The organism is Bacterioplanoides sp. SCSIO 12839 (assembly GCF_024397975.1).
Taxonomy (GTDB): domain Bacteria; phylum Pseudomonadota; class Gammaproteobacteria; order Pseudomonadales; family Oceanobacteraceae; genus Bacterioplanoides.
The window spans coordinates 1,928,256-1,985,926 of sequence record NZ_CP073745.1 but is presented as its reverse complement, the minus strand read 5'-3'; the positions used below and the strand labels follow the sequence as shown (position 1 = coordinate 1,985,926).

Annotated in this window: 51 protein-coding genes and 5 tRNA genes (2 of these 56 cut by a window edge); 37 read left to right on the top strand and 19 right to left on the bottom strand. The window is 49.1% G+C overall.

All coding sequences use genetic code 11. The features are described 5' to 3' along the window. Both cysG and KFF03_RS09195 read left to right on the top strand, forming a co-directional pair. Positions 1 to 960: the 3' portion of a siroheme synthase CysG gene (cysG, locus tag KFF03_RS09200; protein WP_255856600.1), read on the top strand. It extends 417 nt beyond the left edge of the window; the window shows 960 of its 1,377 coding nt (coding positions 418-1,377); its start codon lies off the left edge, out of view; the stop codon is at positions 958 to 960. Between the two features lie 89 nt (positions 961 to 1,049). Next, positions 1,050 to 2,669, top strand: coding sequence for a methyl-accepting chemotaxis protein (locus KFF03_RS09195; protein ID WP_255856599.1), 1,620 nt, complete (start codon positions 1,050 to 1,052; stop codon positions 2,667 to 2,669). Positions 2,670 to 2,709: 40 nt separating this feature from the next. Here KFF03_RS09195 and KFF03_RS09190 read toward each other — a convergent pair whose 3' ends face one another. From KFF03_RS09190 to tusD, 3 genes are read right to left on the bottom strand one after another with little or no spacing between them, the layout of a single operon-like run. Then, a complete protein-coding gene (locus KFF03_RS09190; RefSeq protein WP_255856598.1) occupies positions 2,710 to 3,687 on the bottom strand; it encodes a glycosyl transferase family protein in 978 nt (325 codons plus the stop codon). Beyond that, positions 3,687 to 4,007, bottom strand: coding sequence for a TusE/DsrC/DsvC family sulfur relay protein (locus KFF03_RS09185; RefSeq protein WP_255856597.1), 321 nt, complete (start codon positions 4,005 to 4,007; stop codon positions 3,687 to 3,689). The genes KFF03_RS09190 and KFF03_RS09185 overlap by 1 nt, the downstream gene beginning before the upstream one ends. Next, on the bottom strand, positions 4,007 to 4,768 hold the full coding sequence (gene tusD / locus KFF03_RS09180; protein WP_255856596.1) for a sulfurtransferase complex subunit TusD: 762 nt from the start codon (positions 4,766 to 4,768) through the stop codon (positions 4,007 to 4,009). Before tusD ends, KFF03_RS09185 begins: the two co-directional genes overlap by 1 nt. Positions 4,769 to 4,911: 143 nt before the next feature. Between tusD and KFF03_RS09175 the strand changes: the two genes are divergently transcribed. Beyond that, a tRNA-Ser gene (locus KFF03_RS09175) sits at positions 4,912 to 5,002 on the top strand. A gap of 87 nt (positions 5,003 to 5,089) precedes the next feature. Here KFF03_RS09175 and KFF03_RS09170 read toward each other — a convergent pair. After that, the gene (locus KFF03_RS09170; protein WP_255856595.1) at positions 5,090 to 6,019 is read right to left on the bottom strand and encodes a histone deacetylase family protein; all 930 of its coding nucleotides are present in this window, start codon (positions 6,017 to 6,019) and stop codon (positions 5,090 to 5,092) included. Positions 6,020 to 6,096: 77 nt separating this feature from the next. Here KFF03_RS09170 and KFF03_RS09165 point away from each other — a divergent pair, with 77 nt between their 5' ends. The 8 genes from KFF03_RS09165 (at position 6,097) to KFF03_RS09130 (ending at position 13,052) form a co-directional block, all read left to right on the top strand. Next, a complete protein-coding gene (locus KFF03_RS09165; RefSeq protein WP_255856594.1) occupies positions 6,097 to 8,814 on the top strand; it encodes a GNAT family N-acetyltransferase in 2,718 nt (905 codons plus the stop codon). Between the two features lie 115 nt (positions 8,815 to 8,929). Further along, complete coding sequence (uvrY, locus tag KFF03_RS09160; protein ID WP_255860885.1) at positions 8,930 to 9,589, top strand: UvrY/SirA/GacA family response regulator transcription factor; 660 nt, start codon at positions 8,930 to 8,932, stop codon at positions 9,587 to 9,589. Further along, positions 9,589 to 11,424: an excinuclease ABC subunit UvrC gene (uvrC, locus tag KFF03_RS09155; protein ID WP_255856593.1), complete on the top strand. Its 1,836-nt coding sequence runs from the start codon at positions 9,589 to 9,591 to the stop codon at positions 11,422 to 11,424. Before uvrY ends, uvrC begins: the two co-directional genes overlap by 1 nt. A gap of 7 nt (positions 11,425 to 11,431) precedes the next feature. Further along, entirely contained in the window at positions 11,432 to 11,980 is a 549-nt protein-coding gene (gene pgsA, locus KFF03_RS09150; RefSeq protein WP_255856592.1) for a CDP-diacylglycerol--glycerol-3-phosphate 3-phosphatidyltransferase, read from the top strand. Positions 11,981 to 12,079: 99 nt separating this feature from the next. Next, positions 12,080 to 12,155 (top strand) — tRNA-Gly (locus KFF03_RS09145). Between the two features lie 28 nt (positions 12,156 to 12,183). Further along, a tRNA-Cys gene (locus KFF03_RS09140) sits at positions 12,184 to 12,257 on the top strand. 77 nt (positions 12,258 to 12,334) lie between these two features. Next, positions 12,335 to 12,420 (top strand) — tRNA-Leu (locus KFF03_RS09135). A 470-nt stretch (positions 12,421 to 12,890) separates the two neighbouring features. Further along, positions 12,891 to 13,052: a hypothetical protein gene (locus KFF03_RS09130; protein ID WP_255856591.1), complete on the top strand. Its 162-nt coding sequence runs from the start codon at positions 12,891 to 12,893 to the stop codon at positions 13,050 to 13,052. Positions 13,053 to 13,132: 80 nt separating this feature from the next. Here KFF03_RS09130 and KFF03_RS09125 read toward each other — a convergent pair whose 3' ends face one another. From KFF03_RS09125 to KFF03_RS09105, 5 genes are all read right to left on the bottom strand, one after another. After that, entirely contained in the window at positions 13,133 to 13,705 is a 573-nt protein-coding gene (locus KFF03_RS09125; RefSeq protein ID WP_255856590.1) for a helix-turn-helix transcriptional regulator, read from the bottom strand. Positions 13,706 to 13,726: 21 nt separating this feature from the next. Next, complete coding sequence (locus tag KFF03_RS09120) at positions 13,727 to 15,553, bottom strand: replication endonuclease (RefSeq protein ID WP_255856589.1); 1,827 nt, start codon at positions 15,551 to 15,553, stop codon at positions 13,727 to 13,729. A 77-nt stretch (positions 15,554 to 15,630) separates the two neighbouring features. Next, on the bottom strand, positions 15,631 to 15,849 hold the full coding sequence (locus tag KFF03_RS09115; protein WP_255856588.1) for an AlpA family transcriptional regulator: 219 nt from the start codon (positions 15,847 to 15,849) through the stop codon (positions 15,631 to 15,633). A 117-nt stretch (positions 15,850 to 15,966) separates the two neighbouring features. Beyond that, positions 15,967 to 17,025, bottom strand: a complete 1,059-nt coding sequence (locus KFF03_RS09110; RefSeq protein WP_255856587.1) for a hypothetical protein — start codon at positions 17,023 to 17,025, stop codon at positions 15,967 to 15,969. Then, a complete protein-coding gene (locus KFF03_RS09105) occupies positions 17,018 to 18,211 on the bottom strand; it encodes an integrase family protein (protein WP_255856586.1) in 1,194 nt (397 codons plus the stop codon). Before KFF03_RS09105 ends, KFF03_RS09110 begins: the two co-directional genes overlap by 8 nt. A gap of 141 nt (positions 18,212 to 18,352) precedes the next feature. Here KFF03_RS09105 and KFF03_RS09100 point away from each other — a divergent pair. The 3 genes from KFF03_RS09100 (at position 18,353) to KFF03_RS09090 (ending at position 20,035) form a co-directional block, all read left to right on the top strand. Further along, a tRNA-Leu gene (locus tag KFF03_RS09100) sits at positions 18,353 to 18,430 on the top strand. 200 nt (positions 18,431 to 18,630) lie between these two features. Then, on the top strand, positions 18,631 to 19,518 hold the full coding sequence (locus KFF03_RS09095) for a radical SAM protein (protein WP_370647399.1): 888 nt from the start codon (positions 18,631 to 18,633) through the stop codon (positions 19,516 to 19,518). A 1-nt stretch (position 19,519) separates the two neighbouring features. Continuing rightward, positions 19,520 to 20,035 carry a DUF1285 domain-containing protein gene (locus KFF03_RS09090; RefSeq protein ID WP_255856585.1) on the top strand — a complete coding sequence of 172 codons (516 nt, stop codon included), beginning with the start codon at positions 19,520 to 19,522 and terminating at the stop codon, positions 20,033 to 20,035. A 151-nt stretch (positions 20,036 to 20,186) separates the two neighbouring features. Here the strand turns inward: KFF03_RS09090 and KFF03_RS09085 are convergent, their stop codons facing one another. Together KFF03_RS09085 and KFF03_RS09080 are read right to left on the bottom strand one after the other, a co-directional pair. Then, on the bottom strand, positions 20,187 to 20,900 hold the full coding sequence (locus KFF03_RS09085) for a glutathione S-transferase N-terminal domain-containing protein (RefSeq protein ID WP_255856584.1): 714 nt from the start codon (positions 20,898 to 20,900) through the stop codon (positions 20,187 to 20,189). Positions 20,901 to 21,083: 183 nt separating this feature from the next. Beyond that, a complete protein-coding gene (locus KFF03_RS09080) occupies positions 21,084 to 22,724 on the bottom strand; it encodes an electron transfer flavoprotein-ubiquinone oxidoreductase (RefSeq protein ID WP_255856583.1) in 1,641 nt (546 codons plus the stop codon). Between the two features lie 357 nt (positions 22,725 to 23,081). Here KFF03_RS09080 and KFF03_RS09075 point away from each other — a divergent pair, with 357 nt between their 5' ends. From KFF03_RS09075 to gorA, 13 genes are all read left to right on the top strand, one after another. Continuing rightward, positions 23,082 to 23,831, top strand: a complete 750-nt coding sequence (locus KFF03_RS09075; protein WP_255856582.1) for an electron transfer flavoprotein subunit beta/FixA family protein — start codon at positions 23,082 to 23,084, stop codon at positions 23,829 to 23,831. 12 nt (positions 23,832 to 23,843) lie between these two features. Beyond that, on the top strand, positions 23,844 to 24,773 hold the full coding sequence (locus KFF03_RS09070; protein ID WP_255856581.1) for an electron transfer flavoprotein subunit alpha/FixB family protein: 930 nt from the start codon (positions 23,844 to 23,846) through the stop codon (positions 24,771 to 24,773). A 116-nt stretch (positions 24,774 to 24,889) separates the two neighbouring features. After that, positions 24,890 to 26,218, top strand: coding sequence for a UDP-glucose/GDP-mannose dehydrogenase family protein (locus tag KFF03_RS09065; RefSeq protein ID WP_255856580.1), 1,329 nt, complete (start codon positions 24,890 to 24,892; stop codon positions 26,216 to 26,218). A 2-nt stretch (positions 26,219 to 26,220) separates the two neighbouring features. Then, complete coding sequence (gene gspE, locus KFF03_RS09060) at positions 26,221 to 27,795, top strand: type II secretion system ATPase GspE (RefSeq protein ID WP_304941495.1); 1,575 nt, start codon at positions 26,221 to 26,223, stop codon at positions 27,793 to 27,795. Between the two features lie 9 nt (positions 27,796 to 27,804). Continuing rightward, a complete protein-coding gene (gene gspF, locus KFF03_RS09055) occupies positions 27,805 to 29,034 on the top strand; it encodes a type II secretion system inner membrane protein GspF (protein WP_255856579.1) in 1,230 nt (409 codons plus the stop codon). Between the two features lie 30 nt (positions 29,035 to 29,064). Next, entirely contained in the window at positions 29,065 to 29,487 is a 423-nt protein-coding gene (gspG, locus tag KFF03_RS09050; protein ID WP_255856578.1) for a type II secretion system major pseudopilin GspG, read from the top strand. Between the two features lie 48 nt (positions 29,488 to 29,535). After that, on the top strand, positions 29,536 to 30,111 hold the full coding sequence (gene gspH, locus KFF03_RS09045) for a type II secretion system minor pseudopilin GspH (protein ID WP_255856577.1): 576 nt from the start codon (positions 29,536 to 29,538) through the stop codon (positions 30,109 to 30,111). Positions 30,112 to 30,116: 5 nt separating this feature from the next. Next, entirely contained in the window at positions 30,117 to 30,506 is a 390-nt protein-coding gene (gene gspI, locus KFF03_RS09040; RefSeq protein ID WP_255856576.1) for a type II secretion system minor pseudopilin GspI, read from the top strand. After that, entirely contained in the window at positions 30,506 to 31,240 is a 735-nt protein-coding gene (gene gspJ / locus KFF03_RS09035; protein WP_255856575.1) for a type II secretion system minor pseudopilin GspJ, read from the top strand. The genes gspI and gspJ overlap by 1 nt, the downstream gene beginning before the upstream one ends. Continuing rightward, positions 31,212 to 32,294, top strand: coding sequence for a type II secretion system minor pseudopilin GspK (gspK, locus tag KFF03_RS09030; protein WP_255856574.1), 1,083 nt, complete (start codon positions 31,212 to 31,214; stop codon positions 32,292 to 32,294). The genes gspJ and gspK overlap by 29 nt, the downstream gene beginning before the upstream one ends. A gap of 14 nt (positions 32,295 to 32,308) precedes the next feature. Further along, positions 32,309 to 33,514, top strand: coding sequence for a type II secretion system protein GspL (gspL, locus tag KFF03_RS09025; RefSeq protein ID WP_255856573.1), 1,206 nt, complete (start codon positions 32,309 to 32,311; stop codon positions 33,512 to 33,514). Beyond that, entirely contained in the window at positions 33,511 to 34,017 is a 507-nt protein-coding gene (gspM, locus tag KFF03_RS09020; protein WP_255860794.1) for a type II secretion system protein GspM, read from the top strand. The genes gspL and gspM overlap by 4 nt, the downstream gene beginning before the upstream one ends. A gap of 58 nt (positions 34,018 to 34,075) precedes the next feature. Then, complete coding sequence (gene gorA, locus KFF03_RS09015) at positions 34,076 to 35,443, top strand: glutathione-disulfide reductase (protein ID WP_255860792.1); 1,368 nt, start codon at positions 34,076 to 34,078, stop codon at positions 35,441 to 35,443. A gap of 61 nt (positions 35,444 to 35,504) precedes the next feature. Here the strand turns inward: gorA and KFF03_RS09010 are convergent, their stop codons facing one another. Further along, complete coding sequence (locus KFF03_RS09010) at positions 35,505 to 36,575, bottom strand: DNA-binding protein (protein ID WP_255860790.1); 1,071 nt, start codon at positions 36,573 to 36,575, stop codon at positions 35,505 to 35,507. 203 nt (positions 36,576 to 36,778) lie between these two features. On the opposite strand from KFF03_RS09010, the gene KFF03_RS09005 reads away from it, so the two are divergent. After that, on the top strand, positions 36,779 to 37,720 hold the full coding sequence (locus KFF03_RS09005; RefSeq protein ID WP_255860788.1) for a site-specific integrase: 942 nt from the start codon (positions 36,779 to 36,781) through the stop codon (positions 37,718 to 37,720). Positions 37,721 to 37,736: 16 nt separating this feature from the next. Here the strand turns inward: KFF03_RS09005 and rapA are convergent, their stop codons facing one another. Then, on the bottom strand, positions 37,737 to 40,514 hold the full coding sequence (gene rapA / locus KFF03_RS09000; RefSeq protein WP_255860786.1) for an RNA polymerase-associated protein RapA: 2,778 nt from the start codon (positions 40,512 to 40,514) through the stop codon (positions 37,737 to 37,739). Positions 40,515 to 40,854: 340 nt separating this feature from the next. Here rapA and modA point away from each other — a divergent pair, with 340 nt between their 5' ends. The 5 genes from modA (at position 40,855) to KFF03_RS08975 (ending at position 45,863) form a co-directional block, all read left to right on the top strand. Then, the gene (gene modA / locus KFF03_RS08995) at positions 40,855 to 41,709 is read left to right on the top strand and encodes a molybdate ABC transporter substrate-binding protein (protein WP_255860784.1); all 855 of its coding nucleotides are present in this window, start codon (positions 40,855 to 40,857) and stop codon (positions 41,707 to 41,709) included. Continuing rightward, the gene (gene modB, locus KFF03_RS08990) at positions 41,702 to 42,418 is read left to right on the top strand and encodes a molybdate ABC transporter permease subunit (RefSeq protein WP_255860782.1); all 717 of its coding nucleotides are present in this window, start codon (positions 41,702 to 41,704) and stop codon (positions 42,416 to 42,418) included. The genes modA and modB overlap by 8 nt, the downstream gene beginning before the upstream one ends. A gap of 5 nt (positions 42,419 to 42,423) precedes the next feature. Next, positions 42,424 to 43,542, top strand: a complete 1,119-nt coding sequence (gene modC / locus KFF03_RS08985; RefSeq protein ID WP_255860775.1) for a molybdenum ABC transporter ATP-binding protein — start codon at positions 42,424 to 42,426, stop codon at positions 43,540 to 43,542. A gap of 108 nt (positions 43,543 to 43,650) precedes the next feature. Next, the gene (locus tag KFF03_RS08980; protein WP_255860774.1) at positions 43,651 to 44,910 is read left to right on the top strand and encodes a site-specific integrase; all 1,260 of its coding nucleotides are present in this window, start codon (positions 43,651 to 43,653) and stop codon (positions 44,908 to 44,910) included. Positions 44,911 to 45,014: 104 nt separating this feature from the next. After that, positions 45,015 to 45,863 carry a type IV pili methyl-accepting chemotaxis transducer N-terminal domain-containing protein gene (locus KFF03_RS08975; protein WP_255860773.1) on the top strand — a complete coding sequence of 283 codons (849 nt, stop codon included), beginning with the start codon at positions 45,015 to 45,017 and terminating at the stop codon, positions 45,861 to 45,863. A gap of 99 nt (positions 45,864 to 45,962) precedes the next feature. Here KFF03_RS08975 and phbB read toward each other — a convergent pair whose 3' ends face one another. Next, positions 45,963 to 46,709, bottom strand: a complete 747-nt coding sequence (phbB, locus tag KFF03_RS08970; RefSeq protein ID WP_255860772.1) for an acetoacetyl-CoA reductase — start codon at positions 46,707 to 46,709, stop codon at positions 45,963 to 45,965. A 249-nt stretch (positions 46,710 to 46,958) separates the two neighbouring features. Between phbB and thiI the strand changes: the two genes are divergently transcribed. Continuing rightward, positions 46,959 to 48,416 carry a tRNA uracil 4-sulfurtransferase ThiI gene (gene thiI / locus KFF03_RS08965; RefSeq protein ID WP_255860771.1) on the top strand — a complete coding sequence of 486 codons (1,458 nt, stop codon included), beginning with the start codon at positions 46,959 to 46,961 and terminating at the stop codon, positions 48,414 to 48,416. 77 nt (positions 48,417 to 48,493) lie between these two features. Here thiI and KFF03_RS08960 read toward each other — a convergent pair whose 3' ends face one another. Continuing rightward, positions 48,494 to 49,135 carry a hypothetical protein gene (locus KFF03_RS08960; protein WP_255860770.1) on the bottom strand — a complete coding sequence of 214 codons (642 nt, stop codon included), beginning with the start codon at positions 49,133 to 49,135 and terminating at the stop codon, positions 48,494 to 48,496. Position 49,136: 1 nt separating this feature from the next. Beyond that, a complete protein-coding gene (locus tag KFF03_RS08955) occupies positions 49,137 to 50,780 on the bottom strand; it encodes a hypothetical protein (RefSeq protein ID WP_255860768.1) in 1,644 nt (547 codons plus the stop codon). Positions 50,781 to 51,012: 232 nt separating this feature from the next. Here KFF03_RS08955 and nhaB point away from each other — a divergent pair, with 232 nt between their 5' ends. Further along, the gene (nhaB, locus tag KFF03_RS08950; RefSeq protein WP_255860766.1) at positions 51,013 to 52,524 is read left to right on the top strand and encodes a sodium/proton antiporter NhaB; all 1,512 of its coding nucleotides are present in this window, start codon (positions 51,013 to 51,015) and stop codon (positions 52,522 to 52,524) included. A 13-nt stretch (positions 52,525 to 52,537) separates the two neighbouring features. On the opposite strand, the gene dnaQ is transcribed toward nhaB, so the two are convergent. Beyond that, positions 52,538 to 53,236 carry a DNA polymerase III subunit epsilon gene (dnaQ, locus tag KFF03_RS08945; RefSeq protein ID WP_255860765.1) on the bottom strand — a complete coding sequence of 233 codons (699 nt, stop codon included), beginning with the start codon at positions 53,234 to 53,236 and terminating at the stop codon, positions 52,538 to 52,540. A gap of 38 nt (positions 53,237 to 53,274) precedes the next feature. Further along, a complete protein-coding gene (locus KFF03_RS08940; protein ID WP_255860764.1) occupies positions 53,275 to 54,042 on the bottom strand; it encodes a class I SAM-dependent methyltransferase in 768 nt (255 codons plus the stop codon). An 87-nt stretch (positions 54,043 to 54,129) separates the two neighbouring features. On the opposite strand from KFF03_RS08940, the gene KFF03_RS08935 reads away from it, so the two are divergent. Together KFF03_RS08935 and KFF03_RS08930 are read left to right on the top strand one after the other, a co-directional pair. After that, positions 54,130 to 55,710: a LysM peptidoglycan-binding domain-containing protein gene (locus KFF03_RS08935; RefSeq protein ID WP_255860763.1), complete on the top strand. Its 1,581-nt coding sequence runs from the start codon at positions 54,130 to 54,132 to the stop codon at positions 55,708 to 55,710. Positions 55,711 to 55,753: 43 nt separating this feature from the next. Then, a complete protein-coding gene (locus tag KFF03_RS08930; protein WP_255860762.1) occupies positions 55,754 to 56,860 on the top strand; it encodes an ABC transporter substrate-binding protein in 1,107 nt (368 codons plus the stop codon). On the opposite strand, the gene KFF03_RS08925 is transcribed toward KFF03_RS08930, so the two are convergent. Continuing rightward, positions 56,838 to 57,671, bottom strand: the final stretch of a protein-coding gene (locus KFF03_RS08925; protein ID WP_255860761.1) for a sensor histidine kinase. 960 nt of this gene lie beyond the right edge of the window; 834 of the gene's 1,794 nt are visible here — the last part of the coding sequence; its start codon lies beyond the right edge, outside the window; it ends in the stop codon at positions 56,838 to 56,840. The genes KFF03_RS08930 and KFF03_RS08925 overlap by 23 nt on opposite strands.

The window sequence follows — 57,671 nt, the reverse complement described above, 5'->3', positions numbered from 1 at the left end:
TATCTGAAAGAGCGACTTGAAGCCTTTTTGCCGCTGGAGTACGCCGACTTGGGCAATCTGATGCAGTCGTTGCGCGAGCGCATTAAGCAAAAGCTGCCCGCCAAAGAACGAGCGGCATTCTGGCGCCGCTGGATACACTCGAATGTGCCGGAGCTGGTGATATCGCGTCAGCCTGAGCGTGCTGAGGCGTTAAGTGAAGCACTGATTGCCGGTTCTGAAGAAACTTGTGGTGAAGCGTATCTGGTAGGTGCCGGCCCTGGTGATCCAGACTTATTGACCTTTCGCGCTTTACGTCTGATTCAGAGTGCGGATGTGGTGTATTACGACCGATTGGTAAATCCAAGAATCCTGGAATTTATCTCGCCGGATGCCGAAAAGTTTTATGTTGGCAAAGCCAAAAGTGATCATGCGGTACCTCAGGAAGGTATTAACCAACTGCTGGTTAAATCCGCTCAGCAAGGCAAGCGGGTGTTGCGCTTAAAAGGCGGTGATCCGTTTATTTTTGGTCGTGGCGGTGAAGAAATTGAAGAGTTGGCCGAAGCCGGAGTGCCATTTCAGGTAGTGCCGGGGATTACCGCAGCCAGCGGTTGTGCCTCGTATTCCGGCATTCCGCTGACCCATCGAGATCACGCCCAAAGTGTTCGTTTTGTGACCGGCCACTTAAAAGATGGTACGTGTAACTTACCCTGGCATGAATTGATACATCCGCACCAAACGCTGGTGATTTATATGGGGTTAACCGGAATCCCGGTGATCTGTCAGCAGTTGATGGATCATGACATGGCTGCGGACACCCCAATTGCTTTGATCGAGAAGGGCACCTTGCCGGATCAGAAAGTGCATATATCAACGATTGCTGATATGCCTGCTTATGTCGCTGAACATACCTTGCAGGCGCCAACATTAACGGTAATTGGCTCTGTTGTGTCTCTTCATGAAAAGCTTGCCTGGAAATCCTGATCTAAAGTGTCAATACGTATAAAGTCAGCATTTCTACTAACTTAGACTATGCTTATTCCTGAATGGTCATAAATCATCCGGGAATAATCATGAGTCTGCTTAACTCTTTAAGTATCAAGGCAAAAATCTTCGTTTTAGCTGGCGTGGCCATATTGGGCTTTATTTTTAACCTGATGGTTAGCGCCAATATTAACAGCGCCAATTCAGATCGCCTGCAAATGATCCAGGAAACATTTTTCCCGGTTGTTCAGGATTCAAAAGCAAACCTTGTCAGACTTGAGCAGATAAAAGAACTGTTCTCGACCGCTGTCAGTACCGGAGAAATGGATTTTGTAGCGAATGCTGAAAAAATCAAAGAGCAGGTGAATCTTAGTCTGAATATGCTTGAACAAATCTGGAGTGAGCGAGCTTCAGAAGTGCAGGCCACTCGCTCGGCATTTGATTTGTACTTTACATCCGCTAAAACGCTGTCGGTTGGTATGCTCGACGGTTCGCTTGACCCATCATTAATCGCTAGCACGGTTGATGAGATGAATAAAAACCTGAATCAAACCAAAACCTTGATGGAAGTATATTCGGAAGAGGGTTTGTCGGCATTTAATCAAACGGTCGATGCTTCTAATCAGGCCGCCAAAAATGCACTGTCTGTTGGCGTTACGATTACGCTGGTCGCAATTGTTGTTATTTCTTTTGTCGCATGGACCACCAGTTCGGTGATAGGCAAAGCTGTACGCAACCTGGTTCGCTCATTGAGAGGGATTGCCACGGGTGATGGTGATTTAACGCAACGAATCGAAAAGACATCCAATGACGAGCTGGGTGAAGTCGTTGAATGGTTTAATCAGTTTGTCGACAAACTCCACCACAATATCGGCGAAGTGGTGAATTCAACACGACCACTGGCCGGCGTCTCTGACGACCTACGCAATCTGACCAGTCAGACTTCAGCCATTGCTGAAAGTCAGAATCATGCAACTGAGGTGGTATCAGATGTTGTGGCCCAGATGGTAGGTAGTGTTCAGGAAGTCTCTGGCAATGCCAGCTCGGCTGCTGAGGCTGCAACAGAGGCAGATGCAGCAGCCAAACAAGGACGGGAAATTGTTTCGGATACAGTTGCCAGTATTAATAGCCTGGCAACTGAGGTTGAACGAGCCAGTGACGTAATCAAGCAATTAGAGTCTGATACGGCGAATGTCGGCAGTATTCTGGATGTGATCAAAGGTATTGCAGAACAAACCAATCTGCTGGCTTTAAATGCCGCGATTGAAGCGGCCCGGGCTGGTGAGCAGGGGCGTGGCTTCGCAGTGGTTGCTGATGAAGTAAGAACCCTGGCATCCAGAACGCAAGATTCAACCCAGGAAATTCAAAGTGTGATTGAGCAGTTGCAGACGGCCGCCCAGTCTGCGGTATCGGTCATGAGTGAGAGTCAGCAACGAGCTCAGAGCAGTGTCTCGCAGGCGGCTAAAACGGACGAAAGCCTGCAGGCGATTACGGAAAAGGTCGGTTCGATCAGTCGCATGAATTCTGATATTGCCAGCGCAACCGAGCATCAGCAGCAAGCTGCCCTGAGCATTAAAGACAATGTGGTCGAAATTAAACACCGTTCTGAAGAGGCGATGAGCGCCGTTCATCAAGTAGAAGCGGCCAGTGGATCGCTGACCAGTATTTCCAAGAGCCTGCAGACGGTGACAGATCAGTTCAAAGTCTGAGGCTCAGTTCGGGTATGAGCCTCAGATGTTGACGAATGCATTAGGCGCTGGTGAGTGCGTTTTTATCGCGCTGCTGCCAGGCCGATATGCAGCGATCAAAAGCCGCGTCATAATCACTGCTTTTTTCGATGGCGCATAACGCCAGTGCAGCCGTTTTAACCACGGCTTGTTCTGCGTATTCACTTTGTAGCTGGCCGCACCATAAGTCACTCAGATGTTTCGGTGAGGTATCTTTTGGCTTGTCTTCAAACAGGCTTTTGTCATTTGAAATAACAATTTCGCCTTGCTCTCCGTTAAAGCAATATTGTGCGACACACTTACGCTCCGGATTGACCTCAAATTCCCCGCCCTCACCTTTAATAACCAGTGCATCATGATTCAGCAGCGCGGCAGCACCGCAATGCATGGCTTTATAGTTGGGGTGGAAAATTCCCTGAACGCTTGGGACGTGTTGCGGAGAGATGGTTTTCAACACCGTGTTGATCGGAGAGCGAACACCCAGAACGGATTTCAGCAACAGCCATTCCTGCAAGCACGGATTGATTGCTGAGCAGGGAAGGTAGGCCAGGGTGTGCTGGCTCATTTCGCTGGCATTAGAGAGTTGTGGCAAGCCGAATTGTTCAAATACTTCGTGCAGGTAAATCCGGCCTTCGGTGTGTGACAGGCTGCCATGAAATAAGATCTTATAACCCATTTGACTGAGTAATAGTGCTGAAAGCAGGCACCAGAATGGTTGTCGGCGTTTGCCGGCATAGCTCGCCCAGACCAGATCGGCATTGAGGTCGCTGGGAAGATATTCGCTGATAGCTTTGGCAAAGCCTGCAATTTCCTGCTCATCTTCTTCAAGCACTCGCATCAGCATAAAAATCGCCCCAAGCTGCTCCGGGCGATAATCTCCCTTCAGCATATTGCTCATGGTGTAGTGAGCTTCATCGAGCGTCATATGCCGACTGGCATTTTTTCCACGAGCCAGAATGCGGACGTATTCTGCGAGGTCGTGTTTTTCCTGGGTGCTCATCAGAGGCAGTTCTCCGGTCGGGGTAGTCCGGCAATTTTAGCGGCCAGCTTGGCCGGACTACCGGGAAATAGTGTTAACAGATAGATACTGGAGGATTTCTCCGCGCCCAGTGTTTGCTTAAGGTATTTGCTGAGAGGGCGCATGGCTGGCGAAACATCGTATTCCTGATAGAAATCACGCAGTGCATGGAGTATTTCCCAGTGCTCCGAGGTCAGTGTAATGTTCTCGGAGTGCGCCAGCTGCTTCGCGACATCGGCATTCCAATCATTCAGATTCGCCAGGAATCCATCTTTATCCGTGCTTATGGAAGTCATTGTCATTAAAAAACGAGTTGGTGTCTGCTGTTTTTCTGAAGTGCTTTCAGGTCTTGTGTTGCAAGTGGTTGTGCGTTGTCAGGGTGTTCTTTATCACCGTCTTCCAAATAGAAAACCTGATCGCAATCATACATGGCTAGCGCGCTGATCAGCTTGCTGGCTGATTTGCCGCCGGGGCGTAATGCAGGCAGATCCTTCTGTAACCAGCGTTTACCTTCACCACTGAAAACAAACGCGACTTTCTGCTCAAATGCCGCGCATGCCATGCCAAGCTCCAACGGCTCCAGATCCAATGTAGGCGAGGTTGTAATATGAATCAGCAGGTCGGCTGTGGCGTCGTCGTTGTTAGAGGAGGCTGATGTATGAGTGGTCTGGGCGTGTTCGCTAAACTGTACCAGTTGGTCGGATTCAGCAACGGCCTCGGCCATTTCACCCAGCCCGGTCAGGGCAAAACCATCAGCCAGATTCGCCATGCTGTTGTAACGTGCCGCTTCTGTTTTATCAAAAAGACCCCGACGCAGGCTGTTGGCGATACAAGCCTGCAATGGAAAGTTAACTTCCTGTGCCAGGGCTTGCCATAGTTCGACAATACTGGGCTGGCCCTGAATAGGCTGCTGATTGCTCAGGCCTGCAAGAATGGCATCCTGATAAAAAAACACTCTGAGGATGTCATGCTCTTCAGAGGCTTTCTGAATAAATTCCATTGCCCTCAGATGGCTATCAAATGTGAACGGGCTTTGGTTTAAAAAAATGGAAATTCTGGCCATGGTGCAAACTCTTCAGATCAGGCGATCATGATAAGTGGCAATGCTTTGAATGAAAAGAATCGGCTATCGCATTGATTTAATAGAAAAATTTTAAAATAAAGTATTGCACTAAGAAAAAAAGTGGGTATCATACGCCTCGCGCTGGAGGGATGGCTGAGCGGTTGAAAGCACCGGTCTTGAAAACCGGCATAGGTTAATAGCCTATCTAGGGTTCAAATCCCTATCCCTCCGCCACTTATTCTAAAACCCTGCTTACCATTGGTAAGCAGGGTTTTTTCGTTTTTAGCCTTGTTAATAAATGCTCATGGAGTGGGGGCGGTGCTATACCTGCCTCATAGCTGAAATATAAGCCACCACCGAACGCGCCAGAGCATTTAGGTCATACCCTCCTTCGAGCGCAGACAAGAGAGGCGTATTGCGCTTTTGAGCGAGCTTGCAGATCCACTCTCCCAGCCAGCGATAATCATCATCCTGAAGATTTAACTCTGCCATCGGGTCAGCTTCGTGCGCATCAAATCCGGCTGAAACCAGAATCAGCTCCGGGGCAAAGCCCGATAGCGCATCATGCCAGCCCGAATACACTGCCTCACGGAACGCCGCGCTGTTTGTGCCTGATTCCAGAGGGATGTTGATGACATTGTTGTAAAAATCCACCTGATAGTGGGAGTTTGGATAAAACGGATGCTGAAAGCTTGAGCAGATTAAAAATCTGGGGTCGTTGGCGAGAATATCAATCGTGCCATTTCCCTGGTGAGCATCAAAGTCGATCACCGCAATTCGATTTAAATGGTGAATCTCAGCGGCACGCAGGGCTGCGATGGCGATGTTGTTAAAAAAGCAAAAACCCATGCTTTTATTATTTTCAGCATGATGACCCGGCGGTCGCACACCAACAAACGCATTGGTGTGATGGCTTTTATTAAGCAAGACATCATCCAGAGCCTGAGTGACTGTGCCGACAGAATAAAGGGCGGCCTCGAGTGACCCCGGCGCCATTGGAGTGTCTTCGTCAACGTATATATGCCCTTGCTCTGGCTGAATCAATTGTAATTGTTGGTAATAACCATGACTGTGAGCACGGACAATGTCCGGGGTATGGGCCATACTTCCTTGTATGATGTCGAGCTTCTCCCACAAGCCGGACTGTTTAAGACCCTGCTCAATCGCCAGAATGCGCAAAGCATGTTCTGGGTGGTCATCCCCGGTATGATGGGCAAAGTGTTGTTCGAAGGTGTAATAAGCCGTCGTCATAATGCGTCAGAATCAGTATTTTTTGTCAGTGTAACGGTGTAATCACTGTACGCAACTAAACTTATGGACCACTTGATATGGGTACACGCTCGCTTGAACTTTTTTTTCAGCCATCCAGTATTGCCGTTATTGGTGCATCTGAACGGGAAGGGAGCCTGGGTGGGGCGATTGTTCGAAACTTATTAGGCAGTGAGTTCAGTGGTCAGATAATCCCGGTCAACAGTCGTGGGTATCCAACAATTTATGATTTGCCGGCAGTTTCCAGAATCGGAGAGCTGGAGGAAGTTCCTGATCTGGCAATTATCTGCACGCCAGCCGATACCGTGCCCAAGGTTATCAAGCAGCTTCATAAAAAAGGCGTAGGTGCAGCCATGCTGCTGACTGGTGGTATTGCCCGTGCGCGCTCCTGGCAGTTTCGCCCTTCATCCGATCGCCTTGATCATGTTGTCGAACAAACCCGAATGCGTATTTTGGGCCCTGATTGCCTGGGTATTGTGATGCCGTGGCGAAATCTGAATGCCAGCTTTCTTCATGTACCGGTGCGCAAAGGCAATATTGCCTACATTGGCCAGTCGGGCACGTTGGCTTCAGGCGTAATGGATTGGGCCTACAGTCGAAATATCGGCTTCTCTCATGTGATGACACTCGGCAAGAGTCAGGATGTCAGCTTGCCTGATTTAATTGATTACGTTGTGCAGGAGCCTCATGTTCGCACCATCTTAATTCAGCTGGATGAAATTGGTTCAGGTAAGGCGTTGGTTCGTTCGTTGCGGGCTGCTTCGCGCCACAAGCTGGTGCTAGCCGTTAAAAATAACCGTTTCCAACAAAGCCCCCTCAGTCGCATTGAAACACCAAAAGGTCTGAGGAGCCGGGATTCGTTGATTGATGAAACCCTGGCAAGAGCGGGTGTGTTGCGTGTATCTGCCACGGATGAGTTGTTTGATTGCGTTGATGCCCTGAGTCCGCGGCAAAAAACGTTTGGTCCGCGACTGGCGATTGTTGCGAATGGGCGTGGTCCGGCAATTCTGGCCATGGATCGACTGATTCATGATCATGGTCGGCTTGCTGAACTCTCAGAAAAAACTCGCTCACACCTGAGGGGCTTGCTTCCGGAGTACGTTAAAACCAGCAATCCGGTATTGCTAAATCCAGAGTTAAAGCCCAACCAGTTGGCGGCCGTTGTGAATACCCTGGTTACTGACCGCAAGGTAGATGCTGTGCTGGTGATCAATATTCCAAGCCTGGGTAATGACAGCATGGCGAATGCCAGGGCGCTGGGAGAGTTAACCCGCAAAACACAAAAAACCATCCTGACAAGCTGGATGGGGGAGCACACCGCCGAAGATTCGAGGGAATACTTTGACCAACAAGGTATTCCTACCTTTGATACACCCGACAATGCCATTAAGTCCTATATGTACATGGTGCAGCATCAGAGGACTCAATCGCTGCTACGAGAGACCCCTGAAAGTCTTGAAATTCCGATCTCTCAGATGCATGAGGATGTTGATCGCCAGATTCTCGAAAGCCATCGCCCCGGCGATTATTTGTTGCCAACCTATGCCTGGGCTTTGTTGGAATCCTATGGTTTTGCAGTGTGTGAAAATCACTATTGCAACACCATTACCGAGATGCTGACACTGGCTCAGCGTATCGAGAAGCCCTGGGTGCTGAGAGTTCATCACCGCGATTATCTGTATCCGTTTGCCTATGGTGACAACCCTCGCGAGCGGCTGCGTGCTGTGGCCCGGGAAATCTATAAAGAAAGCGATCTAGCGCCAGCTGCTGAGCGGCTTGAGAGCTCCATTGCTGAGGCCTTTCCTCACAGCCCGGTATTAGGCTATACCGTGCAGAAACAGTATCGCGCTTTGGACAATCTGCAGTTTTCTTTTGGTATTGGTCGTGATGATGAACTTGGGCCGTATATCTTTTTTGGTGGTGGTGGTTCAACGGCAGATATTCTGGTGGATCGCGAGGTCGCACTGCCGCCGTTAAATGCCAATTTGGCCGAGAAGCTGATCAAGCGCACGCATTTTTACAAAGTCCTGAGCGAGCGATCCGATAATCTTGAGCGTGAGCTGATCACGTTGGAGCGTTGGCTGGTAGCGTTATCTCACATGGTACTGAACCACCCATGGATCGCGGGTTTTGAGGCAAACGCCATTCGTCAGCAAGTAGGGCGATACCGTGTGATTGGTGTCGCTGGAGAGGTGGGGTTACCGGTTAAGCCAGCCATGCAGCCATATCCGGTCGAGCTGGAAGATCAATATCAGAGCAAGCATGATAACCACTATCGGATTCGTCCAATTCGGGGAGAGGATGAGCCGCTGCTGGAGCAGTTTTATCAGCGTCTGAGTCAGGAGTCTTTGCGTTTGCGCTTTTTCACCGCAAGGCGGCAATTTGATCACAAAGAGCTGGCTCGCTTTACCCAAATTGATTACGACCGAGAAATGGCATTTGTCGCCATTCGTGATAACAAATTATACGGCGTGGTGCGAGCCTGGGTAGACCCGGATGATGTCACGGCTGAGTATTCAGTGATTATTGATGATGAATGTCGTGGCGAAGGATTGGGGCATCATTTGATGACGCGCATCATTGAGTATCTCACTGATCGTGGTGTCCTGCAGGTATTTGGTACGGTATTACCACACAACTCTGGTATGCTGGGGCTTTGTGAGCATCTGGGTTTTGTTTTGCACAACAATATGGAAGAGGGTGTTGTTGATGTGGTCAAGGAGTTGAATCCAATGCAATACGGCTGGCAGCGCAAGAAAATGTTAACTTTCCGTTAACATCTTATGGCTTCGGGTTGTCAGATGGTGTCAGCAACGGCATCATTGTTTTTTTAGAATTTTTGCTGGCTCACTCCTTAATATGAGTCGGCTGATTGGTAGAGGTAATACTCTCTTGATTAAGGTTTTGGTCGTTGATGATCATGAATTGGTTCGCTCGGGAATATCGCGAATCCTTGCTGATCAAAATGGCATTGAGGTAATTGGAGAAGCTGCCAGTGGAGAGGATGCAGTCCAGTTTGCCAAAGACACGCCGCCCGACATCATTTTAATGGATGTCCACATGCCTGGCATTGGGGGGCTTGAAGCCACCCGTAAAATTTTACGTCAGAACTCTGAGATTCATGTTATTGCGGTATCTGCCTGTGATGACAACCCGTTTGCATCGCGCCTGTTGCAAGCAGGCGCAAGCGGCTATATCACTAAGGGCGCGGACGCTGCAGAAATGTACAATGCCATCCTGAAAGTGAAAACAGGGCAGAAATACATCAGCTCAGAGATTGCTCAGCGCATGGCGCTTAAGCCATTCCAGCAAGACCAGGCTTCACCTTTTGATGAGCTTTCCGAGCGTGAAATGCAGATATCTCTGATGATTGTGGGATGTCAGAAGGTTCAGGCCATCAGTGAAAAGCTTTTTTTAAGCCCCAAAACGGTTAATAGCTACCGTTATCGTATCTTCGACAAGCTGAACATCGAAAGCGATGTGGAGCTTACCCTGCTTGCCATTCGCCATGGCCTGGTTGACCCTGCGGTAGACCCGGGCGTTTCCGCCTGATGGCGGCGTTTGATATTCCTGCTTTTCTCAACACCCTGAGCCAACGTGCCGGGGTGTATCGCATGTTTTCTGCTGATGACGAGTTGTTATACGTCGGCAAAGCCAAAAACCTTAAGAATCGAGTTTCCAGTTACTTTCGCGCTCGCGGGTTGAACACCAAAACGGTAGCGCTGGTGGGACGTATTGATCACATTGAAGTGACAGTAACGGCTAACGAAGCGGAAGCCTTGTTGCTTGAGCAAACACTGATCAAGCAGCACAAGCCGCCTTACAACATCCTGCTGAAGGATGGCAAATCCTACCCGTTTTTGCACCTTTCTGATCACGAATACCCTTTGCTGGCCTATCGTCGAGGCAAACGCAAAAAAGACGGCCGCTACTTTGGCCCTTATCCCAATAGTGGTGCGGTTCGCGAAGCGCTGAATCATTTGCAGCGCTTGTTTTTGCTGCGCTCCTGTGAAGATTCCTATTTTAAGCATCGCAGTCGTCCTTGCCTGCAGTATGAGATTAAGCGTTGCTCCGCACCGTGCGTTGGTAAAATTTCACAGGCTGATTATCAGCGCGATATCGACCATGCGCGCATGTTTTTGCAAGGTAAAAGTCGTGAGCTGATCGTTTTGTTGCAGGATGAAATGCAGCAAGCCTCGGAGCAATTGCAGTTTGAGCGTGCCGCCGAGCTGCGAGATCAAATTGAGATGATGCGCCGCATCCAGGAAAAGCAGTTTGTTGATGGCGGTTCTGGCAACGCAGACGCTTGGGCAATTGTTGATTGGCAAGGTGTGTTGTGTATCCATCGCCTGACCTTTCGCAATGGCCGGTTAACCTCCAGTCAGAACTTTTATCCTGAGAACAAAGCGGGTGAGTCATTGGCAGAACTGCTGGTTGAGTTTGTCAGTCAGTTTTACCTGGCGGATCACGCCATTGATGGCTTGCCACGGGATCTGATTGTTGAGGCTGATAAAGATCAACTGCAACCTTTGCTGGATGCCATTCAATTGCAATTCCAGAAGAAAGTGCAGCACTCGGCTGGCGTACGTGGTTCGAATCGCCAATGGCTGCATATGGCTCAGGAAAATGCCAGAACGGGTGCTCAAACTAAAATTTCAGGTCGCCAGGCCGCCTTAAATAAGCTGGAGCGAGTGGCCGATTTGCTTACTTTGCCATCCGTGCCGAAACGGATTGAGTGTTTTGATATCTCACACTCCAAAGGTGAGGCAACCTATGCGTCATGCGTTGTGTACGGCGAAGAGGAAGGCTTAACCAAATCCCGCTACCGCCGCTTTTCCATTAAAGGCGTTGCCGCTGGCGATGATTACGCCGCATTAGATCAGGCGGTTACCCGCCATTTAACTCGCCTGATAGAACAGCAGGACCTCCCGGATCTGCTGTTGATTGATGGTGGTAAAGGGCAGATTAATCGAATTGATGACGTTCTGAATGCCTTGAATTTGTCGGGCAAGGTTCAGGCTTTTGGTATTTCTAAAGGTGAAACCCGCAAATCCGGTTGGGAATTCTTATGGGAAGCCAACGCAACACGCCCTATAATGCCCGACGCTCATGACGAAGGATTTCGTTTATTGCAAATGGTGAGGGATGAGGCTCACCGTTTTGCCATTACTGGACACCGGAAAGAGCGGGCCAAAAGCCGTGGAGAATCTGGCCTTGAGAAATTACAGGGCGTGGGTCCGAAACGACGCCGTGAGCTGCTGCTTCATTTTGGCAGTTTAAAAAACATGCGCAGTGCGCGAAAAGAGGAACTGGAGAAGGTTCCTGGAATCAGTAAAAAGCTTGCCGGCCAAATATTTTCACAGCTTCACGGCGAGCATCAGGAGTAACCGTTCGATGAATTTGCCAAACATTCTCACCCTTGCCCGTATCGTTATGATCCCGCTGATGGTGATATGTTTTTACTGGCCTGCAGAGCAAGGAAAACTTTGGGCTGCGTTTATCTTCTGGCTTGCAGGCGTAACCGATTGGTTTGATGGTTATCTGGCGCGCAAGCTGAATCAAAGTACACCGCTCGGAGCTTTCCTTGACCCGGTAGCCGACAAACTGATTGTTGCGGTTGCCTTTGTGCTGCTGGTTGAGCAATACGACACCATCTGGGTCACGATTCCGGCTTGTATCATTATTGGCCGCGAAATTGTGATTTCGGCACTGCGAGAGTGGATGGCTGAGCTGGGTAAGCGCGCCAGTGTTGCTGTTAGCTATGTTGGTAAGGTGAAAACCTTTCTGCAGATGTCGGCTATTTTTTTTCTGATGGCAGGGCAGTTTCACATCGTTGTTGAGTGGATTGGCTGGATTTCATTATTTGTGGCGGCGGTTTTAACAATCTGGTCGATGATGATTTACCTGAAAGCAGCCTGGCCAGAGCTAATGGGTAAGTCGTAAATCATTAGTCATCTTCAAAAAAATCGGCTAAGTGCTTAAAAAGTAAGAAAAAACAGTTGACTTCATGGGCGCAATCTCTAAAATGCGCTCCATCGTTTAGCGGGAATAGCTCAGTTGGTAGAGCACAACCTTGCCAAGGTTGGGGTCGCGAGTTCGAATCTCGTTTCCCGCTCCAAACTTCCTCTGGAAGTTAAATCGATAATGGCGCGATAGCAAAGAGGCCATGCCGCGGATTGCAAATCCGCTGACGCCGGTTCGAATCCGGCTCGCGCCTCCACTTATTATTAAGTGATCGATTAAACGATAGATTCCTGGCAGTATTCACGCTGCATCGACTTTTCAGTCGACCCCGATGCCCGGGTGGTGGAATTGGTAGACACAGGAGACTTAAAATCTCCCGTACTTAGTACGTGCCGGTTCAAGTCCGGCCCCGGGCACCATTTTAAAAACCCTTCTAAATCAATATCTTACAAAGAATTTCATCTTTTGTTTTCTGCAATGTCTTCTATCTATGATTTCCATTAGTAGACGCATAGTAGACTAGTTGGCTGGCATTTTTTCTTATCAACCAGAAAGGAAATAGCCATGAAGAAAAATATCTTTCCGCCCCTGAAACTCGCTTGCACCCATAAGTCACAGACTTTACTGATCGAGAAGTCACACTCTAGCTGCACCGGCACGTCACATTCTCCAACATCCGGAGAGTCACACCTTTGCCCCTTGGGCGAGTCACAACTTTCTGCGCCGGTTATGTCACAGACAATAGACTTGGGAAGCTACCTCTCTGCCTGGAATGTGCAGCCGATAGCAATTCAGCGCATAGAAGCTAAGCGCCTTCTTGAGGTCGCTCGCCAGAATTTATCATCCAACAATTCAAGCCGCTGCATGGCGTAATCTAGGAGTGACCATTATGACTGAGCAGATGCAAAACAGGATTAAAGGAATGGCAGAGGACACCTTAAGCAAGGATGAGTTTGCCTGGAGAATAAGCCAGCTTGAAGACTGGCAAAAGGAGGAGTTTCTTATCAAACTCAGAGAGCTACTGGATAAGCATTCACACATCACGCACTGAGCACTTCAATCGGTGTTTAACTCAGGTCAAACAGTGGTTAAACATGGGAAAACAGTGTTATCCCATGTTTAACCTGGCAATCATGCAGGCTGTTCAGGTTTCACCAAGCGACCAGTAAGCATATCGACATAATCCCCAACAGTCTTAATATCACTATCCTTGAGGGCCAACGGCTCATCATCCATTAGGACGCGCCCTTGAATCATATCTTTGATCTCATCAAGGCGGCGGTAAAGCAGCAATAATGGCTTGCATTGTACTTCCGCTTCCATTTGATCAATGCCGCCAAATAACCAGCCGCGAGCAATTTCTTGAGAGCGAAGCTCATCAATCTCTGACTGCGTGGCGTAGTAATCTTCAAACAGTTGCTCAACATCAACTTCCGCATGATCCGCAACCACGACCCCGTCAATTACCAGTGCAGACTCGGCATCTGTCGGCTCCGATTTCGATTCGGCAGGTACCCAGCCATAACCCTGATAATATTCCTGCAAGGATTTAACCTGATTATCATTCAGTACACGCTTGCGGCTTTCATACTGAGACAAGTATCCACGACTTAAACCAACGTCGTTAGATACCTTCGCCTGAGACAGGCTTAATTCAGCACGCGCCTGCGCTGACAGTTCAGGGGTTAAAATTGTGTTTTCCATAGTTTCTTACTCATTCAAAGTTTAATTAAAGGATTGCGTACAGTTATTGTCACAAGTCCTAGGTGGCGGCTGCGCCGCCTTGTTTTCGGCGTCCCGTCGTTGAATCGTCCAAATACGATCACGGGTTACCAAAACTCGTCTGGCTACTGCCATTCCATCAAGGTTCACCAGCAGGCCAATCAGTTTCTTAATCTTTTCTGCATAGGTGTTTTCTGCATCACCTTCCAGATACTCAGGGCGTAATAACAGGTCTTCACGCTTAGCCAGCGCACCGCCCAAAGCCTCTACGAATCTTGCCCACTCGCCCCGGTCTGCTGCTGAATGCACTTCTCTAAGCTCTTCTGAATCAAGCCCCAATTCATCGAACCCTTTGCGTCGCAGCTCGCGCCAAACAGAGACAGAGGCCGTCCCAATCTGCTGGAACTGGCGAATCCCCCATAAAGAAGCCCAAGCCCGAACCCTAAGAGAACCACTGTTTCCGTCCGTACCGCCTTCGTGGTCGTAATCGACTGAGAATCCGTCGATGTTTTTGGCGACGTATTTGGACATGTATCCGGCTGCTGATCCCAGCGCCGGGTCGATTTGCTTAACGTCCCACCGATTCTTCTGAGCGCCATTTTCATTACCGTCCTCTTTAAGTGCATGCTTGCCGAAGACTTCAGCAGCACGAGCCGCCACGTCTTCAGGCAGGAAAATCATTAAGTGAAAGTGGGGTGTTCCATCGTGATGGGGTTCCGCTACACGGAATCCGAACACCCGGATATTTTCACGCGCCCAGTGCGCCCGGATGCGTGACCAAACACCATTCAGGTAAGCCATGGTGTCTACTGGTGTTGAGCCATTAAATTTGGAATTAGCGCGGCCTGCTTTGATTTGAGCGTGATACTTAGACGGGGCTGTCAGTGTGTAGAACTGACCTACAAAGCCCATTGCGGTGGCGACTTCTTCATAACCACGCATGCGGGTCATCAATTCATTACGACGGTTAATCGGGTTAGACACGGATGCCGCAATAGCGTCAGCTAGAGGCACTTTTACGCAGTCCAGACCCTCACCGGATACGGCCTCATAATCGCCCATCATTTCTGCGTTACTAATCTGGCGCTGCTGCCATTTTTTATAACTGTACTCACTGATATAAGGCGACACACCAAACCGGACGCCGCCGACTTCACGGATTGCCGCCTCAGTCTTACGGCCCGCCACTTTTCGCAACTGACGACGCCACCACTTGTCACACTGAGCACGAGCAATGCAGCCCATTACCGCCGCCGCTGTATCGGCCTTTGGCTTTAGTTCAATGCCGAACTCAGCACAAAACGCCTTAACATCGGCGAACATTTCCGACAGATCACCGGCGTGTTTTTTGCCAGACAACCGCACCAGCGTTTCACAGCGAAACGCCTTGGCTTTCGCCATGTCTTTTACTTCGTTTTCATCCAATGCCGCTGATACACCACGACACAGCCGAAGCCGGGTATTGATCCGCTCAATCTCTTTTAACGCGAACTCAGCGCCTTTGTTCTTCAGATTCTTCTTGTGGAAATTGGTCAGATAACCAGACAGCCGCCCATGATTGTTACAGGCGCGCTTTAATGCTTTTTTGGCACTGGAACGTGCCTGATACCGTGCCGACGCCTTGCGCAGCCACTTATTCGCCGATACAACGCAATCAGCCGCCCGCCAGTCGTAACCAGCCAGCAGCACAAGGGCATTCTCTGGCGTATGTCGCTCAGCAATGCCCTGTACAAATTTACGTTGATCACGATTAAACGAACCGTTATTACTGGTGTTTAATGCGTTTAAACATGGCGAAACACTGGTTTTAAAACCAGCTTGAACAAGCATATCCACTGAATTAACCTTACTCTGCTAAGAGAAATACCAAGCCCATGCACTGCGCCAACAGTCATGGGCTTTTCTATTTATGCTGCAGAGGCAGTGCCTTGCTGGTATTCAGAGGTTGAGCGCCGGGCGCTTGATGCAACAAATGCTTCTAAGTCTTCCGGACGATATCTGATGGCGCGAGCGCCAAGCTGAACAAATGGGATTCGCGCAGCCTCGCAGCGGTCACGATTCAGGAATGCAGAGCTTACGCCTAAAAATTCAGCAGCCTGCTTGGTTGTTAAGAGTTGTCTAGTCATCGTTTGCCTCATTCATTCTTTGCAATTGATGACAGGAGTATCTTTGGTGGGCTTAATTGTTGGAATGCTTCTACACTGCAGACTGCATAACACGGCAGCCTGCAATGCACGCGACATTCACTGGTTAATGTGCTTATTCCAAGCAGCAACCAGAGTTCGGGGGTTGGAAATGAAACTTCTGTCTCGATCCGACATAATCTTGTCGATGTAATGCTGAGCAGCATCACCTTTTCTAAAGGGAATTGATTGCTTTAGTTGAGTGGAATACCACTCAATAAACCCCTCTTTTATTTTATTGCCAGGAGCATTTTTCATTTGTGCTGCCTTGGTTTTAGACAGGCGTTCTTTTACTGAATTGGCGGCCATCGCAACATGATTAGCAAGCCCCTCTGGCTCTTTTGCCAGCTCTGACATGGTCAATAGAGTCCTAATCTCAAACGCTCTAGCTAACAACTCACCAATTAAATCTGCAGCAGTTGATTGATCCGGCCGAAGAACAATTTTTCCGGTAATAGATTCATGACTTAAGTATTTGGCAATGTACACCAGAGCTATAAGTTGGACTGCATAACACTCTGGCCATGAGAAGTTATCAAGCCCGAGTACTTCCGTCGGGGTTTTACCTGATGCTCTCATCATATTGAGAAAGGGTAGTTTTAGTGCACCCGGGTAAAGTTGATTTGGTTGCACATGAAGATTTGTGCTAATGGACGAGGGTGTAAGCCCATTCAGCTCAACAACTAAGCTTTTAATCAGTTCTTTTTGCGCATCTTTGCTCTCGAAATTCGACAAATCCATGTTTAACAGTGGTAGGCCACCATAAAGAGAGGAATAAAAGCCCGGGCTTTTAGAGAACTGATCATGAATGCGTGTTTCGCTTATGCCAAGGTCAACTGGTATTACATCGTCTGTTGCCAGCTTTATCTCAAAGAGCATTAACTGAGATCTGATGATCTCGTAATCGATTGCCCATAAAGCTCTATCTATGCTTTCAATCGACTTGTTTTTTAAGCACTCGACCGCAACAAACTCACACTCTTGCCACAGCTGAGTATTGGACAGGCTGGTAATTTCCACATTCGGTGAGTTTTCGCAGTAATCAATAATATAGCCATCATACTGGGAAAACTCTTTGATAAAGGGGCTATTTAGATTCACCTTATACGAGTTACTCATTTTCAACTTTCTCCAGGATGAATTTACTAATTTTCTCCATTGGCTCTCTCAGGCGATCCACGCTGGAAACGATATAGCCAGCTGTTACATCATTAGGGTCGCGGTGGTTCATTAATCGCTTGAGTGCATAAGCGGGGATATCCAAGCTTTCAGCAATGGTAATAAATGTCCGCCGTAGATCGTGTAGGGTGGTGTTTTTCCCTGTTTCCTGCTCTATATATCTGAATGCACTGCGTGGCTCACTCAGGTGAGTGTCAGTTCTGGGGCTTGGAAATACCCATTCGCTTTCGCTCTGTTGGTGGCGGTGCTTTAGCAGAGACTGCAAATGGGTGGTCAGTGGCAGGGTGTGAGGTTCTCGATTTTTTGTATCAGGCACGGTCAGCGTATTTGCCTCAAAACTGATGTTTTCCCACTTTAGAGTGGCTGCCTCTGTTTTTCTCAGGCCAGTAAATAGGATCAGGTGTAGATAATCCCGTGTGACATCATAGGCGAGCTGGTTGGTGGCTTCATACCACGGCTTCAATTCATGCGGCTCCAGCAATGATTGACGACGATCAACCCGATACCAGCCACGGGTCTGGCTGATTCCGTCTACCGGGTTTGTTTCAACAATAGGCTTTGCTGAGTCTCCATTGTGCTTGGCGATAACGTGATTGAATACAGCCCTTAGCACCCTCATTGCGTTGTTTGCGCGAGCAGGGGCGCGACCACCAATGTCGGAGTGACGCTCCTGCACCATCGACTTACTAATATCCGCAATGCGCTTCCGGTGCCAGTCTGAGAAACAGCCATTCATGCACTTGCGGTAGTTGTTTATCGTGCCTGATTTGAGGTCTTTTCGAGTGTTTAGGTAGTCCTCAAAAGCTTCAATCAGAGTGATATTTCGGCTCTTTCTGATGCGCTTTTCTTCTGCCGGGTCATTCCCCTTGGCAATCTCGCCAAGCAACTCCTGCGCCTTGGCTCTGGCTTGAGCGGGAGTTAATTCGCCGTATTTGGCAATGGTCATGCGCCTAACGCGCCCGTCAATTCGCTTCTCAAGGATGAATGTCTTTGTGCCACCACTCCAAACCCTAAGGGCAAAGCCCTTTAGCGTATCGTCGCGATAGAATACCTGGGTAGGTTTTCCATCCGGTTTTAATGGTGGTGGTTCAACCTTATCAATGAATGATTTGGTAAGATTTGGCATGCCTTTATCGTCTACGAATGATGTTTAGTAGACAAATAGTAGACACCTTTGATATAAAATCGTCAATGATCAGCTAACAACTGCAAAGAGTTAATCAAGGTAAACTGCTGATTTTAAAGGGTTTGTATAATGTGGTGTAATGCCATGCAACAAGTGGTGAAAAAACTTAAAATCTCCCGTACTTAGTACGTGCCGGTTCAAGTCCGGCCCCGGGCACCATTTATACGACATCCTTAGTCAAATTTTAAAATTCTGAATTCAACCTTCTTAGGCTCTCATTGCGATCTTTTGCTGTAGCTAGCCCCTGGTTTTATGTTGCGAATTGGCGGATCTCCATTGTGTCTGTTTAGCTGCAATATGAAGGCTTTTGCTATGCATTGCCTGACGGTAAAATTACGGAAATTACTACAAAAGCATCCATGATGAGTCTTTTCGATTATATTGAGCCCGTTTTTCGCCCACCTTCCGAAGGTAAATCCCTGATCCTTCAGGTAACCAATGGTTGCTCCTGGAATAACTGCACCTTCTGCGATATGTACACTCAGTCGCAGAAAAAATTCCGTGCAAAAAAAGAAGGCGAAATTATCGAGGAGCTGAAAGAGGCCGCCGCGATTGGCCCGCGCTTCGAAAAAATCTTCCTGGCCGATGGCGATGCCATGGTGCTGTCATCCCGCAAGCTGATCACCATTTTGGAAGCTATCAAGCAATACACGCCCTGGGTTAAGCGTGTTGGCGCGTATTGTTTACCTCGTAATATTCGTAAGAAGTCCGTCGAAGAGCTGCAGCAAATGCGTGAGCTTGGCTTGGGTATTCTGTATGTCGGTGCAGAAAGCGGCGACGATGAGGTACTGGAGTTCATCAAAAAGGGTGAAAGTTATCAATCCACTCTGGATGCGCTGGTTAAAATCAAACAGGCCGATATTAAATCCTCTGTGATGATCCTCAATGGCATGGGTGGCGTAAAGTACAGTGAGCAACATGCTCGCAATTCTGCGTTGCTGATGAATGAAGCGCAGCCGGATTTCCTTTCGACTCTGGTGGTAAGCTATCCAATCGGCGATGAGCGGGTAAAAGAAGGCTTTAATGGCGAATACCAGCTGCCGGATCAAATGCAGCTTTTTAAAGAGTTGCGCTTACTGATTGATACGCTTGAGCTGGAGAATACCGTGTTCCGTAGCGATCATGCGTCTAACTATCTGCCACTAAAAGGCAATCTTGGCGAAGATAAGGCCATGATGCTGGCGCAGCTGGATGAAGCAATGGCAGGGCGCATTGCCTTGCGGCAAGAGTGGCAGCGAGGTTTGTAATATGAATCTATCCAGCCTTGAGCAGCAAATCGGCCTGGAAGGCAGTAATCAACTCCCACCCGTTGAAAAATGGCACCCTGAGCTAAGTGGCGATATGGATATGGTGATCCGTAAAGACGGCTCGTGGTGGCATGAGGGGGTGAAGATCGAGAGAGAAAAGCTCACACGCCTATTTGCCAGTATTTTGCGCAAGGAAGGTGAGGAGTTCTTTATTCTGACGCCGGTCGAAAAATGGCGAATTCGGGTGGAAGATCATCCCTTTGTCATCACCATGATCGAGTCGAAAGACCATCATATTGAAGCCATCACCAATACCGGTGACCTGCTGACTATTGATGCGCAGCATCCATTATTGCTGTCACAACTGGGCGGTGAATCCATTCCTGAGATGGAAGTGCGAAATGGCCTGATGGCGCGCTTCTCACGCAATGCTTTTTACGATCTGGCAGAGCTGGCGACTGAGAGGGGTGATGGGTTTTATATCAACTCAGCTGGGGCTGAATTTAAGATTGGCTAGGTATCTTGAATTAGCTGGCTAAAGGATGAGTTGTCTTCGAGAGCAGCAACAGGATGTTGCGCTAGCATCAAAGGCACATGGATGTGCCTCTGATGCGGTGGCAGAAAATAACCCACCCTTATAGTTAGCCTAGCTAGTTGAGTCGCTACGACTAAGTTGCCGGAATATTCAGGCCCTTTTCAACCGCAGGGCGCTGCACAAAGCGCTCGACATACGCCACGACATTTTTAAAGCTGGCAAATTCCACTTCATCCGCCGCCTTATATGAATGGGTAATGGCGCGCAGCCATGGACCAATGGCAATATCGGCAATTGAGAATTCTCCGGTGATCCATTCCTGATTGGCGACTTGCTGGTCAACCACGTTCAATAAACGTTTCACTTCGCTGTAATAACGCTCACGCGGGCGTGGATCTTCAATTTCCTTACCACCATAGGCGTGAAAGAAGCCCAGCTGACCCGTCATTGGCCCAAGGCCGCCAACCTGAAAAAACACCCACTGTATAATTGCAGCACGCTCAGCGGCGCTGCTGCCCAGCAATTGGCCGGCTTTTTCTGCCAGGTAGAGAAGAATGGCGCCGGACTCAAATAAGGCGAGCGGTTTTCCATCTGGGCCGTTCGGGTCGATGATGGCTGGAATCTTATTGTTGGGATTGAGTGATAAAAACTCAGGTGTGCGCACATCTCCTGATAAGCCAATCAGGTGTGGCTCATATTCCAGTCCAAGCTCTTCTAATGCGATCGATATTTTTACGCCATTGGGAGTGGGGTAGGAATACAGCTGAATAACATCGGGGTTGGTTGCAGGCCACTTTTGTGTGATTGGATATTCGTTTAGAGAAGAATAGTTTTGCTGTGCACTCATTGTAGTTCCGTTTAGCTCCGCTTGTTAATGGTCTTAATGAGTATAGTGGTGTCTGATGATTAATTCAGAAGTGCTTGAAATAAAACAATTTGTTTCGGTTTGGCGGCGTTTGTTTCGCGCATGTAGCACAAACAAAAAAGGCGCTTCATTTCGGAAGCGCCTTTTGAAACCGCAATAGCGCGATCACATGTTTGGATAGTTAGGACCGCCGCCACCTTCTGGTGTTACCCAGGTGATGTTCTGTGATGGGTCTTTGATATCACAGGTTTTACAGTGAACACAGTTCTGAGAGTTGATCTGGAAACGCTGACCGTTTTCATCTTCAACAATCTCGTATACACCAGCAGGGCAGTAGCGCTGAGCTGGCTCGTCCCATTTTTCCAGGTTTACACCCAGTGGGATGCTGTTGTCTTTTAAGCGCAGGTGGCACAGCTGATCTTCAGCGTGGTTTACGTTACCAATGAATACTGAGTCCAGCTTAGCGAAGCTGATTACACCATCTGGTTTCGGATAATCGATCTTCTTGCACTCAGACGCAGGCTTCAGGGTTGCATGGTCTGGCGTGGTGTCGTGCAGGGTAACTGGAATCGGGAAGATGTTCTGATCGATGAAGTTAAATGCGCCACCCAGGAAGGTGCCGAATTTATGCATTGCAGGACCGAAATTACGGCTGCGGTGCAGTTCTTGCCACGCCCAGCTGTCTCCAAATGCCTTGGTGAACTCAACGATTTCATCGTTAGCACGGTCGGCTTTCATTGCCGCTACCACTTGCTCAGCAGCAATGATGCCGCTCTTCATGGCAGTGTGAGTACCCTTGATCTTAGAGAAGTTCAGGGTGCCAGCGTCACAACCTACAACCAGGCCGCCCGGGAAGGTCATCTTAGGCAGACAGTTCAGGCCACCTTTGGTGATTGCACGAGCGCCGTAAGATACACGCTTGCCGCCTTCCAGATATTTCTTGATCACCGGGTGATGCTTCATGCGCTGGAATTCGTCGAACGGGCTCAGGTGTGGGTTGTCGTAAGACAGGTCGGTAATCAGACCAACAACCACCTGGTTATTTTCGGCGTGGTACAGGAAGAAACCACCAGAAGAACCAGATTCGCTCAGTGGCCAGCCAGCGCCGTGCAGTACCAGACCTTCTTCGTGCAGCTCTGGGTTAATGTCCCACAGCTCTTTAATACCGATACCGTAGTGCTGAGGATCTTTGCCTTCGTCCAGCTTGAACTCAGAGATCAGCTGTTTGCCAAGGTGGCCGCGACAGCCTTCGGCGAAGATGGTGTATTTGGCGCGCAGTTCCATGCCCGGCATGTAAGTGTCTTTTTGCTCACCTTCTTCACTGATGCCCATGTCACCGGTAATGATGCCTTTTACAGCGCCATTTTCGACGATGTATTCAGCTGCTGGGAAGCCAGGGTAGATTTCTACGCCCAGGTTCTCAGCTTGCTCACCCAGCCAGCGCGCAAAGTTGCCCAGGGAAACGATGTAGTTGCCATCGTTATGCATTGGCTTAGGAATAGCCCAGTGTGGTGCCTTGGTAGCTTTCTCTTCACTGGTCAGGAAGTAAACTTCGTCACCTTTAACCGGGGTGTTCAGAGGAGCACCCAGCTCTTTCCAATTAGGGAATAATTCGGCCAGTGCGCGATCTTCAATAACCGCACCTGATAAGATATGAGCGCCAACCTCGGAACCTTTCTCTACCAGACATACGGCGATTTCTTCACCGGCTTCTTCTGCAAGCTGCTTGATGCGGATTGCGGTAGACAGGCCTGCGGGGCCACCGCCGACGATGACTACGTCGTATTCCATAACTTCACGTTGCATGGTGTTCTCCTCAGACTCAAACCCAAACGCTGAACAGAAAGGCTCACGGTGCCTGTTTATGTGTTCAGTGTTAACACTTTTATATTGGCCCATTGGTGTTTAAATCGAGTAGACTTAAACGGGCGTTTGAATTCCGGCATTATACGTCGGTGTTTTTACCAAGCAACTGATTTCATGGGGAAATCACGCAAAAAGTGCTGCCGGACCCTTTAAAAAGGGCGGATATTGGACATGCTATTGACGCTTACGTCAAACATCCCAATAATGTGGCGCGCTGGAAAGGGGCTATTCCGGTTTCATCTTATTGGTGTGGCATCGGCCTCTTTATTCATCCACCAAGATAATTACGAGGAATCTATGAAGGTTCTTGTCGCTGTTAAACGCGTAATCGATTACAACGTAAAAGTACGCGTAAAGCCAGATAACTCAGACGTTGATCTGACCAACGTTAAAATGGCTATGAACCCATTCTGTGAAATCGCAGTGGAAGAAGCTGTTCGCCTGAAAGAAAAGGGTGTTGCTTCTGAAGTTGTGGTTGTTTCTATCGGTCCTAAAGTGGCTCAGGAGCAAATCCGTACTGCTCTGGCTCTGGGTGCTGATCGCGGTATTCTGATTGAAACCGAAGAGAAACTGGAATCTCTGTCTGTTGCTAAGCTGCTGAAAGCGGTAGTTGAAAAAGAACAGCCTCAAATCGTTCTGATGGGTAAGCAAACCATCGATAGCGATAACAACCAGACTGGTCAGATGCTGGGCGCACTGACTGGCATGCCTCAAGGCACCTTCGCTTCTGAAGTTGCTGTTGATGGCGACAAAGTAAACGTTACTCGTGAAATCGATGGCGGCCTGCGTACTGTTGCTCTGAACCTGCCAGCAATCGTTACCACCGACCTGCGTCTGAACGAACCTCGTTATGCTTCTCTGCCAAACATCATGAAAGCTAAGCGTAAGCCTCTGGATATGACTTCTCCGGCTGACCTGGGTGTTGAAGTTGCTTCTACTCAGTCTCTGGTTAAAGTAGCTCCACCTGCTGAGCGCTCTGCTGGCATCAAGGTAGCGGATGTTGCCGAGCTGGTCGACAAACTGAAAAACGACGCGAAAGTGCTTTAAGGAGACTATGTAATGACTATCTTAGTAATCGCTGAGCACAATAACGCTGCTTTAGGCGCTGCAACTCTGAACACCGTTACTGCTGCTAAAGCAATTGGTGGTGATGTTGAAGTTCTGGTTGCTGGTTCTAACTGTGGCGCTGCAGCTGAAGCAGCGGCCAAAGTAGACGGTGTTGCTAAAGTACTGGTTGCTGATAATGCAGCATACGAGTATCAGCTGGCTGAAAACATGGGCGAACTGGTTGCTGAACTGGGTAAAGGCTACAGCCACATCCTGGCCGCTGCGACCACTACCGGTAAAGACTTCCTGCCGCGCGCTGCAGCTCTGTTAGACGTTAACATGCTGTCTGAAGTGATTGGTGTTGAAGCAGAAGATACTTTCTCTCGTCCAATCTACGCTGGTAACGCCATCGCGACTGTTAAGTCTGCTGACAGCATCAAAGTGATGACTGTTCGTGGTACTGCATTTGATGCAGCGGCTGCTGAAGGCGGTTCTGCTGCTGTTGAAGCAGTTGACGTTGTTAAAGATGCTGGCATCTCTGGCTTCGCGGGTGAAGAACTGGCTAAGTCTGATCGTCCAGACCTGACTGCTGCTGACATTGTTATTTCCGGTGGTCGTGGTATGCAAAACGGCGACAACTTTGAAATGCTGTACAAAGTGGCTGACAAGCTGGGTGCTGCTGTTGGTGCATCTCGTGCCGCGGTTGATGCTGGCTTCGTTCCAAACGATATGCAGGTTGGTCAAACTGGTAAAATCGTTGCTCCAGGACTGTACGTTGCGGTTGGTATTTCCGGCGCAATCCAGCACCTGGCTGGCATGAAGGACTCTAAAGTTATTGTTGCTATCAACAAAGATGAAGAAGCTCCTATCTTCCAGGTAGCCGATTACGGCTTGGTTGCTGATCTGTTCGAAGCAGTTCCAGAACTGGAAAATGCTCTGTAATATCAGTAGCTTAGAAAAAACCCGGCTTATGCCGGGTTTTTTTATGTCATCGAGTTGTCATTTTTTGGTAATAAGGTAACGTACCTCACAAATTGCTCCACTGAAAGGAATGTGTTTTGAAAATTACAGTCGTAGGAACCGGCTATGTTGGCCTTGTGACAGGCGCTTGCTTTGCGGAAATGGGAAATACCGTAACCTGTCTTGATGCTGACCCCAAGCGAGTTAAATCTATTGTTGCTGGTGAAATTCCGGTATTCGAACCCGGGCTGGATGCCATCATCCAGAACAACACTAAAGCCGGTCGCCTTGAATTTGCCGATGGCAATATAAACACTCGCTCCCAGATTTATTTTATAGCGCTTGAGTCTCAACAGGCCTGCAACGATCCTGGATTGGTGCTGGAATCGGCACGCAACATTGGCCGGATAATCAACGACTATGCGGTTATTGTTAACAAATCGAGCGCACCGGTTGGCACAACTGAAAAAATTGCCCAGGTTGTTGAGGAAGAATTACAGCAGCGCGGTGTGCAAGTCGAGTTCGATGTGGTTTCTAATCCGGAATTCCTGAAAGAAGGGGTTGCCGTTGATGATTTTATGCGCCCGGATCGCATTGTTATTGGCGTAGAAAGCCTTCGCGCACGAAACGCGATGTCTGAGTTGTACCAAAGCTTTTCACGCAATCACGATAAGCTGATGTTTATGGGGATTCGTGATGCCGAAATGACTAAGCATGCAGCGAGCGCCATGCTGGCAACCAAAATTTCGTTCATGAACGAAATTGCCAATCTGGCTGAGTGCATGGGGGTTGATATCGAGCAGGTCAGAAAAGGGATTGGCTCAGATAGCCGGATCGGTTATTCCTACATTTATCCTGGCTGCGGCTATGGCGGCTCCTTTGTTTCTAAAGATATGCAGGCGCTGATTCAGATGGGACAGGCCTGTGGTTATGATACTGACATCCTGAAAAGTGTTGAACGCCGCAATCAGTCTCAAAAGCACCGCTTATTTGAGAAGCTGGCCAATCGTTTTGGTCAGGACATGACAGGAAAAACCATTGCAGTATGGGGGCTTGCCTTTAAGCCCGGTACGGATGACATGCAGCAATCCAGCTCGCTGGAATTGATTAATCGCCTGTTAGAGGCCGGTGCCAGAGTCAGAGCGTACGATCCTCTGGCTATGAATGAGAGTAAATTGCATTTTCCTGACACTGTTTTCGATGAACAACGTCTTATTTTATGCGAGCATCAGTACGATGCATTAGCGGACGCTGATGCCATGGTGTTAGTCACGGAGTGGAAACCGTTCCGTCAGCCAGACTTCAACGCCATTAAAAAATTATTAAAACAACCCGTGATCATAGACGGCCGTAACCAGTACGATCCATACAGTCTTAAATCACAAGGGTTTGATTACACCGGCATTGGCCGGGATCGTTTAGGATAAGTATGACCGCCAGTACAACTTCCGCAGAGATTGATGCTCACATGTCAGATGAAACGCTTTTGGCGACTGCAGAGCCTGAATTCTCTGACTCTGCCGAGGTGCAAAGCACACATATCTCTCATCGAATTCCGTTTGGGTTTGCTAAACGCTTTGGTGTTCTGGTGGAAGGTAATGCCGATCAGCTAGTCGTTATTCATAAAGAAGGCTTACGCGGCGATGTACTGATGGAAGTTCAGCGTTTTCTCTCGGCGCCGTTCCGTTTGGATGTGGTGGCCGATGAGGAGTTTGAACGTCGCTTGGGGCTGGCATATCAGAGTGATAGCTCCGAAGCCATGGAGATGGTCGAAGGGCTGGGCGATGAAATGGACTTGGCCAGTCTTGCGGATTCAGTCCCGGAAACCGAAGACTTGCTGGAGCAGGAGGGTGATGCCCCCATCATTCGCCTGATCAACGCACTACTGACCGAGGCGGTCAAAGAAAGCGCCTCGGATATCCATGTCGAAACCTATGAAAAACGCTTAATTGTACGCTTCCGCGTGGATGGCGTATTACGTGAAGTAGTTCAGCCCAAACGTGCATTGGCGGCTCTACTTGTGTCGCGTATTAAAGTCATGGCAAAACTGGATATCGCTGAAAAACGTGTGCCACAGGATGGTCGTATCGCCTTACGTATCGGCGGTCGTGAAGTGGATGTGCGGGTATCAACCATGCCATCTCAGCATGGTGAGCGTATCGTAATGCGTTTGCTGGATAAGCAGGCCGGACGTTTAGGTTTGGCTCAACTGGGCTTAGCCGATCGTGATCTGCTCACTCTGCGAAACATTATTTCCAAGCCGCACGGTATTATTCTGGTAACCGGCCCAACCGGTTCGGGTAAAACCACTACCTTGTACGGTGCGCTTTCTGATCTGAATGAAACCAGCCGGAACATTCTGACTGTTGAGGATCCGGTGGAATACAGCCTGCCGGGTATTGGTCAGACTCAGGTAAACACCAAGGTTGATATGACGTTTGCTAAAGGTCTGCGCGCTATCCTCCGTCAGGACCCGGACGTGGTCATGATTGGTGAAATCCGGGATTTGGAAACGGTTGAAATTGCGATTCAGGCATCATTAACCGGTCACTTAGTATTATCAACACTGCACACCAATACTGCCGTCGGCGCCATTACCCGATTGCAGGATATGGGCGTGGAGCCTTTCTTATTGTCATCATCCATGGTGGGTGTCATTGCTCAGCGCCTGGTGCGGGTATTGTGTGATGACTGCAAAACCGCTGCGCCAGCGGATGAATCCGAATGTGAGTTACTGGGCACAGATCCAGCTAATCCTCCGGTAATTTACCATCCTAAAGGTTGTGAGAAGTGTAATCAGCTGGGCTATCGTGGCCGCCAGGGCATCTATGAAATCATCGAAGTGGATGAGCGTATGAAAACCCTGATTCATGATAAAGCCGGGGAGCAGGAGCTGGAAGAATACGCCCGTGAATCTGGCCCAAGCATTCGCCAGGACGGTATTCGTAAAGTATTGGCAGGCAGCACCACGATTGAAGAATTGTTGCGAGTAGCCAAAGGATAACAACGAATTATGGCTGCTTTTGAATTTCAGGCGCTGGATGCTAAGGGCAAACAGCAAAAAGGGGTGATGGAGGCTGATAGTGCACGCCAAATCCGCCAACAGCTGCGAGACAAAGGCTGGATGCCGCTCTCAGTCGAGATTACTGCTAACAAGCAAAAAAATAGCGGTGAAGGTTTTTTCGCCAGTTTTTTGAACCAGGGGCCGTCTTTATCGGTACCAGAACTGGCATTAATTACTCGCCAGCTGGCAACTCTGATTCAGGCTGGATTGCCCATTGATGAATCCCTGCGGGCATTATCGGAACAAACCGGCAAACAAAAAATCAAAGCCATGATTCTGGCAATTCGCTCCAAAGTGCTGGAAGGCTATACATTAGCCAAAGCATTAGAAGAGTACCCGCGCGCCTTTCCACACCTGTATCGCTCTACGGTTGCTGCTGGCGAGCATGCTGGCCACCTGGACGGTGTCTTAAATCGCTTGGCCGATTACACAGAATCGCGTCAGGAGTCGGATCAGAAAATCAAATTGGCGGCCATGTACCCGATTATTCTGACCATTGTCGCAATCGGCATTGTTGTGGGTCTGCTGACCTATGTGGTTCCGGATATTGTCGAGGTGTTCGTTAAAAATGGTCAGGAGTTACCTGGGTTGACGCAATTTATGTTAAGCCTCAGCCACCTGATCAGCAGCGCTGGATTGTATATTCTCGCAGGCCTGATTATTGGTCTGATTGTTTTTAAGCGAGCACTTAAAAAAGACAGCTTTCGCCGTAAATATCACCGTTTTTTATTAACGATGCCCGGACTGGGTGGCTTTGTCCGTGACGCCAATACCGCACGCTTTGGTAGTACGCTAGCGATTCTGACTTCCAGTGGCGTGCCTCTGGTAGAGGCCATGCGTATTGCCAGTCAGGTGGTCACCAATATGCCTATTCAGTCGTCATTAACTCAGGCAACCGTAACGGTGAGCGAGGGCGGCAGCCTGAATCAGGCGCTTGCCGAAACCAAATACTTTTCACCCATTATGCTGCATATGATTGCCAGTGGTGAAAACAGCGGCGAGCTAGACGCCATGTTGGCGCGGACCGCCAAGCAGCAGGAAACCACACTTGAAAACACGGTTTCAGCGCTGGTGAAAATTTTTGAGCCCATGATGTTGTTATCCATGGGCGCCATTGTTGCGCTGATTGTCGCAGCAATTATGTTACCGATTTTAGAATTGCAACAAATGGTTCAGTAGGAGCAATTGAACGTGAAAAAAGTACCAACAATGAAAAATGCACGCGGTTTTACTCTGTTAGAGGTGATGGTGGTATTGGCCATCATTGGTGGCATCATGGCCTTAGTGGGAGCCAATATTCTGGGTTCAGCCAGTGAGGCAAATATTAAAACCACCAAGAGCCAGATGAAGTTAATTGAAAGCGCCCTGGACATGTACAAGCTGGATAACTTCCAGTACCCAACCACAGAACAAGGACTGGAAGCACTGATTTCCAAGCCATCCGGCTCACCGGAACCCAAAAATTATCGCTCCGGCGGCTACCTGAAAGGCAATAATGTCCCAACCGATGCCTGGGGTAATGAGTTTGTCTACTTCCGCGAAAAAGCCAATAGCTATGAAATTTTATCGCTGGGCGCTGATGGCGTCGAAGGCGGTGAAGAAGATGGCGCCGACATCAGCAGCAACGACTGATTTGGCATGAAGCGCTCGGGCAACAGCCAGTGCATGGGGAACAACCTCATGAGTAATAAGCGCGGTTTTACGCTGTTGGAAGTTTTGGTGGTACTGGCGATTATTGGCGGTTTAATGTCAATGGCGACACTCACTTCCAGTAGCAATCCAGCGCTGGATGAGACAGAGCAGTTTGCCCGCCAGCTTACCGTCCTGCTGGATGCTTATCGTGAAGATGCCGTTTTCCAGAATGTCGATTTTGGTATCGCCATGGATATTCAGGAGCTGGTACTGCTGTCATATCTTGACCCAAACAGCCTGCAGGCTCGTGCCCTGGATGGTAAAGAGCAGGCTAATCTGGCTAAAAACCCCTGGCAAGCTCACGCTGAAGGTCCGTTAAAAAAAGAACTTGAAGCACCAGAGTCTGTCGAGATGCGCTTGTTTGTTGAAGATACTGAAGTGGATTTTGATGAGTTGCTCGATGATGAAGAGGGGCCAAAACCTGCGCTGTTGTTTTTGTCTTCCGACGAATACACACCGTTTCGCCTGGAGTTAAGTCATCAACAGGACAACAGTTTTGTTATCCTGTTGAGCGGCGATGGTTTTAGCCAACTGATGATTCAGACCGAGCGATTTGAGGGCTGATGATTATGATGCGCTCTCAATCCATTCAATCTCCGGGCAAGCAGGGTGGTTTCACTTTGCTGGAAGTCATGATTGCCGTCACTATTTTTGCTGTGATCGCAACAACCATTAGCCAGACAACCAGCCAAAGTGTTGGCAACTTGCTGTACCTGCAAGATAAAACACTGGCTGCATTTGTTGCTGAAAATCAGCTCGCGGAGATACGCCTGGCACCTTTCCCCAATGTCAGTGACAGCAATGATGTGATTGATATGGCCGGTCGTGAATGGCGGGTCAATACTAAAATAGAAAACACCCAGCTTCCTGACACTCGCCGGGTAACCGTGTCGGTCGCTGACCTCAACGACAAAGAATCTAATCTCGCCACACTGGCCACCATTGTGGGGAAATATTAGTGAAACGATCGTTGTCCGGTTTTACCTTGCTTGAGGTTTTGGTGGCTGTCGCCATTACGGCGACCTTGGGTGTGGGTGCCAGTCAGCTGTTACGCAGCGTGATTGATACCAAAAGCGCAACCGAAGTGACGTCAGAGCAGCTGATCAGCCTGCAGCGCTTTAATCAGGTGGTCAGTCGCGATATGGAGCAGTTTATCAACCGTTCAGTGCGTGATAATTACGGTGACGAACAGGCTTCGTTAATACTCGAAAGCGGTGACTACCCGCTGGAATTTACCCGAGCGGGCTGGCGTAATTCGCCAGTCGCTCAGGATCCGCGCAGTACCTTGCAGCGTGTCGCTTATCGGCTCGAATCCATTGATGACGAAGTCTGTGAAAGTGCCAAGGCGCGTTTATTATCCTGGGGGGTTGCCGAGCCGGAGGCCGATTGTCTGGTGCGTTATTACTGGCGCGTACTGGATCGGGCGTCGGACTCTGAGCCAGTCGCTCAGGTTGTATTGGAGCAAATTGAGACGCTGGATATGGAGTTGCTGGTTGAGCGCCAGAGGCAGCAACAAGGGCAGGCGGCTGAAGCACAAGGCAGAGACTGGCAAACCAGCTGGCCACCCACAAGCCAGAGCAGTGATGTCAGCGTGCCATTAGCGATTCGCTGGCGCTTTGAATTACCGCGTTTGGGTGAAATAGAACGTATCTGGCTGATTGCCCATGATGGTGAATCCAATGCGGGTGGTTAATTACCAGCAGCAGAAAGGTCTGGCACTGATTATGGTGTTGCTGATCTTTTCTGTGGTGTCGTTATTGGCGGTTGCCATCATTGACCGCCAAGCCGTCAACATTCAGCGCAGTGCCAATATGTTTACCCTGCAACAGAGTCGGGCGTTTACCAATGCGGCTGAGCAGGCGGTCAGGGTTGGTTTATACCTGGACTGGAATGCCGACAAAGAAAAAGACCATGCTAATGAAGAGTGGACTCAGCCACGCACCTTTCCGCTGGAGCCAGGTAAGGTTTATCTGAAAATCACCGACGCCCAGGGGCGATTTAATCTCAATAGCCTGTCGGCAGGCGCAGCAAATAAAACACTGCAAACCCAGAGGTTCAGTAATTTATTAAACCTGCTTGGCCTGGATACACAGCTGGCGAATGCAACCGCACGTTGGATGGATAAAAACAGCCAGGTAGATGATATCTATGAGTCGCTGGAGGTGCCTTATCGTCCGGCCTACCAAAGCTGTAAGCATGTTTCTGAGTTATTACTGATCGAGAATTTTGACCTTAAATCCTATCAGTCATTGTTGCCTTATGTTTCCTGCCTGCCTGCTGAAGTACAGCTCAATGTCAATACGGCCAGTGCTGCTGTGCTGGCATCTTTAGACTCTGGTTTGTCGTTGCAGGATGGCCAGTCACTGGTTAGTGCGCGAGGAGAAGAAGGGTATGCCAGTGTTGATGACTTCTGGAATCAAAGTCTGCTGGAGCGATATACTCAGCCACAAGCCAATGATACTGATGCTGCCAACAGCAGTTCAGAAAACAATAACAGCAATAATACACAGCCCAAATGGGAAAAAAGTGATTTCAGTATTAACAGTGAATATTTTGAAATGTTCGCCCGGGTTGACCTTAATGAGCGCTACGCCACCAGCGAAGCGTTGATTAAGCGTGATAAAGCAGATGCTCGCATGACGACGATTTATCGGGATTATTCCCGTCGCGAAGAAAAACCGTCAGAGCAGACACTAAATACCGATACCAACAATAGTAATGACCAGTCGGATAACGGTTCGACCTGATCAGAGAATGTGACATGGAAACAAAAAAGGTACAGTGGCAAGCCGCAGAGGGCCGCTGGTTAATTGGCGATATTCATGCTGATTTTGACCATGACAGTCGCCCGCTGGAAAGCTGGGCAAGTGAGCAGCCGGATTTAAGTCAGGTACGCCTGGTGCTGTCTGCCACTAATTATTCAACACACTGGGTCTCCATGCCTGGTGTCAGTAATCGTAATTTGGCTAAAGCGCTGCCGTTTGCGTTGGAAGAATGCCTGATCAGCGACGTTGATAACTACCTTGTTGTGCCAGCAGGCAAGCAGGATAAAAAAGTTCGTGCTTATGTGGTTGCGATAGATCTAATCGAGCGTCTGATTCAGCAGTGTGAACTGCATCATTTGCAGGTGCGCGACATCATTCCTGAAACCCAATTATTGCCACAGCAAAACCTGCTGCGCCAACACTATAGCGGCTGGCAATTATTATTGCCCGGAACGTTTGAAGGCTGGATTCCGGCATTCGCCCTGACTCCGGTTCTGGAAGATCTGCTGTCGGAATTCAGCGCTGATCAGTTGAACATTTGGGCGGCAGGTCTGGACCAGGCGCAAATGGTGAAAACCACCATCGAAACCGGTTTTGCAGAAACCTTTGGCAATATTGATGTTCAGGCAAGCACTCGCAATTCTGAGCTGGATTCCGCTCTGGACAGTAAATTAGTCAGTCTGATGGTGGGTGACTATCAGGTTCGTGAACGCAAGGAAGATAAGCCCGCTGCCTGGTGGCGTCCTTTGGCAGCCATTGCCGCTGCCTGGGCTGTACTCACAGCCGGTTATTTATTTATCGATAATATCGCGCTGAAGCAGCAGGAGACGCAAGTCCGGCAGGCTGCCGTTGATTTATATAAGCAACTGTTCCCGGGTGAGCGCGTTCGTAGCCTGGATCGCCAGATGCGCGAAAAGCTGTCTGGTGGTAATAGTGCTGAGGGTGCTGGTTTTATTCAGTTAATTCATCGTGCCTCTCGTGTATACGCAGCCAACAAGGGTAAAAAGACGCTGCACTTTCAGTCGATACGTTTCAATGACCGCCTGAATGAACTGGTGGTTGAGGTGAAAGCCGGGTCGTTGTCGGAGTTGCAAACCCTCAAACAAGCACTGGAGCAAGAAGGCCTGACTGCAGAAGTGTCTTCGGCAACCAATGACAAAGACGGTGTTAAAGGCCGTTTGAAAATCGGAGGCGCAGCATGAGTCAGTTGGAACAATTGAAAGACCAGGTGGTCAATCACCCGCAGGTCAAAGCAGCACAATCCTGGTATGAAGCGCTTCAGGCGCGAGATCAGTTGATCGTTCGTGGAGTAGCTGTTTTTGTTGCTCTGGCTCTGGTCTTTCTTATGGTGTATGCCCCTTTGATTAAAGAGCAGCGTCAGCTGGAAAATAAACTTGAACGAGCAGTTGCCAGCTATAACCGTATTGCTGATAACGCTCACAAATTTGGCGGCGCTGCGGGAACTTCTTCTGGCCCTATATTGTCTGTGGTTACCCAGCAGGCGCGAAAAAGCGGCATTTTGCTGAGTCGATATGAGCAGGATGGCAAAGGTTTGCGTGTCTGGTTGGAAAAAGTGGCCTTTGATGAGGCCATTGAATGGTTGGAAAACTTACAGTCCAGTAATGGCATCCGGGTCAGCCAAATCAACATTGACCGCAAGGAAAATCCAGGCTGGGTTGATATACGAGCTACACTGACACCATAACATCGCTGTAACAGGCGGTTGAATGTATGAGTGTCATATCAGAGAAAGAGTGAATTGTATGAGTCGAGATTATGAGCTGTTAGTCATTGGTGCTGGTTCTGGTGGTGTTCGCGCTTCCCGTATGGCTGCAGCAAAGGGTGTTAAAGTTGCTGTAGTTGAAAACCGCTACCTGGGAGGCACCTGTGTCAATGTTGGCTGTGTTCCTAAGAAGCTGTTTGTTTATGCATCCGAGTACTCAGAGAAATTCAAAGAAGCTAAGGGTTTTGGCGTAGAAGGGCAGTTAAATAATTTCGATTGGCCAACACTGCGTGATAACAAAACCGCTGAAATAGGCCGTTTAAACGGTATTTACAACAACCTGCTGGATAACTCTGGCGTTGAAATCCTGAATGGCACCGCCAGCCTGAAAGACGCTAATACGGTTATTGTTAGCGGCGAATCCGGCGATAAAGAATACACCGCCGATAAAATTGTGATTGCCACTGGTGGCTGGCCGTTTAAGCCGGAAATTCCAGGTGCAGAACACGCCATCACCTCCAACGAAGCTTTCTATCTGGAAGCCTTCCCTGAGCGTGTGGTTGTGGTTGGCGGTGGTTACATTGCGGTTGAATTTGCTGGCATCTTTAATGGCCTGGGTTCAGACACAACGCTGATGTATCGCGGTGAGCAGGTGTTGCGTGGTTTTGACGAAGGTGTACGCCAGTTCGCTGCAGAGCAGATTGCTGCCAAGGGCATCGATATTCGTACCAATTCCGATATTGCCAGCATTGAAAAACAAGTCGATGGCACCTTGGTGTGTCAGCTGAAATCTGGCGAGGCTATCGAAGCCGACGCTGTGATGTACGCAACGGGTCGTCGTCCAATGACGGATGGTTTGAACCTGGAGCAAGTGGGTATCAAAGTACGCGACAATGGCACCATTATCGCTGATGACTTCTTCCAGACCTCAGTACCAAGTGTTTATGCGCTGGGTGATGTGATTGGTACGCCAGCCTTAACGCCGGTGGCCTTGGCTCAGGGCATGAAGCTGGTTGCCAACTTCTACGACGGCGACACCACACCGATGGATTACAGCAATATTCCAACCGCAGTATTCTGTCAGCCAAACATTGCTACCGTTGGCCTCACTGAAGAAGAAGCGGTGAAAGAGTTTGGTGATGATCTGTCGGTATTTGAATCCAGCTTCAAGCCAATGAAGCACACCATCAGTGGCATGCCTGAGCGCAGCATGATGAAGCTGCTGGTGCAAACCAGTACCGATAAAGTGATTGGTGCGCATATGGTTGGCCCGGATGCCGGTGAAATTGTTCAGGGGCTGGCGGTTGCCATTAAAGCAGGTGCAACTAAGGCCGTGTTTGACAGCACCATTGGCATTCACCCAACTGCGGCTGAAGAATTCGTCACCATGCGTACGCCGCGCGGTTAATTTGTATTAGTTCACGCGATTTACGCTAAGCGCTTAGTAGCCATACAAAGCCAGAACAGATTTATTCTGTTCTGGCTTTTTTATTGGCGTCGAGCAGCCGCTCCAGCATCTCATCCTTGCTCATCACCTGTGCTTTTAACGCGGTAATTTCCAGTTGTGCTTGCTGCAGGCGGCTGACTTCCTCATCGATTTTTGCGCTTAGTGTTTGGCTGTCGTTAGCGGCCAGAAGCTGTTGTTCTTGGTATTGCTGCTTCAGCTGCTGGTTGTTGTTCTGCAGTTGATCGTGCTCTAGCTGTAACTGGCTATACGATTGCTGGGTGCTGGTCAGCTGTTGAGTGGTTTGCTCGCTCGACTGTTGTAGTGTTTTCAGCTGTTGCTGAAGGTCCTTTGATCGCTGTTGAGTGTGACTATAATCTGCCTGTAGCTGCCCATTCTGATTGTTCAGTTGCGACAAGCTGGTTTGCTGTACACTGATGGTATGCTGTAGCGCTCGAATCTCCACCTGTAGCTGCTGGCGCTGCTGCTCATGCTGGCGAATATCCTGTTCACGCTGCTGCTGTACCGAATCCCGGTAGTGATTCAGTGCCTCACGGCTATGACGGTGTTTTTCTTCTAACGATTCAATCTGTTTTTGCTGCTCAATCTCGACGGCTGCGAAGCGAGCCTGGTGCTGCTGGCTGGTGTTCAGCTCTTGTTGCACGGCCTGTTTATCTGCCAATGCTTGATCTCTTTCTTGTTGAGTATGAGCAAGCTGTTCCTGGCAGGCCTGTAATTGCTGCTGTAGTTGCTGATTCTCTTTATTTAAATCCCCAAGGCGCTGACTAAACGCCAGTTGTTCCTGTTGGTGTTGCTGGTCGGCTAACTCTATGGCTTGCCTGGCTTCTTGCTGCAGAGTGTCTGCCAATCGGCCAACCAGCTCTGTGAGTGGCTGGCTCAATCGTGTGGTGCCGGATGAATCCTGACTGACTTTCAGCTCCTGCTCAATCTCCCGCAGATAGCGATGAATGGTGGATTTGGAGCCGGTATTTCCCAATACGACCCGTACGGCATCAATTGAGGGGTGTTTGCCCTGGCTGAGCAAGGTTTCCCGTGCCTGCATTACCCGCTGCTTATTTATTCCGCCTCTGGCCATGATTTTCACCGTTTTTCTGAAAGGGATTTTAATCTATTACGTACTGTATTACATACTACGTATTTACATTCTAAAAATCATAATAAATTTAAAATTGAATTTACTAAATTAACTTAAGATAATTACACATTATTAAATGTGAATAGCGAAAAGGTTTGCATAAGCCCTTGAAAAAGCTCAGCAATACAGCAGCAAATGGCTCAGTGGATATCGCCCTGGATGACTACCTGCATGCTGCCACCCGGGAAAACACCCGGAAAAGCTATCGCTCAGCGGTAGAGCACTTTGAAACAGCATGGGGAGGTATGCTGCCAACCACCTCGGAGGAGATAGCCCGCTACCTGGTCGCTTTTGCTGACAAGCATTCCGCTGCAACCTTGCGCCAGCGCCTGGCTGGACTTGCGGCCTGGCATCAGCAGCAAGGATTTGCCGACCCCACCAAAACGCCTTACGTAAAAAAGGTACTCAAAGGCATTGCCGAGCTTCACCCGACCATTCAAAAACAGGCGAAGCCGATTGAGTTGCAGCAGTTGCAGTTGATTGTGAATAGTCTGGAACAACCAGAAAGTGAGGCGGCCTCATCACTGACAGCACTTAGAAACCGATCTCTGTTGCTAATGGGCTTCTGGCGAGCCTTCCGCAGTGATGAGCTGTCGCGCGTCAGGTTTGAGCACATTCAGGTTGAACACAGCAGAGGAATGACAATTAACATTCCGAGAAGCAAGGGGGATCGAGGGGTGGCAGGCCAGCAGGGCAGGCAATATTTTGTTCCGGCGCTCAGGCAGCTTTGTCCGGTAACGGCCTATCAGGACTGGCAAGAAGCTTCTGGAGTGACCGATGGCCCAGTGTTTCGCAAGATAGATCGCTGGGGCAATATTGGTAGTCAGGAATTACATCCCTCTAGTATTACCCATATTTTGCGCCAGTGCTGTCGCGTTGCTGATATCAATAATACTGAAGCGTTTAGCAGCCACTCTTTACGACGTGGCTTTGCTAATTGGGCCAGCAGGCAAGGGTGGGATATTAAATCTCTGATGGAATATGTTGGCTGGCGCGATGTGAAATCGGCGCTGCGCTATGTGGATAGCACAACCCCGTTTGCGCCCGAGATGCTGCTTGAGCAGTCTCAGGCGGAGCTTGACTAAGTACTACTACCAGGCCTTAGCCGCAAAATACCAGGCGCACACTATCGAGAATCAGTTGCGAATCACGGATCGCGGCCAGCACCTGGTCACGCTCTTGCTTAACGGCATCAACCAGCTGCGCCGGAATATTCGGGTTCTGCTGAGATAATGCCTGTAATCGCTCCAATCGAGAGTCGAAGGCTTCTTCTGCCTTGGCTTCAGCGCGCGCCACCATCTTGCTTAATTGGCCTGCGCCCAACTTCTCTAGCTTATGGATTAGCGGCTGGACCTCATCCGTTTTTTGCTCAACCAGGCCGCGAGCGGTGCCTTTTTTCAGTGGCAGGGCGAAGCCTGGTAACGACTCAGGCTCATTCACCGCCAGATCACCTTTGGGTGTCATCATCAAGTGCATGGCATTCGGTGGCAGATAACGCTCAACTTGTAATGCTTTTGGTGCCGCGCACTGGGCAACAAATTGCAGCTGAATAAAACAATCGCCGGTCTTATGACCATGGTCTTCGATATAACCGACGGCCGCATTGCCTGAAGGGCTGCTGACAATCAACTCCAGCGCCTGATCGATAAACGGGTGCTCCCAGCTCAGGAATTGCACGTCGTCGCGTGACAGGGCCACATCACGATTGGTGGTCGCCATAAAACCATCTTCCGGCAGGTGTGGCATATCCGGCACCAGCATGTGATCACCCGGTGCAATGGTGATGCACTCACCACCCAGATCGACCAGATCCAGACCAAAAGCATCCGCGAATAACTCAATAAAGTCGTTTAGCTCCGCCTCATCTTCAATATGGGTAATGGTCATTTCCTGCGCCAGCTGGCGTGCCCGGGTCGGATGGCAGGAGTGCAATTCAAGCAGACGGTCACGGCCATCTTCCAGTGCCTGCAATAATTCATCCCGTTCGCTGCTGAGCTGATCCAATAATGGAGCAAGATCATCCTGACTCAGCAAAGCTTGCTCAATCGCTACCTTGTGTTTTTCCAGCAGCGGTTGAGCGGCCGGATTCGGGCGTGAGAAGCTGTCTAAACCATCATTCAGAAGCTGCGCCCAACGACCGCTGATGTGGTTTTCAAATGCCGGAATATGAATCTGAATATCGTGCTTCTGACCAATACGATCCAGTCGACCAATACGCTGCTCAAGCAAATCGCAATTAAATGGCAGATCAAACAACACCAGATGATGGGCGAACTGGAAGTTACGGCCTTCGCTACCAATCTCAGAACACAGCAGAATGCGTGCGCCCTGGTCGTGGTCAGCAAAGTAGGCCGCAGCACGATCGCGCTCAACCAGGTCCATATTTTCGTGGAATACCGCAGCTGGCGTGGCGTGTATCTCCCACAGCAATTTTTCCAGATCGAGTACGGTCTGCGCCGAATGACAGATCAGTACGATCTTATCTTTCTTGTGCTGCGACAGAATATCCATCAGCCAATCGCAGCGTGGGTCGCTGTTTTCCCAGCCATTAATACCTAACTCAGGGAATAGCCCCTGTTCAACGCTGACCGGCAGATCATCAACAAAAGGCGGTGCGGGCAGGTAGTTGATTGCCGGCAGGCGCTGCGGGAAACCGCTTACACCGTGGCGGGTATTACGGTACAGGGCGCGACCTGGGCCGCGACGGTCAATCAGGGTTTCCAGCTGCTTGGTACGATCATCGCTATCAGCCATGTCTGGCAGCAGGGCGGCCAGGGCATTTTGTTGCTCTGCGGTTAAAGCCGCATCGCCGGTTAATGCCGACGCCAGTTCAGCAACCGGTTGATACTGTTGCTGCTCATTCAGGAACTGCTCCAGGCTTGGATAACGTTCCGGGTCCAGCAGGCGCAAGCGAGCAAAGTGACCATTAATGCCCAGCTGTTCTGGTGTTGCAGTCAACAGCAGTAAGCCCGCTGTTTTAGCCGACAGCTGATCAACTAAGCCATAAGCGTCATCATGACCGTCTTCATCCCATTCCAGGTGGTGAGCTTCGTCAACAACCAACATGTCCCAATCGACCGACAGCATTTGTGCCGCCACTTCCGTTTGTGTCGCAATCGACAGCGGGCACAAGAATAGCTGGCTATCAGAGAACATATTGCTGGCTTCACCTTCCATCGCCATCAGTTTGTTTTCAGCAACCATAGCGCGATCAACAATAGTGAAACGCAGATTGAAGCGGCGAATCATTTCGACCAGCCACTGGTGCAGCAAATGATCTGGTACCATGATCATAACCCGCGAGATGCGCTGTTGTAGCATCAGGCGGTGCAAAATCAGGCCAGCCTCGATGGTTTTACCTAAACCCACTTCATCGGCTAATAATACGCGGGGAATGGCATCCTGAGTGACTTGTTCTGCAATATATAACTGGTGTGCTAACAGCGACGTCCGACCACCCAGTAAGCCATAAAAAGGGCGTTTACGTAGTTTACTGAGTTGCTGCAGGGCGATTTGACGCAACTCATACAAATTGTTGTTATCAATCTGACCAGAGAACAGACGCTCGGTTGGCTGATTCAGCTGAATTTGGCCACTCAGATGTGTTTCTGGCACAAAACGGTCTTCATCACCATAGAAAATGATGTCGTTTTGCTCCTGAATTTCACTGATGGTGATGCTAGTGCCGTCTTGCAGCGGGATAACATCGCCCACTTTAAAACGAACACGGGTCAGCGGGGCACCTTCTTTGGAGTAGGTGCGAACATCGTCGATAACCGGGAAATACACGGTCACCATTCTGAAATCAACATCCTGAATTAACCCTAAGCCCAAATCCGTCTCGGCTTCACTAATCCAACGCTGACCTACTGAATACATGGTGTCACGATACCTGCTTGCTGCTGAATGAAAAGGGCGCGAAGTCTACCGTAATCTGACAAAAAAACCACTGGCAAGACTACGGATTAAGAGCAGAATTCGCATTCATTAAATAGAGTAAGTGCTTGAAGGTTATACGGATAGTTTTCTTAAGCGACCATTCTGCAATCATAAGCATACCCATATAAAAGGATGTCTGTCTTTACTAGCCAATTAGGGTGCGGTTAACACTCCGATACTTCCGATAATTGGTATTATCGGAATAAATAGAATGTTGCAAAATAATGCGAATACTTCCTGCGTTCTTGTCTTTCGATACGGTTTATACCAGACTCGCCGCATGACCCATTTACGCCTTCTGTTTATTGTTTCTCTGTTTGTTATCAGTCCGCTGACTCGCTCGGCCGATATCTCTGTCGCCGTGGCGTCTAACTTTGTGGCAACAGCAAAACAACTCGCCAAAGATTTTGAAGCGATGTCCGGGCATTCAGTGCGTATCACCACCGGGTCATCCGGAAAGTTATTCGCTCAAATTCAACATGGCGCGCCTTATGATGTGTTTCTGTCGGCGGATCAGGATAAACCTGCCAAGCTGATTCAGCTGGGATTTGCGGCTCCCGGATCACAGCAAACTTATGCTGCTGGCCGCTTAGTACTGGCCAGCAGCAGCCATAGCTCCGAGCCTTTGTCTTTATCGCTTTTAACCAATCAATCCATCAAAACTCTGTCAGTTGCCAACCCCAAGCTGGCGCCCTATGGATTGGCAGCACAACAAGCCCTGGCCGAGCTAACGGATTTTCCACCGCGACTTATTAAAGGTGAAAATATCTCCCAGGCGTATCAGTTTTTAGTCGCTGGCTCCGTCGATTACGCTTTGGTCGCGCTTTCTCAGGTTGTCCAGTCTTCTGGTTTGTCCGTTCAGTATCGGTTGGTTCCTCAAACGCTGCATCAGCCGATCCGCCAGGATCTGGTGCTGCTGGGTAATTCAACAAAGCAGCCTCCCCATAATAGTCCTGATATTTCCGATAATTTATCCATTGCTTATCAAGCCTCCCAGGCTTTTATTGCCTTTATTCTCTCTGAACGCGGGCAAACGATTATTCAGGCGCATGGTTATGTGACAAAAGATTCGGCAGAAACAAGCCCGTCAGAAAAAGCCCTACCAGCAAACGATTCGGTAGACGCTTATGACTGAATCATTCGATACACTGCTGCCGTTTGTATTGCTGCCCGAAGACTGGCAAGCCATCTGGCTGACGTTGAAGCTGGCCGCCCTATCAACTCTGTTGTTGCTGCTGATATCCACGCCTCTGGCGTTATGGCTGGCTGGCGGTCAAAGCCGTCTACGTGGTGTGGTAACGGCGCTGGTTTCCATGCCGCTGGTGCTGCCACCAACAGTGCTGGGCTTTTATCTACTGATTGCCATGGGGCCGGGTGGTGTTATTGGCCAGCTGACTGAATTTCTAGGCTTGGGCTACCTGCCATTTACTTTCACCGGACTGGTGGTGGCTTCTGTTATCTATTCATTACCTTTTGTGGTGCAGCCACTGCAAAATGCCTTTGAAGCCATTGGCCCTAAGCCAATAGAAGTGGCCCAAATGCTGGGGGCCGGACCTTGGGATCGATTTTTCAGTATTGTATTGCCACTCGCTAAGCCCGGTTTTATCAGCGCTGCCATTCTTGGTTTTGCTCATACCTTGGGGGAATTTGGCGTGGTGCTGATGATTGGCGGCAATATTCCCGGAGAAACCCAGGTATTATCGGTACAGATTTACGAACAGGTTGAATCCCTGCAATATGGTCGTGCACACTGGCTGTCCGGCTTGTTGGTTGGTTTTTCTTTGATTATCTTGTTGGGTCTGTATGCGTTGCGCCCCTCCAGTCGAACCACCATCTGGCGCTGAGACTTATGTTAACTTTGGATATTCATCACTCGCCATCGCCAGATTTTCAACTGGCATTAAAAACGCAAGTTCCTTGTCAGGGAGTTACAGCGGTTTGTGGTCACTCGGGCTCTGGTAAAACCTCTCTGCTGCGCTTAATTGCTGGCTTGGATCGTTCTGTTAACGCCGACATCTCCCTCAATCAGCGAGTATTACAAGACTCTCAGCAGTTTGTTGCGCCGGAGCGGCGACGCATTGGTTATGTGTTTCAGGATGCACGTTTATTCAGTCATTTAACGGTTGAGCAGAATATTCGGTATGGCCTGAAGCGCAGCAAAACTCCGATGGATTCAGAACAACAGCAGGCCCTGTTTACTGTTCTGGAACTATCCCCTTTGTTATCCCGTCGAGTAGAAAAACTCTCGGGCGGAGAACAGCAGCGAGTGGCGATTGCCCGAGCACTGGTCGCCAACCCGGACTTGTTACTGATGGATGAGCCACTTGCCGCCATTGATGCCACACACAAAGCAGAGTTATTGACCTATCTGCAGCAGTTGTTTCGCTGGCTGGAAATTCCGGTGTTGTATGTCACTCATGCATTGGCTGAGGTCGCACAGCTGGCTGATCAGCTGTTGGTTTTGGATCACGGCAAGCTGATTCATCACGGTACTCCTGAGGCTTGGGTGTCGGCACAATACTCTTCGGATGAAAAAGAACAGAATCCAGCGGTGATCTGGCGTGGTACCGTGGTTGGCATTGAACCTGAGTGGCAGATGATCCAACTGGAGATCGGCGAAGCCAATATAAACGAGATAAATAGTACAGGCAGACCCAGGTTATCTCTGGTTACTGATTCGATTGCTGATGCTCCACTGACAGGCTCGGTTCAAAGGGTATTGATCAAGGCCCGGGATGTCAGCATCAGCTTGGATACCGCCTCAATATCAGTCGCAAGTAGCATACAAAACCGGCTGCCAATGACGATCAGCCAGATCGAAAATCAAGCACCCTACAGTCTGCTTACTTTACAAGCTGGAGACTTAACCCTTTATTCCATGATTACCCGAAAAAGCTGTCATCAGCTGCAGCTTGCTTCGGGCATGACTGTCATGGCGCAGATTAAAGCCACGGCGATTATTGGCTAGCCTTTCACGATCAATACCAGCTCTTGCATCGCCTTGCATTACGACAGCAGAATCCGTACCTTATTTCCGATAATTTAATGACTCTTTAATTGCTCAGGAACAACTGCAGTGCCCGTTTCTCCAGATTCTTCACGCCAACCATCAGGCACATCGCCAAGGCCACTACTGGATCAGGCCGAGCATATTGGTAATCCACTGCGCTATGCCCAGGCGATGATGGTGCGTTTGCCTGAGTTGCGGGAAGTTAACGGAGCCTATGAAGACCTGATCAACACGCTGAATTTCTTATCCAGCTATAGCGGCACCAGCGCTACCTTTAACAGCTATCGGCGTGAAGTTGAGCGATTACTGCAGTGGGCCTGGCTGGTGCGCTCAATGAGTCTGACTGAATTGCGGCGCCAGGATATGGAAGACTTTCTCGCTTTTTGCCAGCAACCACCTTCCAGTTGGATTGGCGACAAGCAAACCGCCCGCTTTCGTCTGCATCAGGGCGAACGTGTGGTTAATCCGAACTGGCGACCATTCGTGGCACAGCATAATAAGCGTACACATTCCGCTGAGTTCAACTTGTCTCAGAAAAGCCTGCAGGCGATTTTCTCCATTCTGTCGACCTACTTTAACTACCTGCAACAGGAAGACTACGTCGAAATTAACCCGGTTAAACTGATTCGCCAGCGCAGTCGGTATTTGCAAAAACATGCGTATCAGGAACCCATTCGGCGTATTTCCAACCTGCAATGGGACTTTATTCTGGAAACCACCGAGCAGCAGGCCGACACCAATCCGCGTGAGCATGAACGGTCACTGTTTGTGATGAAAATTTTGTTTGGTATGTACCTGCGAATCTCCGAACTGGTAGCGGACGAACGTGGCACGCCGGTCATGGGAGATTTTCAGCAGGATCGTGATCAGCACTGGTGGCTGAAAGTGATTGGTAAAGGTAATAAAGTACGTATGGTGACCGTGTCTGACGATATGCTGCAGGCATTGAAACGCTACCGCTCCTACCTGGGCTTAACCCCCCTGCCGACCGTGGGTGAACAAACACCGCTGATCAACAAAATTAAAGGCCGCGGCGCCGTGACCAGTACCCGCCAGATTCGTTATCTGGTGCAGCGCTGTTTTGATGCAGCTTATGAGCGGATGCGCTCGCAGGGAATGGAGGATGAAGCCCAGGAATTAAAAGTGGCAACGGTACACTGGCTCAGGCACACCGGCATCTCGGAAGATGTGAAATTTCGCCCGAAAGAACACGTTAAGGAAGATGCAGGCCATGCCAGCATGGCAACCACTGATCGTTATATCGATACCGAAATGCGTGAGCGCCACGCTAGCGCACGGTTCAAAAAACTCAAGCCGGAGTATTAATCTGGTGTAAAGCTGACGAACAAAGTCAGCAAATCATGGAATCCTGTCGCTTCAGGAACTTTTTTTGCTCAGGAAAACATGAGCAGATAATTTCCGGAGGGCTTATGTTCCGCATTTTAACCTTACTTGCCTTATTGGCCTCATTCGCCAGCGTTGCTGAAAATGAGCCAGTAGAAATCCAGATCACCCCACTCAGTGATGGTGCCGCTCTTAACCAGGCCGGGCGACAACGAATGTTAAGCGAGCGCATGGTGAAAGCCTATATTCAGATTAACTCTGAAATTGACTCAATTAAGGCTGAAAAACAGCTGGTACATGCCCAGCAATTGTTCGCCGCACAGCTAAGAAACCTGAAACACTACGCACCAACACAACTCATTCGTGACAATCTGAGCACCGTCGAAGTGCGTTGGGGTAAATTACAAAGTGCCCTGGCTGCGCCTTTACAGGCTGACACCATTGAGCTCATTGCCATCGGCGAAGAACTGGTCGCAGCCTGTCATCAGGTGGTGTTGGATATTGAGCAATACGCCAACACCGATAGCGCGGTATTGGTTAACGTTTCCGGCCGTCAGCGCATGCTGAGTCAGAGAATGGCGAAGTATTATTTTGCTCACGCCTCAGGACAACGCCAGCAAAAAGTTATCGACGGCTTTTATCGGGCCTTGGGGGAATTTGAACAAGGCTTAAATACCTTACTGATTGCTCCGCAAAACAGTGATGAGATTCATTATGCTTTGTCGGGTGTTGAGGCGCAGTTGAAGTTCTCAAAGGCCGGTTTTGATCGTATTAAATCGGGGCAATACGCAACTCATGTGATCTCACGTACTACTGAAAGTATGTTGAAACGCATGAATGAAATTACCGGCATGTATGAGCGCCTGCATGATTCAGGTGAATTAAATTCTTCCTTTATGCTGGATGCCAGTCGCCAGATGATCGCTGCCTTATAGCCAAGCAAACGTATAAACCAATCAACCCCAATGGTTATCGATAAAAAATCCGGAATGCGGAGCATCCCGGATTTTTATTTTTGCAGGGGAAATTCAGTTTTAGTGCATATATTGGCCGCCGTTCGCCGAAATATTCGCTCCGGTGATAAAACCGCCATCCTCCGCTGCCAGGAAGCTAACCACACGCGCAATTTCTTCAGGTTCGCCAAAACGTCCAACCGGAATGCCCATGCGGATTTGCTCACGAATCTCTTCCGGTACATCCATGATCATTGACGTTGCAATATAACCCGGCGATACCGTATTCACCGTAATACCTTTGCTGGCCACTTCCTGAGCAACCGCCTTGGTAAAGCCGTACATTCCGGCCTTGGCCGCCGAATAGTTGGCCTGGCCAAACTGACCCTTTTCACCATTAATGGAAGAAATATTAACGATACGCCCCCAGTGACTGGCAAGCATGTCGTTGATGACTAAACGGGTCATATAGAACACCGACGTCAGGTTGGTAGCAATCACGTCATCCCAATGCTCAGGTGACATCTTGCGTAAAGTTGTATCACGAGTGATGCCACCGTTATTAACCAGAATGTCGACCGGGCCAAAATCCTTTTTGATACCTTCAATACAGGCGGCACACGAGTCATAGTCACGAATGTTGCCGTAAGCCAGCGCAATGTGATAACCCTCCTCTTTTAGCTGGCTTTGCCATTGCTGGGCCTTTTCATGCTTGCCCCCTGAATAATAACCGGCAATAACCTGATACCCATCATCATGCAGGCGTTTACAGATTGAAGTGCCGATGCCGCCGGTCCCGCCGGTTACTAATGCAATACGTTTAGTCATGCTCTACTCCGTCAGTGCTTTTTTTATTGAAATGTGCTTGAGTTGTTGTGGTGAGATGGTGGTAGCTAACTGTTTATCTCATAAGCAGATTTGCTGCTTGATATGACACTAATATGAAGTCTCAGCTGATTGAGCGGAAAAAGATAAATGTCTAATATTTAACTCTCAGTCTGTTTTTTTACAAAGCTGCCACTGGCTGTGAGGTTGCTATATAATCCGCGCCCTTATGCATTATCCGGTTGTCTGAAAATGAAGTTCGTCATCAAACTTTTCCCTGAAATCACGATTAAGTCGCGCCCGGTGCGCAAACAGATCACTAAGATCCTGCGTCAGAATTTGCAGACTTTGTTCCGCAAACACGAACTGTCGGTGGATGTACAGAATCGCTGGGATAGTCTGGTTGTTGTGATGAATCATGATGATGATATTGCCCGTCGCAAAGCCATTCAGATTCTGACTCACACTCCGGGTATTGGCTCTGCACTGGAAATTGTTGAATACGAATTCACCACGCTGGATGAAGCCTATCAGCGCGTGCGAGAGGCCTATGCAGAGGAGCTCGCGGGTAAAACCTTTTGTGTTCGAATCAAACGCTCGGGCCAGCACGACTTCACCTCCCATCAGGCTGAAATTTACATGGGCGGCGGCCTGCTAAAAGAAACCGAAGCAACTGCGGTATCTCTAAAGAACCCTGAAATAGTGGTAAAAGCCGAAATTCGTAATGATAAAGTGCAGGTGGTACGCCAGCAGGTGATGGGCGTGGGAGGCTATCCTCTGGGATCCCAGGGAGAGGTTTTATCGCTGATTTCCGGCGGTTTTGATTCGACCGTTGCCAGCTATCTGATGACACGCCGTGGTATTAAAACGCACTTTTGTTTCTTTAATCTGGGTGGAAGTGCTCACGAAATTGGGGTTAAGCAGGTATCGCATTACCTTTGGTCCAACTACAGCGAAAGCCATCGTGTGAAGTTCGTCACCGTGCCGTTTGAAGGTGTGGTTGAAGAAATTCTGAAGAATATTGACGTATCTCAGATGGGGGTTGTGCTGAAGCGTATGATGTTACGTGCCGCGTCACGCGTAGCGGATGAGTTAAAACTTCCCGCCCTGGTTACCGGTGAAGCGGTGGCACAAGTTGCCAGTCAGACTATTACCAACCTGGCTGTTATCGATCAGGTGTGTGATCACATGGTATTACGCCCTCTTGCTGCCATGGACAAGCCAGAAATCATTGATATTTCCCGTCGCATTGGCACCGAGGCCTTTGCCGCAACCATGCCGGAGTATTGCGGTGTCATTTCGGTTAAGCCAACCACAGTGGGTGATCGCAAGAAAGTTGAGTCTACGGAGGCAGACTTTAACTTTGATGTACTTGAGGAAGCACTCCGTAACGCCAAGTACGAACGTATTGATGATGTATTGAGTGGCGATGAGAGCGGGCTTGAGAGTGTTGAGCTGATCTCCACTCCGGCACTGGATGATGTGATCATTGATATCCGTCATCCGAATGAGGCGGCGGATGCACCGCTGACTTTCACTAACAATACCGTACTAACCATTCCGTTTTATGAAGTGGACAGTCGTGTGGCGGAATTTGATAGCAGTACCCGCTATCTGATGTATTGCCAGAAAGGCACCATGAGTAAGATTCATGCTCACCACCTGAATGAGCAAGGCAAGGGCCGGTTTGCGGTGTATGTCGAGAGCTAATCTCAAGTAAATCACCACTAAAAAGCCCGCAATAAAGCGGGCTTTTTAGTGGAATCCTGGGTCGAGACAATGTAAGGCTACCATTCAACCTGCAATGCTGCTTCAGCGACGTCGTTGAGCGGTCGAGCGATCAAACCTTTGGGTGTCAGGTGTACCGCAAACACAGCACCATTAATCATCGGCATATAAACAGCGCTACCAAACTGGGCGTCGAGCCATAAGCCTGACTCATATAACATTTGCCATAAGTCGAGCCAACGCGAACCCGATAACTCAAACACAGACCGTTCGGCTGTTCGTTCCTGCTCAAGGGACAGATATCTACCGGATAAACGATCCAAGCGGTAGAGCGGTTTAACACCTGCTGCTGCAAAAGGCCCTGTCCAGGTTAACAAACGGGCATCCAGCTGCCACTGATCACCGGTTAATTTAAAACGCTGCTCAATGCCAGTTGAGTCTGCCAGGGTAATGTCGTAACTCTGATCACCCAGCTGATAAATACTCAGCGTTGCCAGCGGCTCTTCTTTTTCGAGCTGCTTGTAACTCCAGACATCCACCAGGGTGAACGCTGCAAAGATACAACCGGCCAGCATAAGCATCCCAATGGTGCCTTTAACCCAGTAAATAAACCATTCTTTGCCTCGCCAGGCGATGGCAATAACAATAATGGCAAACAGAAAAAAAACAGCAGCAAATACAGTTAAGCCGGTTTGCAACATATCAGTCCCTTAATATCTGAAGGCTCTCTTGCGCCAGTTTCAGAGCGTCATCGGAGCCATTTCCCTGCCCGTTTAATGAATCGAGGAAATATTCAATCGCTGTCACACCATCAGCAAAGGCTTCAAGCTGCTTCTCGCTGGGTGGTGTTTCACTGCCAAGCAGTCGCAACGACACAAAGGCTTCAAGGTCGTGCAGCAGCAATGCTACATTATGCTTTTCAAGAAAAATTAAAGAACCTGCAACGTCATGCAGGCTTTTGCCAATGTTTTTGATGTGTAACCGATCGCCATTGGAATCCACAAATGATCCAATTGAGCGCTTAATCAGCGTCATGGCTGTCATCGATTCTGATAACACCGCGATTTTGGCTTCTGCCAGGCTAACCGGGTCAACCAATGTATCCCGATCAAGACCAGTCTGCGTCATGCCGCGCATTTCCTGCTCGATATGAATGATGCCATCAGCAACGGCGGCAATCTGAGATTGCATGCCACTCACGCCATTGGCTTTGAGTGCAACACACAATCTGCGGGTTTTTTCAGAGGCGTCGAACAAGTTGGCAATTTGCAGAGTATCAGCAATACGACTCAGGCTAACAATCAATTCATTGAAGTTTTCTTCACTGGTATCCGTACGTTCAAGCAGATCAACCAGGTCTTTAACCGACTGAAGTTCTTCCTGAAGCGCTTCCGACAATGAGTCAATAGCCGATTGATCCGGACCTGACAGACGTTGGCGCGCTTCAGCAAGATGCTGCTCTTTTACGCCTTCGTCGATATGAAAATCTTTTTGAACCTGTGCAATTGCTGCGGATTCGTTATTGGCAAGCGCAACCAGGTACAGCAGCTCTTTAAGCAACCAGTCCGGCATTTTTTCATTAAACGCGCGTCCTTCGGTCTCCTGCACCTTGCGAACCTGACGGTCAAGAGCACCTAACAGACTGAGGCGTTGCGGCCCAATTTCAAACGCATCCTGGGATAGAGCATCCAATGCAGCCGTGGCGACGTTCCATAACGGCCAGGCAGCACCGCCCCGACTTGCCTTTTCAAAGCGTGTGATGGCACGTTGTATGACTTGCAGAGGGCCGCGACGGCCTTCCTGCTTAATCAGACCAATCAGGCCCAGCTGATACAGCTGTCGTGCTCTGCGATAAGGAAAACTTCCAGCTTCGGGATCGGCAACCGGCATCTGAAGCTTAGGTCGCAAATTAACCAAAAAGAAATAAGCCTCTGGCAGAGGTTTTTCATTACGCTGTTTACGAATCTGATTAATGGTGGGAATTAACAGGCTTGGAGAGACGATATCGCCGCCGGCAACAAATTCAATATACCTTTTGAGATAAACAAGCGCCTGCGTGAAAGCTTCGAGCGTTGCCTGACTGACCTTTTGCGAGCGTACAATGCGTCCCGTTTCTGCCAGTTCCTCACAAACACGCTCTCCGGCCCGAAAGTCGAGCATTTTAAAAGTGCCGCGTAATTGCTGTATCTCTTCAAGAAAAAGAGTAAGGCTGTCATCACTACCGCTGTCAGAATACGCATCCAACTGCACCGCTGCCTGATCCAGGGCGTTAGCAATTTCTGCTTGTACCAGAGACAGAGATGCTGCGAAGTGTGATGTATCACTTCCTGTTGTTATATCCGCCATACTTGCGTCGTTCTTTGTTGTATTTGTTGCCATTCTACCCACTAACGGCCGAAGCGCGAAACGTTTACTTTAGGAATTACAGCAATATACGCCGTATTTTTGTCAAAGTCCGCGAGAATTATCACATCCTTACAGCGGACAAGACTTAGGAATTATTGCAGTTTTATTGCATTTTCACTCAGACTGATTACATTGCGCTCCCTTTCATCACCCTCATTTTCAGGATTACAGCATGACCAGCACGGTAACAGGTGCGTTCGCTGCCAACTTTCTTGGCAGTGCCCCCCGTTGGTATAAAAAAACCATCATTGCATTTTTGGCAGTCAATATCGTATTGCTTCATACAGCTGGCCCCTATATTACGGGCTGGGCTTTGATTATCGAGTTTATCTTCACTCTGGCGATGGCACTGAAGTGTTATCCGCTACAACCCGGTGGGCTGTTGGCGCTGGAAGCCGTCGCTCTGGGCATGGTGACCCCTGACGTAATTTATCATGAAGCCGTGACCAACTTTCCGGTGTTGCTGCTGCTGATTTTCATGGTCGCTGGCATCTATTTCATGAAAGACCTGCTGTTGTTTGCCTTCACCAAAATTTTGCTGGGCGTGCACTCTAAGAGCTGGCTGTCGTTTTTATTCTGTGTTGTCGCCGCGGTACTGTCTGCCTTCCTCGATGCGTTAACGGTAACAGCCGTATTAATCAGTGTCGCCGTGGGGTTTTACAGCGTTTATCACAAAGTCGCTTCTGGCAAGAACTTCAACCACTCTCACGACCACGGCAACGATGATGAGCTGAGAGCACAGCATCGTGATGATCTGGAACAATTCAGGGCTTTTTTACGCAGTCTATTAATGCATGGCGCCGTTGGCACTGCATTGGGCGGGGTTTGCACCCTGGTTGGTGAACCACAAAACCTGCTGATTGCTCAGGTTGCAGGCTGGGATTTTGCAGAGTTCTTTATAACCATGGCCCCGGTTACCATGCCGGTTCTGCTTGCAGGCCTGCTGACCTGCTTGTTGCTCGAAAAAACAGGCTGGTTTGGTTATGGTGTTTTACTGCCAGATGAAGTTCGCAAAATTCTTGAAGCTTATGATCATGAAAAATCCGATGGCATGCATCCCAAGGTGGTTGCACAACTCTGGATTCAGGGACTGGTCGCTATTTTTCTGGTAATAGGTCTGGCGTTCCATTTGGCCGAAGTCGGCTTAATTGGACTGGCCGTCATCGTGCTGCTCACTTCATTTAATGGCGTTATTGAAGAACACCAATTAGGTAAGGCCTTTGAAGAAGCACTGCCATTTGCGGCTTTACTGGTGGTGTTTTTTGCCATTGTTGGCGTGATTCATACACAGCACCTTTTCACCCCTATCATCACCTGGATTCTGGATACTAATAATGTCGCACCAGAATCTCAGCCAGGCGCCTTCTTCTTGGCCAACGGTATCTTGTCGATGATCAGTGATAATGTGTTTGTTGCGACGGTCTATATATCGGAAGTGAAAAACTCGCTCGACTCCGGGGCCATTTCGCGGGAGCAGTTTGATTTATTAGCTGCGGCGATCAACACAGGGACCAACCTGCCTAGCGTTGCCACACCTAACGGTCAGGCTGCCTTTTTATTCTTACTGACATCCGCCGTTGCCCCGCTGATTCGCCTGTCTTACGGGAAAATGGTCGTTATGGCACTGCCTTATACTGTCGTGATGACCACCGTGGGCTACATAGCCGTCAGCTTGTGGCTATAAATAAGCTGTGATCTTAAGGGCGACGCCAGATCGCCCCTTCACTTTTTTTGTCAACCAAATCCATAAACTGCTCATGCGCCTCAACTTCGGTAGCTGATGCACGAACAATGGGCAGTTCAACATTTAACAAAGAATCATCTAAGGCAATATCAACCACACCATTTTGCTGCCCTTCTTCCATCGCTAACGCCAGGTCGGTTTGCCCACCCGTCATCATCAGGTAAACATCCGCCAGAATCTCAGCATCCAACAGTGCGCCGTGTAATTCACGATGACTGTTATCAATGTCATAACGCTTACATAACGCGTCAAGGCTGACCCTTGAGCCCGGGAACATTTCACGAGCCAGCAATAAGGTATCTAACACACCGCAAAACTCTCGGGTGTTTGTCATGTTCAGGCGATTAAATTCAGCATCCATCATGCCGATATCAAACGCTGCATTGTGGATGACCAGCTCGGCGCCGGCGATAAACTCACGAAACTCATCAGCCACCTGAGAAAAGACAGGCGCTCCGGTTTCGATCAGCCACTCATTAGAAATACCGTGCACTTCCTGGGCTTCGGCATCAATATCACGCTGAGGATTGATGTACTTATGATAATGCCGACCGGTCAGTTTTCGTTCAATTACCTCGACACAACCAATTTCAATGATTCTGTGACCTTCACCAATACCCGTGGTCTCAGTATCCAGTACAACCTGTCTCATCGATATTCCTCATGTTTTTGAAAACTACTGGGCCTTATCTACCGGGCCTTGTCACTCAATTTTGCCTGGCGAACCGCCGGGGCGGGCATGGTAAAGCCGTGATGACTGTGGCGCCAGCGTTTTTCTCGGATGGGTGTCATTCCGGCAATGGTTTTGCGGGAGATTAATAAGTAGCCGTTACCGGGTAGCCAGTTTTTATTCGCCGCCAGCCGGTCAATGCGTCGCGACAACTGTTCAGAAACCAGCTTCACAGGCCACAAGTGTGCAATATGCTGAGTCTGATCCACCTGGCTATCTAATAATACAAGCCAATCTTTGAGGCGGTTGTACGCTACCGGATTTGCAATCCAAGGCAACTCAGATGAAAACGCATGAAGGAAACGCCCGACGCCCCAGGCACTGTATGGATTGAAACCAACCACCACCAGATAACCGTTAGGAACCAGGCAACGACACGCCTCTCGGATCAATTGATGAGGCCTGCGGGTCATATCTAAGCAATGCTGCAGCACAACCACATCAACACTCTCGTCCGCCAGTGGCCAGTGGGAATCTTTGCAATCGACATCACGAGTGACATTGCCTTTTTGCCAGGGGAAAGCCATGCGAAATACATGATGACAGCGACTGGTCTCAAGAAATTTCGGTGTCGGGTCAATACCCGCATAAGCCAGATGTAAACCTCGGAAGCCCGAGATCGCATCCGCAAGCCAGCCAGCTTCCAGTGATAACAAACGTTGCATAGCCGGATCTTTCACCCAGCGGCGGTAATGCTCAGACTTAATTTTATTACCGGTACGATTCATGGTTTGTGACCATATTCCCTTGCTAGCCTACTGGGCTGTCTTTAGACTTGAGCCGTTTTATTCATTGAATTTTATAATAGTAATCAGATGCATCGTTTTACACACCTTTTAATTATATTGGGGTTGGCAGGTTCGGGCCTGGCAGGCTTAAGTGGCTGCGCAGCAACACAAACCTCACAACCACAAGCCACACCCGTCAAGAAGTCTGACAAACAACTCTCACTAGAGCATCCCGAGCAACAGGCACCACAACAGCTCTCAGCGATTGCCACACATGATAATGTCTGGGATCGGATTGTTGATGCTTACCGCCTCAATATCGATATCGAAAACCCCAGAATCACCTCACAATTGAATTGGTACAAATCCCACCAATCTTATATGAACCGGATGGCTGATCGTGGCGTTCGCTACCTGCATTTTATCGCGGAACAAATCGAAGTTCGTGAAATTCCTGGTGAGATTGCCCTGCTGCCCATTGTTGAAAGCGCCTTCGACCCGTTTGCGTACTCTCATGGCCGGGCTTCCGGTGTATGGCAGTTTATCCCAGCAACCGGGAGAGACTTTGGGCTACAACAAGATTGGTGGCACGATGGTCGCCGGGATATTCGTGCCTCAACCGAAGCCGCCCTGCGCTATCTGCACGCACTGCAGCGGGAATTTAAGGGCGACTGGCTATTGGCGCTGGCGGCTTACAACTCCGGCGCGGGCACCGTTCGCAAGGCGATCCGTAAAAACCGAAAGCAAGGTAAACCGACTGACTTCTGGTCTTTGAGCTTGCCGCGTGAGACCCGCGCCTATGTTCCGAAATTAATCGCACTGGCAAAACTAGTTCGCGATGCCGAGCAATATGGCATTAGTGTTAAACCCGTTGCTAACGAGCCTTATTTCGCTGTGGTCGACACCGGCGGTCAGATCGATTTATCTCAGGCGGCTGAACTTGCAGATACCGACCTGGAAGAGATTTACAAGCTCAACCCGGAATACAACCGCTGGGCAACACATCCGCAAGGTCCGCACGAACTGTTAATTCCGGTTGATAAAAAGGCTGTTTTTGAACAACAACTGGCGGCTCTGCCTGCGAACTCCCGTGTAAAATGGCAACGCTACAAAGTCAGACCCGGTGATAACCTGCTGACCATTGCCCGTCGTTTTCACACCACTCCGAGCGCATTAAAACAATCAAACAACCTGCGTGGCAGTGTCATCCGTGCTGGTGACCAGCTGCTGATTCCCAGTGCATTCAAAGGACAACAAGCTTACTCTCATAGTGCACCACAACGGCTGGCACGATTAAAAAACGCACGTCAGCCCAGCAACACCCAAAAGTCTGAATACAGTGTCCGCAGTGGTGACAGCTTCTGGCAAATTGCTCGCAATCATGATGTCAAAGTGTCTGAGCTAGCACGTTGGAATGGCATGGCACCTGGTGACCCACTCAAAGCCGGACAAAAACTGGTGATCTGGAGTAAAAAAGCCAAACCTTCCCAGCGTGAAATTATCCGCAAGGTGAATTACAAAGTTCGCAACGGCGATTCACTCGCTCGCATTGCCCAGAAATTTGGCGTCAGGGTTTCTGATATTCGTCGCTGGAACAGTACAAAAACCAATAATAAATATTTACAGCCAGGGCAACGTTTAACTCTGTATATCGATGTAACGCGTTAAACGGACAATGATGGGCATTCGGTTCTCTATCCTATTGCTTTTAATGCTCTGTCGGCAGGTAGCAGCGGACGTTACAGTAACCTACGATTATGGTGGCCTGCCTGATATCCACTGGCAGACTTATGAGGCTGACCCACTGTTTACCGAGCCGTCTTTGCCTGGTGGTGTATACCGTCAGGCGGTTGCAACGACACCGGACACCATGAGGCGCTTCGGTCCAGGAACGGATACCTATGTAGCGTATCTGATTAACCGGTTACAAATGCCTCTCCTGGCACGGCACCCAAATAACCAACAATTATTACCCATGCTTTGCCGGTTCTGGTTTATCGATAAGCCGAATAATGATTTTTATTGCCAAATTGATGCAGAAGCAGAATGGTCTGATGGTGTCAGCGTCACTACTAAAGACATCGCTTTTAGTATTGAGTTTTTAACCAACCCTACAACGCAGGCAGAGACACAAAAAAACGCGTTGCATGCCGGTTTAAATCAGCTGGTTATTTTTTCTGAAAAAGCATTTTCATTTCAGTTTACGCCGCCATTTTCAGCAGAAAAGCTCGAACAGGCATTCGAATTCCGACCTGCAGCGTCACATTTTTATTCATCGAAAGCAGGTTGGCCAGAAGCGTTTGACCTGACACCAGAACCAACAACCTCGGCGTATCATATTGAAACTCTGATCACACGAAATCAGATTAATCTCAGAAAAACAGAAAACTGGTGGGCAAATGAGCGGGCTTTTTTCGCAAATCGTTTTAATGTTGATCGCATTATTTATCAGAAATTAAAATCGGCAGATATATTACTGAAGCGCTTTCAGGCGGGTGAATACGACAGCATACCCCTGCAAAAAACAAACAACTGGAACAGTCCAGCGATCAGCAACCTCGCCAATCACTATCAAATCGCCCGACTGGAATTTCAATCTGACAAGACAACATCCAGATATGCCATCTGGCAGTGGCTGAAATTACCGGATGAACTGGGCACGACATCCACTGAGGATGTATTAAACCCTTACGAACCCACGTATGGCGGCGCCTTCTGGATTGATCAGCAAAAGCGCATTGATATTCTCGCAAGACCACAAAGCAGCGATAACAAGGCCGCACTCATCACCAATATTAATGAGGCTGAGCTACCTTGATCATGGGTAACCTGACAACAAAACGAGTGCCAACCCCAGGTTCACTATCAACCTGAATGTCACCCGCCAAACCTTGCACAATTCCCAGTGAAATACTCAGACCTAAGCCAGTACCTACCCCCACTTCTTTATCGGTATAAAACGGTTCAAAAATGCGCTGGATTTTTTCAGCTGACATACCTTTGCCGGTATCTGAAATAAGAATCTGCACAAAACCATCAACTTTAGTCATCACAATCTCAATTACACCTTGTTGTTCAATCGCATGGCTGGCATTAATCAATAAGTTAGCGAATACCTGAGATAGCTGACCATCATTGGCCTCAACATAAACGTCATCAATCAAATCCTGTTTCAGTTCGGCAACATATTTAATCTCATTCCATATCAGCTTAATAGTAAAGCCAATACAGTCCTTCACATTCACCGGTTCTTTGGTATCGCTATCCGCGTGAGCAAAACGTTTCAGGCCAGAAACTATATCCTTCACCCGCACCAGCCCCTCTTCGGACTCAGACAGAATGTCCTGGCTATCCTGAATCAACTCTGGTGCATTATATTTCTGATCAAGCTCCACAACCTGCTGCCAGTTTTGCTGATCAATAGCAGTGATCAACTCAGACAACTCTTCAATATATTCCTTTAGTGTATGGGTATTGCTTAAGACAAACGCCACTGGATTATTAATCTCATGGGCAACGCCAGCAGCCATTGTGCCAACACTGGCCATTTTTTCTGACTGTAATAATTGCTGCTGATTTTCAATTAATTGATGGTTTTTAAGTTTAAGCTGCTCTTCACGATCCAGAAC

Bases quoted from the DNA above. Each gene is read 5' to 3' on its own strand.
- tusD (WP_255856596.1), bottom strand. From the start codon at position 4,768: ATGGCCAGAATTTCCATTTTTTTAAACCAAAGCCCGTTCACATTTGAT.
- modB (WP_255860782.1), top strand. From the start codon at position 41,702: ATGACTGAATCATTCGATACACTGCTGCCGTTTGTATTGCTGCCCGAA.
- gorA (WP_255860792.1), top strand. From the start codon at position 34,076: ATGAGTCGAGATTATGAGCTGTTAGTCATTGGTGCTGGTTCTGGTGGT.
- gspF (WP_255856579.1), top strand. From the start codon at position 27,805: ATGGCTGCTTTTGAATTTCAGGCGCTGGATGCTAAGGGCAAACAGCAA.
- nhaB (WP_255860766.1), top strand. From the start codon at position 51,013: ATGACCAGCACGGTAACAGGTGCGTTCGCTGCCAACTTTCTTGGCAGT.
- KFF03_RS09010 (WP_255860790.1), bottom strand. From the start codon at position 36,575: ATGGCCAGAGGCGGAATAAATAAGCAGCGGGTAATGCAGGCACGGGAA.
- KFF03_RS09130 (WP_255856591.1), top strand. From the start codon at position 12,891: ATGACTGAGCAGATGCAAAACAGGATTAAAGGAATGGCAGAGGACACC.
- phbB (WP_255860772.1), bottom strand. From the start codon at position 46,709: ATGACTAAACGTATTGCATTAGTAACCGGCGGGACCGGCGGCATCGGC.
- KFF03_RS09075 (WP_255856582.1), top strand. From the start codon at position 23,082: ATGAAGGTTCTTGTCGCTGTTAAACGCGTAATCGATTACAACGTAAAA.
- KFF03_RS08960 (WP_255860770.1), bottom strand. From the start codon at position 49,135: ATGTTGCAAACCGGCTTAACTGTATTTGCTGCTGTTTTTTTTCTGTTT.
- KFF03_RS09195 (WP_255856599.1), top strand. From the start codon at position 1,050: ATGAGTCTGCTTAACTCTTTAAGTATCAAGGCAAAAATCTTCGTTTTA.
- modC (WP_255860775.1), top strand. From the start codon at position 42,424: ATGTTAACTTTGGATATTCATCACTCGCCATCGCCAGATTTTCAACTG.
- KFF03_RS09170 (WP_255856595.1), bottom strand. From the start codon at position 6,019: ATGACGACGGCTTATTACACCTTCGAACAACACTTTGCCCATCATACC.
- KFF03_RS08940 (WP_255860764.1), bottom strand. From the start codon at position 54,042: ATGAATCGTACCGGTAATAAAATTAAGTCTGAGCATTACCGCCGCTGG.
- uvrC (WP_255856593.1), top strand. From the start codon at position 9,589: ATGGCGGCGTTTGATATTCCTGCTTTTCTCAACACCCTGAGCCAACGT.
- gspH (WP_255856577.1), top strand. From the start codon at position 29,536: ATGAGTAATAAGCGCGGTTTTACGCTGTTGGAAGTTTTGGTGGTACTG.
- gspI (WP_255856576.1), top strand. From the start codon at position 30,117: ATGATGCGCTCTCAATCCATTCAATCTCCGGGCAAGCAGGGTGGTTTC.
- rapA (WP_255860786.1), bottom strand. From the start codon at position 40,514: ATGTATTCAGTAGGTCAGCGTTGGATTAGTGAAGCCGAGACGGATTTG.
- KFF03_RS09190 (WP_255856598.1), bottom strand. From the start codon at position 3,687: ATGAGCACCCAGGAAAAACACGACCTCGCAGAATACGTCCGCATTCTG.
- KFF03_RS09080 (WP_255856583.1), bottom strand. From the start codon at position 22,724: ATGCAACGTGAAGTTATGGAATACGACGTAGTCATCGTCGGCGGTGGC.
- thiI (WP_255860771.1), top strand. From the start codon at position 46,959: ATGAAGTTCGTCATCAAACTTTTCCCTGAAATCACGATTAAGTCGCGC.
- KFF03_RS09105 (WP_255856586.1), bottom strand. From the start codon at position 18,211: ATGCCAAATCTTACCAAATCATTCATTGATAAGGTTGAACCACCACCA.
- KFF03_RS09085 (WP_255856584.1), bottom strand. From the start codon at position 20,900: ATGAGTGCACAGCAAAACTATTCTTCTCTAAACGAATATCCAATCACA.
- KFF03_RS09120 (WP_255856589.1), bottom strand. From the start codon at position 15,553: ATGCTTGTTCAAGCTGGTTTTAAAACCAGTGTTTCGCCATGTTTAAAC.
- KFF03_RS08935 (WP_255860763.1), top strand. From the start codon at position 54,130: ATGCATCGTTTTACACACCTTTTAATTATATTGGGGTTGGCAGGTTCG.
- gspE (WP_304941495.1), top strand. From the start codon at position 26,221: ATGACCGCCAGTACAACTTCCGCAGAGATTGATGCTCACATGTCAGAT.
- KFF03_RS09115 (WP_255856588.1), bottom strand. From the start codon at position 15,849: ATGACTAGACAACTCTTAACAACCAAGCAGGCTGCTGAATTTTTAGGC.
- dnaQ (WP_255860765.1), bottom strand. From the start codon at position 53,236: ATGAGACAGGTTGTACTGGATACTGAGACCACGGGTATTGGTGAAGGT.
- KFF03_RS09110 (WP_255856587.1), bottom strand. From the start codon at position 17,025: ATGAGTAACTCGTATAAGGTGAATCTAAATAGCCCCTTTATCAAAGAG.
- gspK (WP_255856574.1), top strand. From the start codon at position 31,212: ATGATGGTGAATCCAATGCGGGTGGTTAATTACCAGCAGCAGAAAGGT.
- gspM (WP_255860794.1), top strand. From the start codon at position 33,511: ATGAGTCAGTTGGAACAATTGAAAGACCAGGTGGTCAATCACCCGCAG.
- pgsA (WP_255856592.1), top strand. From the start codon at position 11,432: ATGAATTTGCCAAACATTCTCACCCTTGCCCGTATCGTTATGATCCCG.
- gspG (WP_255856578.1), top strand. From the start codon at position 29,065: ATGAAAAATGCACGCGGTTTTACTCTGTTAGAGGTGATGGTGGTATTG.
- KFF03_RS09090 (WP_255856585.1), top strand. From the start codon at position 19,520: ATGAATCTATCCAGCCTTGAGCAGCAAATCGGCCTGGAAGGCAGTAAT.
- modA (WP_255860784.1), top strand. From the start codon at position 40,855: ATGACCCATTTACGCCTTCTGTTTATTGTTTCTCTGTTTGTTATCAGT.
- KFF03_RS09095 (WP_370647399.1), top strand. From the start codon at position 18,631: ATGATGAGTCTTTTCGATTATATTGAGCCCGTTTTTCGCCCACCTTCC.
- KFF03_RS08955 (WP_255860768.1), bottom strand. From the start codon at position 50,780: ATGGCGGATATAACAACAGGAAGTGATACATCACACTTCGCAGCATCT.
- KFF03_RS09185 (WP_255856597.1), bottom strand. From the start codon at position 4,007: ATGACAATGACTTCCATAAGCACGGATAAAGATGGATTCCTGGCGAAT.
- KFF03_RS08930 (WP_255860762.1), top strand. From the start codon at position 55,754: ATGCTCTGTCGGCAGGTAGCAGCGGACGTTACAGTAACCTACGATTAT.
- KFF03_RS09165 (WP_255856594.1), top strand. From the start codon at position 6,097: ATGGGTACACGCTCGCTTGAACTTTTTTTTCAGCCATCCAGTATTGCC.
- KFF03_RS08975 (WP_255860773.1), top strand. From the start codon at position 45,015: ATGTTCCGCATTTTAACCTTACTTGCCTTATTGGCCTCATTCGCCAGC.
- KFF03_RS09070 (WP_255856581.1), top strand. From the start codon at position 23,844: ATGACTATCTTAGTAATCGCTGAGCACAATAACGCTGCTTTAGGCGCT.
- KFF03_RS09125 (WP_255856590.1), bottom strand. From the start codon at position 13,705: ATGGAAAACACAATTTTAACCCCTGAACTGTCAGCGCAGGCGCGTGCT.
- gspL (WP_255856573.1), top strand. From the start codon at position 32,309: ATGGAAACAAAAAAGGTACAGTGGCAAGCCGCAGAGGGCCGCTGGTTA.